This is a genomic window from Lysobacter soli (genome assembly GCF_003382285.1).
GTDB classification, from domain to species: domain Bacteria; phylum Pseudomonadota; class Gammaproteobacteria; order Xanthomonadales; family Xanthomonadaceae; genus Lysobacter_J; species Lysobacter_J soli.
The window spans coordinates 56405-111895 of sequence record NZ_QTJR01000010.1 but is presented as its reverse complement, the minus strand read 5'-3'; the positions used below and the strand labels follow the sequence as shown (position 1 = coordinate 111895).

Here is a 55491-nt window from a genome sequence, read left to right as displayed (position 1 = left end):
GCGCGAGCCGATGAGGCCGCCGAAGATCAGGAAGTACAGCGTCATCGTGATCGCCGGCGGCACCAGCGTCTGGCCCCAGATGCGCAGGATGCGGTTCACTTCGCGGCGCACGATGGTGCCGAGCGCGACGAGGTTGCGCTGCGTTGCGGACATCTCGTGATGGGTCTGCGTCATGTCGTTCATGCCACCTGCTCCGGCGGCGTCTGCGCGGTGCCGTCCTGTGCGTTCTCGCCCGTCAGGCGGACGAAGAGTTCTTCGAGTCGGTTCGATTTGGTACGCATGGAGCGCACGCGGATACCCGCATCGCCCAGCGCGGCGAACACGCGGTTGAGGTCCATCGCGCGCGGCATTTCGATGTCGAGCGTGTGGTCGTCGGTCGCGGTGAGCGTGGTGCCTTCGATCAGCGGCAGCTGCGCGGGCAATGTGCCATCGATGTCGAGCAGGAAGCCTTCCACGTCGAGCTTGGCCAGCAGCGCCTTCATCGGGCCCTGCTCGACGATGCGGCCGCGGTCGATGATCGCGAGGTTGCGGCACAGGCTCTCCGCTTCCTCCAGGTAATGCGTGGTGAGGATGATCGTCGTGCCGGCGGCGTTGATCTCCTTCAGCGTCTTCCACATGCCGCGGCGGATCTCGATGTCCACGCCGGCGGTGGGTTCGTCCAGGATCAACAGCCTGGGCTGCGTCATCATTGCGCGGGCGATCATCAGGCGGCGCTTCATGCCGCCGGAGAGCGTGCGACTCATCACCGTCGCCTTCTCCCACAGGTGCGCGCGCTTGAGTTCCACCTCGGCGCGCTTCAACGCTTCCTCGCGCGGCACGCCGTAGAAGCCGGCGTAGTTGACGAGGATGTCGACGGGCTTCTCGAACATGTTGAAGTTCAGTTCCTGCGGCACCAGGCCGATCAGCCGCATCGCGGCATCGCGGTGGCGCTGCAGGTCGACGCCGAAGATCGACACGGAGCCTTCGCTCAGGTTCACCAGCGAGCTGACGATGCCGATCAGCGTGCTCTTGCCGGCGCCATTCGGGCCGAGCAGGGCAAAGAAGTCGCCGGGCGCGACGTCGAGCGAGACGCCCTTGAGCGCCTGTACCTTGTTGTCGTAGGTCTTGCGCAGCTCGCGCACGGACAGGGCGGGAGCGGCGTGCGCCGCGTTCGGGGAAGCGGTCGGGGATGCGGTTGCCGGGGTCATCGGTGAAGGCCTGCGCCGCGGCGTCGCGGCGATAGACGGTAGTATAGGCGCCCCCGTGTGGGCGCTCCGGCCACACACTGTTGCATCACGATGTCGTTTCACACTGGACCTGCCGTGGCCATCCAGCATTTCCCGCTCAAGCTCGTTTCCCGCCGCATGCTGGCCCCGAGCGTGGGTCATTACACGTTCGTGCGCGATGACGGGCAGCCGCTGGATTTCATCCCCGGCCAGTTCATCCAGGTGCATTTCCAGTACGCCGATGGCACCGCCACCAAGCGCAGCTATTCGCTGGCGACGATCCACGACCACGCGCTGGGCCCGGGCGAAGCGGTGGAAATCGCCGTGAGCTACGTGCCCGGCGGCGCCGCCACGGCGCTGTTCGAGGGACTGGAAGCCGGCGGACACGTGGATGCGAGCGGCCCGTTCGGCCGCTTCTGCCTGATGCCGACCGACGCGAACGCGCGGTACCTGCTCATCGCCACCGGCACCGGTGTCACGCCCTATCGCGCGATGCTGCCGCAGTTGGAAGCGCAGATCCGCGAGCGCGGCGTTCGCGTGGTGCTGCTGTTCGGCGCGCGCAACACCGACGAGCTGCTGTACGGCGACGAGTTCCGCGCCTTCGCGGGCAAGTACCCGGACCACTTCCGCTTCGTCCCCTGTTTCTCGCGCGAGCTGCCGGCGCCTGATTCGCCGCATGCGCACGCCGACGTACGCCACGGCTATGTGCAGCAGTTCCTCGATGAGTTCGCGCCGGATGCGACCGGCGACATCGCGTACCTGTGCGGCAACCCGAACATGGTCGATGCGTGTTTCGAAGCGCTGAAGGGCCACGGGCTGCCGGTGCCGCAGGTGCGGCGAGAGAAGTACGTCAGCAGCAAGTAACCCGAATCGCCTGGAGCCCCGCCGGCCCGTTACGGCCGTTTCCCCGGGATGACAATGGAAGGCCGCGGCGCCGTCCATCCGCCATACGACGTGCAATCAAACTCCCCGCCGGCTCTGGCATGCTGGGGGCTTCCACGTCGGACGAGGGAACCGATGCGCACGTCTCCTGCATGGATCGCCGCACTGGCGGCGATCTGCTGCCTCACCGCCTGCACGCCTCGCGATGACGCCAGCGCGTCGCGCAAGGACGCCGACGCCGGCAAACGCATGTACGGCTCGATCGCCTTCGAGCCCTGCACGCTGTCCGGCGCACTCGCCTCCTCCAGCATCGATGCGCAATGCGCGCGCCTGGACGTTCCCGAAGATCCGGCAAAGCCGGACGGCCGCCGCATCCCGCTGAACATTGCGTGGCTTCCGGCCGGCGACAAGGGCTCGAAGGCGCCCGATCCGGTGTTCTTCCTCGCCGGCGGCCCCGGCCAGGCGGCCACCGAGTACGCGGTCGACGTCGATGCCGCATTGCGCGACGTGCGCAAGCATCGCGACATCGTGCTTATCGACCAGCGCGGCACTGGCAAGCTGAGCCCGCTCGTGTGCCGCGATGCGAACGGCGCGGAACTCGCGCTGCCGGCGGACGAGGAAGTCGATGCCGCCGCCGTCGCCGACTACGCCGCGCGTTGCGCGAAAACGCTGGAAGGCAAGGCAGACCCGCGCTTCTACACGACGACGCAGGCGATCGGCGATCTCGATGCGGTGCGCGCCGCGCTGGGCGTGCAACAGGTCAATCTCGTCGGCGTGTCGTACGGAACGCGCGTGGCGCAGCAGTATGCGGCGCGGTTTCCGACGCACACGCGTTCGATCGTGCTCGACGGCGTCCTGCCGAATGAACTCGTGGTCGGTAGCGAATTCGCGCGTACGTTCGAGCGCGCGCTCGAACTGCAGTCGGCGCATTGCCAGTCGCTGCCGGGCTGTCGCGAACGCTATCCGCGAGATCTGCGCACGCAGCTGCGCGGCCTGAAGGAACGTCTGGAAACAGCGCCGGTGCAGGTGGATTTCCGCGATCCCGCCACCGCGCAGCGTCGTCGCGACACGCTCACCGCCGACGCCGTCGTCGGCCTCACGCACATGTTCTCGTACATGCCGCAGATGATGTCGCTGATGCCGGTCGTCATCGACGAAGCCGATCGCGGCGAATACGCGCCGCTGCTGGCGCTGGCACAGCTGGCCACGCGCAACATGGACGGCCGCATGTCGCGCGCGATGCAGTGGTCGGTGATCTGTGCCGAGGATGCGGACCGTTACACGCCCGATCCCGCCGATGCCGACACCGTGCTGGGCGCGGAAACCGGACCCGCGTTCTTCGCCGCATGCAAGGCGTGGCCGCATGGCGCGCGTCCGGCGGCGTTCGACAAGCCGCTGCGCTCCAACGTGCCCGCGCTGCTGCTGTCGGGCGAGATCGATCCGGTGACGCCGCCGGCCTATGGCGAACGCGTGCTGAAAGGCCTGCCGAACGGACACCACTTCGTATTGCGCGGGCAAGGCCACAACGTGGGCGCGACCGGCTGCCTGCCCAAGCTCGTCGGACAGTTCGTCGAATCGCTCGACGCGAAGGCGCTGGACGGAAAGTGCCTCGACACGATCGGCTACGTGCCGCCGTTCACCGGATACAACGGATGGGAGCCGTGACGCGATGATCGTCGCACAGGACCTGCACAAGAGTTTCAAGACGCCGACCGGCACGGTGCGCGCCGTGGAAGGCGTGCGCTTCACCGCGCGCGATGGCGAGATCACCGGCCTGCTCGGGCCCAACGGCGCCGGCAAGACGACCACGCTGCGCATGCTCTACACGTTGATGAAACCCGACGCCGGACAGGTGCTGGTCGACGGCGTCGATGCGACGCGCGATCCGGCATCGGTGCGCGGCGCGCTCGGCGTGCTGCCGGACGCGCGCGGCGTATACAAGCGACTGACGGCGCGCGAGAACATCGCGTACTTCGGCGAACTGCACGGCATGTCGAAGCAGGCCATCGAGGCGCGTACGCAGGTGCTCGCCGATGCGTTGCAGATGCACGACATCCTCGATCGGCGCACCGAAGGTTTTTCGCAGGGACAGCGCACCAAGACCGCGATCGCACGCGCGCTCGTGCACGATCCGCGCAACGTGATCCTCGACGAGCCCACCAACGGCCTGGACGTGATGACCACGCGCGCGATGCGCGGCTTCCTGCAGCAGCTGCGCGCCGAAGGTCGCTGCGTGATCTTCTCCAGCCACATCATGCAGGAGGTCGCCGCGCTGTGCGATCGCATCGTCATCATCGCCAAGGGCCAGGTCGTCGCGGCTGGGACGGCGCATGAGCTGCGCGAACAGACGGGCGAGGCGAACCTCGAAGATGCCTTCGTGAAGGCCATCGGTTCGGAAGAGGGGCTGCACGCATGAGCGCCGGTTCGATGAAGCAATCGCGTCCCGGCATGTTCGCGACGATGTGGTCGGTGATGCGCAAGGAGCTGCTCGACATCTCGCGCGACCGTCGCACGCTCGCGCTCGCGCTGCTGCTCGGCCCGCTGCTGTATCCGGTGCTGATGATCGGCATGGGTTCGCTGGCCGAATCGCGCGCGCGCACGCAGCTGGATCGCACGCTAGAAGTGCCCACCGTCGGCATGGAGCGCGCGCCGAATCTCGTCGCGTTCCTCGCCACGCAGGGCATCCGCGCGGTAAAGGCGCCGGACGACGTCGACGCGGCGATCGTGCGGCAGGAGTTCGACGTCGCGCTGCGCATCTCGCCCAGTTACGCGAACGACTGGCGTAACGGCAAGCCGGCGCTGGTGGAGATCGTCGCCGATACGACGCGTCGCGACAGCGAGATCCCGAGTGCGCGCATGCGCGCGGCGCTGGAAGGTTACGGCGGTCAGGTCGGCGCGCTGCGCCTGCTTGCGCGCGGCATCGATCCGTCCGTCGTGCGCGCGGTGAGTGTCGGCAGTCGCGACCTTGCGACGGAGGAGGCCAAGCGCGGGCTGATGCTCGCCGCGATCATGCCGTACCTGCTGATCCTGATGTCCTTCATCGGCGGCGCGTACCTGATCATGGACGCCACGGCGGGCGAACGCGAACGCCAGTCGCTGGAACCGCTGCTCGCCACGCCGGCGTCGCGCGGCGCGATCGTCAGCGGCAAGATCGCCGCCGCCTGCGCGATGGGGTTGCTGTCGCTGCTGCTGACGCTGGTGGGGTTCAAGCTCAGCGCGCAGATGAGCACGGGCGTGGGGCGCATGCTCGACGTGAGCTTCGCGTCGATCGGACGCATGCTGCTGATCCTGCTGCCGATGGTGTTCATCGGCACGACGCTGCTCACGTGTCTCGCGGCTGCATCCAAGAGCCTGAAGGAAGCGCAGAGCCACATGACGTGGCTGATGCTGCTGCCGATGATTCCGACGATCGCGCTGATCGTGAACCCGGTGAAGACGCAGGCGTGGCAGTTCATGGTGCCGTTCCTCGCACAGAACCAGATGCTGCTGAAGGTGATCCGTGGCGAGGGCATCGACATGCAGACCTGGGGGATCTACCTGGGCACCGGCTTTGCCGTGGCGGCATTGCTGTGGTTCGTCGCGGTGCGGCGTTACCACCAGGAGCGGTTGGCGATTTCGGGTTAGTGGTTTGGTCGCAGCGTGGGTGCGCGCTGCGGCGTTGTTTGGTCTACCCGCCGCTTTACTGTTTTCTGTAGCCGTTGCCTCATGGCGTTGTTCTTGCTGACGCTGGTGTGTTGCGTTGCTTTCGAAGTTGCTCGTCATTCCCGCGAAGGCGGGCCGCTTCTGGGCCGCCGAATGGCGGCACCATCCAAGGACTTTCCACGCTTTACCCGCAGCGTCAAAGAGCAAAGAAGGATCACCAGCCAAGCTTCCGATCGCCTGCGGCGCTCGGGTCACTTTTCTTTGCTCGCACAAAGAAAAGTAACCCAAAGAAAGTGCGTACAAGTCCAACCCAATCCTGCGACCGGACGGAGAAAGGGCGCGTTCGCGATTCGCCATCCATGGCTCAGCGCTCACCGCCGCACATCCTGTGCGGCGCCCTTCGGGGCTAGCTAACTGCTTGGCTGATCAACAGCAACAGCAGACGGATGACGGCTTTTGGCCCCTCTCCCACCGGGAGAGGGGTTGGGGTGAGGGCCAACGGAGTCGCATCGGTGAACGAACCGTGCCTTACTGCGCTGCGCTGCTGCTTTGCGGTGGGACACTGAAGCAAGATGGATTCCAGCTTTCGCTGGAATGACGGTGAGGTGGGTCGCCGATACGGGAGTGCCCGGAGGTTACGGGCCTGGATCCCGGCCTTCGCCGGGATGACGGTCGGGATTGACGTTCGACGGATGAAGCTGAGGTAGGCGAGCGTCCGTAATGTGCCCAACGGAAAAAAGAGAAAGGCCCGGCTTGCGCCGGGCCTTTCGTTTTACAACGTTGCTTTGCGAAGCGCGTGCGGTGGCGTCAGTCCCCCAACCTTCGCCGCCGCCTCGCGATCAGCTCTGCGGGTTGAAGCCGATGGTACGGCGCGTCGTCACCGGCGCGTCGATCGGCTGGAAACGCCACTTGCGCACGGCGTTGACCGCTTCGCGGTCGAAGATGCGCGCCGGGTTGGAACGCACCACGCGTGCGGCCGTGACCGAGCCGTCGGTGCCGACGGTGAACTCGACCTGCACTTCGCCCGAGGTCCCTGCGCGCAGGGCTTCCGGCGGGTAGCGCGGCGGCGGCATCGACAGCGGACGCAGGTCGCTCGCGTCGGCCGACGCCGGTGCGGCGGCGGCCTGGCGGGCCGCGGCGGCACGCTGTTCGGCGGCGCGGGCGTCCGCGGCACGCTGGTCGGCCGCGGCCTTGTCGGCTGCGGCCTTGTCCGCCGCTGCCTTGTCGTCGGCCTGCTTGGTCGCAGCCTGCTGGGCGGCGAGCTGGCGGGCGGCGTCTTCCTGCTGCTTCTTCTGGTCCTCGACGCGCTTCTTCTCGAGTTCGACCTTCTTCTTGGCCTCTTCCTCGGCGGTCAGCTGCTGCTGCGCGGCGCGCTTGGTCGACGCGTCCTGCTGGGCGGCGATGCTGGCCTTCAGGCGCGCGAGCGCCGGATGCTGGGCATCGGCCTTTTCGAGCAGGGCGGCCAGACGCTGGGCTTCGGCGAAGTCCTCGCGATTGACGCTCTGCTCGGTGGCGATGACCGTCATCGGCAGCAGGTCGGTCAGCGCGCTGGACACCGCGGCGTCCCCCGGCGCCTTGTCGCGCAGCGCGAGGTAATACTCCACCGCGTTGTCTTCGGCCGGTGCGTACAGGCGGTTTTCGGCATACGCCTTGCGGGCCGCTTCACGCAGCTGGTCGGCGGTCAGCGCCGACACCTTGGCCGACACCGCGGTTTCCGCCGTGACCGCAGGCGCAGCCTGGGTGGCGGCCGGCGCGGCGGCGGTGGGCTGGGCGGGTTCTTCCTTGTTACAGGCCGCCAGCGCGCAGCACAGGGCGAGCGCGACGGACAGCTGCGATACGACAGACAGTCGGCGCGAACGCCGGTCTTGTGGATTAACGAACGTCATTGGCAAAGCTCCCCTGAAGTGCGCCGTCACGAGCACACAGGCACTAGATCGCGTGAGCGGCCCCTGTTTGTCAAGCGAACGGCCATCGGAGCCTACCATCGGTCGGCGCGACCGGGCCGCCCATCGCCCTGTTCAGATGCGGCACGCAGGGCCGTAATGCGGTGATTTCCGGGTAGACCCGTGCGCGGCCGGTCGGACAGGAACGTGGCGAGCAGCCGCCGGAACGGCGGGAATCCCGCGCTCGCGCGGAGCACGCCCGCGCGAAGTGCGCGAATCGGCGCACGGTCGTCGGTGAACAACGCGACGATCCCCCGTGTGGCCAGGTGAAGCGGCGCGGTCGCGAGCCGGTGCCCACGCTCATAGCGGGCAAGTCGCACCGGATCGCCGGGGTCCGCACGCGTGGCCGCCGCGTCGCGCAGTTCCGCGGCCAGGCGCTCGACGCCAAGCAACCCGAGGTTGAAGCCGTGCGCCGTCACCGGATGCATGCCGACCGCCGCATCGCCCAGCAACGCGACGCGCGTGCCGGCGAAGCGCGTCGCCCACGCGCCGACCAGCGGGTACACGTGGCGCTCCCCGGGATTGGACACGGCACCGAGGCGTCCGTGGAAGCGTCGGGCGATTTCCCCTGCGAATGCCGCGTCGTCCATCGCCTGCAGGTCTCGCATCTGCGCGCCGGTCAGCGTCAGCACGACGGAGGACCGGTGCCCGCACGGCGTGGCGCGCCCCAGCGGCAGGCGCGCCAAGGTCTGGCCACGATCGAACCATTCCCAGGCGGTGTCGTCGTGCGGGCGCTCGTGCGTCACGCGGCACACGAGCATCGCGCGGCCGAAATCGTGCATCCGCGCGGGGATGCCCAGGTGGCGCCGGGTTTCGGAAAAGCGGCCGTCGGCGGCGACGATCAGGCGCGCTGCGAAACTTCGGCCGTCTTCCAGTCGAACACACGCGTCGGTCGTGTCGGCTTCGACCGTGGCGATGCGCACGCCTGCATGGAGTTCGACATCCTGCGACCCGGACACTGCGTCGAACGCCGCCGCCCGAATCGCGTGGTTCGGCACCAGCCAGCCGAGCGGTTCGTCGCCGCCGCCGACCTTCAGCGGCTCGCGCGCGCCGGCGTCGAACACGTGCGCTTCGCAGAGCGGATGGCATTCGTCCGGCGGCAGCCGACTCCACACGCCCAGATCGCGTAGCAGCCGCACCGAGCGCTGCGTGAGCGCGATCTCACGCCCGTCGAATTTCGGGGCGCGCAGGGACTCCTCGCTTTCGCGTTCGAGCAACGCGACGCGAAGGCCGCTTACGTCGAGCGCCCGCGCCAGGCACAGGCCCGCCGGCCCCGCGCCGATGACGATCACGTCGGTTTCGATGGTCTGCATGCGGCGCCCGCGTTCTGGAGTGCGCGCACTGTCCCGCGGGAGCGATGTCGGCGCATTGATCCCGGTCAAGGGCGCTGCGCTACTTGCCGATGCAGAAGCTCGAGAAGATGTGGCCGAGCAGGTCATCCGCGTGCACGCGGCCGGTGATCTCGCCGAGCGCGTCATGCGCGAGGCGCAGCGATTCGGCGGCGAGGTCGAGCGCTTCGCGATCGAGTTCGATGCTTGCCTGCGCAAGGTGTTCGCGCGCGATCGCCAGCGCATCGACGTGCCGCGCGCGTGCGGTGAAGGCGCCCTCGCCGGCCGCATCGGCGTTGCCCTGCGCGAGTTCGCGCAGGCGTGCATGCAGCGACTCCAGCCCGGCGCCGGTACGGGCGGAGACGTTCAGGGCGTCCTGCGGTTGCCGCGTGTCGGCGTCGAGCAGGTCGGCCTTGTTGTGGACCCACACGCGCAGCGGGACCTCGGCGATGGCGTCGATCACCGCTGCGCGGCCGCCTTCCGGATCGCGCGCATCGAGTACCACGAGCGCGAGGTCCGCACGTTGCAGCTCGCCGCGCGCGCGGCGCATGCCTTCGCGCTCGATCACATCGCCGCCTTCGCGCAGGCCGGCGGTGTCGACGAGCGTGAGCTCGACGCCGTCGATGCGGATGGTTTCGTGCAGCAGGTCGCGCGTGGTGCCGGCGATGTCGGTGACGATGGCGCGCTCGCTGCCGGCCAGCACGTTGAGCAGCGAGCTCTTGCCGGCGTTCGGCGGCCCGACGATCACCGCATGCAGGCCGTCGCGCAGGCGACGCCCGCGTTCGGCGGCCTTCAGCAGGTCGTCGAGGGCGAGCGCGTTGTCGCGAAGGCGGACGCGGAGCTGCTCGCCGCCGAGCGTGTCGATCGGCTCGTCGGCGAAGTCGATCGCGGCTTCGACGTGCACGCGGATCGCGAGCAGTTCGTCGGCGATGGCATCGACGCGGCGCGAGAACTCGCCGTCGAGCGCACGGCGTGCGGCGCGTGCGGCACGCACGTCGGCCGCGGCGATGAGGTCGGCGACGGCTTCGGCCTGTGCGAGGTCGAGGCGGCCTTCGAGGAACGCACGTTCGCTGAACTCGCCCGGCCGCGCGCGGCGCGCACCGAGCGTTACGCAGCGCGCGACCAGTTCGTGCAGGACGGCGGGACTGCCGTGCGCCTGCAGTTCCACCACATCCTCGCCGGTGTAGCTGGCGGGCGCGGCGAAATAAAGCGCGATGCCGTCGTCGATGGTCTCGTCGTGCTCGTCGCGAAAACGCACGTAGTGCGCCGTACGCGGTACGAGTTCGCGCGCGGCGAGCGCTTCGGCGATCGCACGCGATTTCGGCCCGGACAGCCGCACGATGCCGACGCCGCCGGCGCCGGGCGCGGTGGCGATGGCGGCGATGGTGTCGCGATCGGTCATGGCGTCATGGTCGCAGAACGGAGGTAGCGGCGGCACAAATGCGAAGCCCGCCTTCCGGCGGGCTTCGTGCGAACGGGCGCGGCGGATTACGCCTTCGCCGGCTGCTCGCTGTACTTCTTCACCATCCACCACTGCTGCAGCAGGCCCAGCGCGCCGTTGGTGACCCAGTACAGCACCAGGCCGGCCGGGAAGAAGGCGAACATCACGCCGAACACCAGCGGCATGAACTGCATCATCTTGGCCTGCATGGGATCCATGCCGGTGGTCGGGTTCAACTTCTGCGTGAACCACATGATCGCGACGTTGATGATCGGCAGCACGAAGAACGGATCGCGCGAGGTCAGGTCGGTGATCCAGCCGATCCACGGCGCATGGCGCAGCTCGACCGACTCCGAAAGCATCCAGTACAGCGCCAGGAACACCGGCATCTGCAGCAGGATCGGCAGGCAGCCGCCGACGGGGTTGATCTTCTCCTTCTTGTACAGCTCCATCATCGCCATCTGGAACTTCTGCTTGTCGTCCCCGTAGCGCTCCTTGAGCTGCGCGATGCGCGGCTGGAACTTGCGCATCTTCGCCATCGACTTGTACTGCGCGGCCGACAGCGGGTACATCGCGAGCTTGATCAGGAACACCAGGCCGACGATCGACCAGCCCCAGTTGCCGACCAGGCCGTAGATCTTCTCCAGCACCCAGAACAGCCAGCCGGCGATCGTCGCCATGATGCTGTAGCTGCTGAAGTCCACCGCGCGGTCCAGGCCCGGCACGTTCTGGGCTTCGATCGCCTTGACCAGCTTCGGTCCGACCCACAGGCGCGCGGTGGTTTCGGCCTTCGCGCCCGGCGCGACGGTGACGCCCGGGCCGACTTCGCGGATGAGGTACTGCGTGCCGCCGGTGCCGCTGGGCGTGGCGAGCGAGAAGGTCGTGGTGTCGTTCGAGCCCGGGATCCAGGCGGCGAAGAAGTGGTGCTGGAGCATGCCGATCCAGCCGCCGGTGACCTGCTTGTTGAGCGGGCCGTCCTCGACGAAGTTGTCGTACTTGCGCTTCTCGTACTTGTCGGCGCTGGAGTACCACGCGGCGCCCTGGAAGCTGTACTGCTCGGCGCTCATCGGGCCCTTCTTAACCAGCGCGCGCGGCACACGGCTCAGCTGGCGGTAGACGAAGCCCTGCCATGGCTGGGCGCTGGCGTTGATGACTTCATCGCGCACCTGCACGACGTAGTTGCTGCGCGTGAAGGTGTAGGTGCGGCGGATGGTCACGCCGTCGCTGCCGGTCCAGACGAACGGGACCTCGAGCGAGTTGGCGCCATCGGCGAGCGTGAAATCGGTCTTGCCGCCTTCGGGCACGAAGCCGGCTTGGTGCGTCGGCGCCTGGCCGCCCTGGCTCACCCAGCCGCTCTGCGCGACGAAGTAGTTGGCCGGATCGGTGGCGAACAGGCGCACCGGTGCGCTGCTGTCGTCGGCGGTGCTGGGATATCGCAGCAGGTCGGCCTGGCGCATCTCGCCGCCGTCGAGCACGAGCTTCAGGACGTCGGTGGTGACGGTGACGCTCGGCGCGGCGGCCGGCGTGGCGGCAGCCGTCGGCGTGGTGCCGGGGACGCTCGGCGCGGCCGGGACAGCGCCCGGCGCGCTGGCCGTGGTCGGGATGCTGGCGTCCGTCGCGGTCGCGGCGGTGGTCGTGGTCTGCGCGGGAGCGGCAGGCGCGGCCTTCTCCTTGCCCCATTCCATCCACAGCAGGGTCGCCACCATCAGCCAGGCGAAGATCAGGAAAACGCGGGTCTGGTTCATGGGCGACAGGCTGCTCAGCCGCGATCGACGTGCGGCGCTGGGGCGGAAGGGGAAGCGGCCGGCATTGTGCCGGGCGCCGGTGACAGGGGCAACGCGGCGTCGGGCGCGAGGGCCCCGCTGCGGTGGAGCAGACCCTGGAAGGCCGCGACTAGTTCCGGGCCGCTGGCCTGGCGTGCGGCCGGACGCGCGACCACGACGTAGTCGCCCGCGGCGAGTTGCCCGCGCAGGCGACGGAAGGTATCGCGAAGAACGCGCTTGATGCGATTGCGACCGACGGCGTTCGGATCGACCTTGCGGGACACGGCCAGACCCATGCGTGCAGGCACGTCACTGGGAAGCCAATGCAAAGCCAGCACGGGCAGCGCCGTGCGCCGTCCGTGCTGGAATATGCGGTCGAAATCGGACTTCGCGCGAACCCGCGCGCGGCGCGGGAAGCGGGCCGATGTCATCTGCTGCTACCGGCGAGGGCCGGTGTGCGACTGCCGCGCGGAGCGGCAGCGGCGACGCTTAGGCGCAAAGACGCTTGCGGCCCTTGGCGCGACGACGGGCCAGGATCTTGCGGCCATCGGCGGTCGCCATGCGGGCACGGAAACCGTGGTCGCGCTTGCGCTTGAGGTTGCTGGGCTGGTAGGTGCGCTTGGTGGCCATGGTTCGGCTCGATGCGTAAACGGCAAAATGGACCGCGGATTCTAGCGGCCCGGGGAGTGCCAGGTCAACCGTCCTTGACCCGGCTCGCTTCCGACGCAGCGACCCACCGGGAAACGAAGCAAAGCCAGTCCCCTAAGTTAGGGGGCGCTTCGCGCAGCGAAGCGGGGTATGGGAACGCACGCCACGGGGCGCGAAGTTTGCACTGCAAACTTTGGGAGGCGAAGCCGGCTGTGCCGGCGAACGCCTGTGGACTACCTGTTAATCCACCTGTGGACAAGTCCTGTTCCGCGCCCGGTCGCGGTGATAGTCTGCCCCTACCCCCAGACCCGTTCGCCGCGATCCGTGCATCGCGCGGCGGGATGCTTTTCGCCGCGGTTTTCCGGTGCTTCGGCGCCGGACGCACAAGAGACGAAGATTCCCGAACCGATGGATGCCTGGCCCCGCTGCCTCGAACGCCTCGAAGCCGAACTTCCGCCCGAGGATATCCACACCTGGCTCAAGCCCCTGCAGGCGACGCGGCGAGACGACACCACGGTGCTCTACGCGCCCAACGCGTTCGTGGTCGAACACGTGCGCGAGCGCTACCTGCCGCGCATCCGCGAGCTGCTCGCGCATTTCGCCGGCAGCGACGAGGTGAGCCTGGAGATCGGCTCCCTACCGCGCGCCGCCGCGCCGGTGCCGGAAGCCGTAGCCGCCACGCTGGTCGCGCCGGTGCGCGCCGCACCGAGCGAGCCGTTCAACGGCCACCTGGACAACCACTACACCTTCGAGAACTTCGTCGAAGGCCGCAGCAACCAGCTCGGTCGCGCCGCCGCGTGGCAGGCCTCGCTCAAGCCCGGCGATCGCGCGCACAACCCGCTGTTGCTGTACGGCGGCACGGGCCTGGGCAAGACGCACCTGATGTTCGCCGCCGGCAACGCGATGCGCGCGGCGAATCCGAACATGCGCGTGCTCTACCTGCGCAGCGAACAGTTCTTCAGCGCGATGATGAAGTCGCTGCAGGACAAGACCATGGACGCGTTCAAGCGCCAGTTCCAGCAGGTCGACGCGCTGCTGATCGACGACATCCAGTTCTTCGCCGGCAAGGACCGCACGCAGGAGGAGTTCTTCCACACCTTCAACGCGCTGTTCGACGGCAAGCAGCAGATCATCCTGACCTGCGACCGCTATCCGCGCGAGGTCGAAGGCCTGGAGCCGCGCCTGAAGTCGCGCCTGGCCTGGGGCCTGAGCGTGGCGATCGAGCCACCGGACTTCGAGACGCGCGCGCAGATCGTGCTGAGCAAGGCGCGCGAACGCGGCGCGCACATCCCCGAGGAAGTCGCGTTCCTGCTCGCCAAGAAGATGCGCAGCAACGTGCGCGACCTGGAGGGCGCGCTCAACACGCTCGCCGCGCGCGCCAACTTCACCGGCCGTGCGATCACGGTCGAATTCGCGCAGGAAACCCTGCGCGACCTGCTGCGCGCGCAGCAGCAGGCGATCGGCATCCCGAACATCCAGAAGACCGTGGCCGACTACTACGGCCTGCAGATGAAGGATCTGCTGTCCAAGCGCCGCACGCGCTCGTTGGCGCGTCCGCGCCAGATGGCGATGGCGCTGGCCAAGGAGCTGACAGAGCACAGCCTGCCGGAGATCGGCGACGCGTTCGCCGGCCGCGACCACACCACGGTGCTGCACGCGTGCCGCCAGATCCGCACGCTGATGGAAACCGACGGCAAGCTGCGCGAAGACTGGGACAAGCTGATCCGCAAGCTCAGCGAGTGATGCATCGGCGGCCCGCAGCAAAGCGACGGTCGCCGATACATACTTATCCCCGTCCGCACGGGGCAAGCCGTGTATGGTGCGGGCACAAGTTGTGGACAGTTTCGGCCCTCGCGCCGTGCGCTAGAGTTGTCCACAGTTTGTCCGCCGGTTGCCCGGCCAGTTCTACCGAAGTTTCACAAGCAAGAAAAACCTTGGTTATCAAGAGCTTGAGATGGTTTTCCCGGATTTCCGGCGACACCATCACCACCATGCTTTTGATTTATTCCACATACTTAGTAATGGCACGGGGACGGGGTCCGCATGCGTTTTTCCCTTCAACGCGAAGTCTTTCTCAAGCCGCTCGCTCAGGTCGTCAACGTCGTCGAGCGCCGCCAGACCCTGCCGGTCCTGGCCAACCTGCTGGTACAGGTGAAGGACGGCCAGCTCTCGCTGACCGGTACCGACCTGGAAGTGGAGATGGTCTCGCGCGTTCTGGTGGATGACGCACAGGACGGCGAAACGACGATCCCCGCGCGCAAGCTGTTCGAGATCGTTCGCGCCCTGCCGGACGGCAGCAAGGTCACCGTCTCGCAGTCGGCCGAAAAGATCACGGTGCAGGCCGGGCGTTCCCGCTTCACCCTGTCGAGCCTGCCGGCGAACGACTTCCCGTCGATCGACGAGGTCGAAGCCAATGAGCGCGTCCGCGTGCCCGAGGCCGCACTGAAGGAACTGATCGAGCGCACGGCGTTCGCGATGGCCCAGCAGGACGTCCGTTACTACCTCAACGGCCTGCTGTTCGACTTGCGTGAAGCCAGCCTGCGCTGCGTAGCTACCGACGGCCATCGCCTGGCGCTGTGCGAATCGCCGCTCGACAACGGCGCGTTGACCAAGCGCCAGCTGATCGTGCCGCGCAAGGGCGTGCAGGAACTGCAGCGCCTGCTGGAAGGCGGCGAGCGCGAGCTCGAGCTGGAAATGGGCCGTGGCCACCTTCGCGTGAAGCGGGACGATGTCACCTTCACCAGCAAGCTGATCGATGGGCGCTTTCCGGACTATGAGGCGGTCATCCCGATCGGTGCCGACCGTGAGGTGCGGATCGATCGCGAGGTCCTTCGCGCCTCGCTGCAGCGAGCCGCGATCCTGTCCAACGAGAAGTACCGCGGCGTCCGCCTCGAAGTTTCTCCGGGCCAGCTGAAGATCAGCGCGCACAACCCGGAGCAGGAAGAAGCGCAGGAAGAGGTCGAGGCCGATACGCGCGTCGACGACCTGGCAGTGGGGTTCAACGTGAACTACCTGCTGGATGCGCTGACCTCGCTGAAGGACGAGCACGTGGTCATCATGCTTCGCGATGCCAACTCCTCGGCGCTGGTGCGTGAGGCGGCGAACGACCGTTGCCGCCACGTCGTGATGCCGCTGCGACTCTGATTCACGCGTTCCACGTGAAACATCGACGCCCGGCCTCGTGCCGGGCGTTCTGTTTTCGGCCTCCGCTAAACTTGTCCCGATGCACGTCACCCGACTCGAGCTGCGCCATCTGCGTCGCTTCCAGGATCTCCGCCTCGACCCTGCCCCCGGCCTGAACCTCATCACCGGCGATAACGGCGCGGGCAAGACGACCGTGCTCGAAGCCTTGCATCTGATGGCTTACGGCCGCAGCTTCCGTGGACGCGTACGCGACGGGCTGATCCGGGCGGGTGACGCCGGCCTGGAGGTATTCGTCGAATGGCGGGAAAGGACGGGCCGTTCGGGCGACGACGAACGCCATCGGAAAGCCGGGCTTCGTCACACCGGCCAGGATTGGACCGGTCGCCTCGACGGCGCGAACGTCGCCCAGCTCGGGGATCTCTGCGCAGCGCTGGCCGTGGTGACGTTCGAACCCGGGAGCCATGCGCTGATCACCGGCGGCGGTGAGTCCCGTCGGCGCTACCTCGATTGGGGGCTGTTCCACGTGGAACCAGACTTCCTCCCGGTGTGGCGCCGATACAGCCGTGCCCTCAAGCAGCGGAACGCGCTGCTCAAAGCCCGGGCCCGGGACGCCCAGCTCGATGCCTGGGATCACGAACTCGCTGAGGCCGGAGAACCGCTCAGCCGTTTCCGCGAGCGCTACCTTGACCTCCTCCAAGTGCGCTTCGAGCCGTTGTTGTCGGACTTGGCCCCGGCGCTGGGCCTGAGTCGCCTCGAGTACGCACCCGGCTGGCGCCGCGACGAGATGTCGCTCGCCGATGCGTTGCTGCTGTCCCGCGAGCGCGACCTTGCCGCCGGCTACACCGGTGTGGGGCCACATCGGGCGGACTGGCGGGTCATGTTCGCGAACCTGCCGGGGCGCGAGGCGCTCTCCCGCGGCCAATCGAAGCTCACCGCGCTGGCGGCCCTGCTCGCTCAGGCTGAACACCACGACCAGATACAAGGCGAATGGCCGGTGGTCGCGCTCGACGACCTTGCATCCGAGCTCGATCGCCACCATCAAGGAAGGGTGCTGGCGCGCCTCCAATCCAGTGGTGCCCAGGTGTTCATCACCGGCACCGAAGCCCCGCCTGGCCTCCCGTCCGACTTTCCGGTGCACCGGTTCCACGTGGAACATGGCGCCATCACCACCTGCTGAGCCCGCCGCCTGACGTCCGACGGCGGGTTGTCCAGCGCCCGAACGCCGGCTGTTATACTCCCGGTTTGTATAGCTAATGTGTCTTGACGCGCCCGGCCCCGCCGCGGACCGCGTCGACGGAGCCTGTCGCCGCATGACCCACATCGAGCACGATCCCTCGCAAGATCCGTCCGTCGCTTCGACCCCCGCCGTTCCCCAGACCTACGACTCCAGCAAGATCACCGTGCTGCGTGGTCTGGAAGCCGTGCGCAAGCGTCCGGGCATGTACATCGGCGACGTGCACGACGGCACCGGCCTGCACCACATGGTGTTCGAGGTCGTTGACAACTCGGTCGACGAAGCCTTGGCGGGCCATGCCGACGACATCGTGGTGACGATCCATGTGGATGGCTCGGTCTCCGTGCTGGATAACGGCCGCGGCATGCCGGTGGACATCCACAAGGAAGAAGGCGTCTCCGCGGCCGAGGTGATCCTCACCGTGCTGCACGCCGGCGGCAAGTTCGACGACAACAGCTACAAGGTTTCCGGCGGCCTGCACGGCGTGGGCGTCTCGGTGGTCAACGCGCTGTCGGAGCACCTGTGGCTCGACGTGTGGCGCGACGGCTTCCACCACCATCAGGAATACGCGCTGGGCGAGCCCGTGGCTCCGCTCAAGCAGCTGGAAGCGTCCGACAAGCGCGGCACGCGCCTGCGCTTCAAGCCGTCCGCGGCGATCTTCACCGACATCGAGTTCCACTACGACATCCTGGCGCGCCGCTTGCGCGAGCTGTCGTTCCTCAATTCGGGCGTGAAGATCACGCTGGTCGACGAGCGCGGCGAAGGCAAGCGCGACGTCTTCCAGTACGCCGGCGGCATCCGCTCGTTCGTCGAGCACCTGGCGCAGCTGAAGAATCCGCTGCACCCGAATGTCATCTCGGTGTCCGGCGAACAGAACGGCATCACGGTGGACGTCGCCCTGCAGTGGACCGACGCCTACCAGGAAACGATGTTCTGCTTCACCAACAACATCCCGCAGAAGGACGGCGGTACGCACCTCGCCGGCTTCCGCGCTGCCCTGACGCGCACGATGTCCAACTACATCGAGCAGAACGGCATCGCAAAGCAGGCGAAGATCAGCCTGTCGGGCGACGACATGCGCGAAGGCATGATCGCCGTGCTGTCGGTGAAGGTGCCCGACCCGAGTTTCTCCTCGCAGACCAAGGAAAAGCTGGTCAGCTCCGACGTGAAGCCGGTGGTCGAAGCGACCTTCGGTGCGCGCCTGGAAGAGTTCCTGCAGGAACACCCCCAGGAAGCCCGCGCGATCTGCGAGAAGGTCGTCGATGCCGCGCGCGCGCGCGAAGCCGCCCGCAAGGCGCGCGATCTCACGCGCCGCAAGGGCGCGCTCGACATCGCGGGCCTGCCGGGCAAGCTCGCCGACTGCCAGGAAAAAGATCCGGCGCTCTCCGAACTGTTCATCGTCGAGGGTGACTCCGCAGGTGGCTCGGCCAAGCAGGGCCGCAACCGCAAGACGCAGGCGATCCTTCCGCTCAAGGGCAAGATCCTCAACGTCGAGCGCGCGCGTTTCGATCGCATGCTCGGCAGCGCCGAGGTCGGCACGCTCATCACCGCGCTGGGCACCGGCATCGGCAAGGACGAGTACAACCCGGACAAGCTGCGCTACCACCGCATCATCCTGATGACCGACGCGGACGTCGACGGAAGCCACATCCGCACGCTGCTGCTGACCTTCTTCTACCGGCAGATGCCGGAGCTGATCGAGCGCGGCCACGTCTACATCGGCCTGCCGCCGCTGTACAAGATCAAGCAGGGCAAGAACGAGCTGTACCTAAAGGACGACGCGGCGCTCGACGCGTACCTGGCGAACAACGCCGTGGAAGGCGCCTCGCTCGTGCCGGCCACGGGCGAGCCGGCGATCGAAGGCGCCGCGCTGGAGAAGCTGCTGCTCGCCTACGCGAGCGCACGCGAGGCCATCGGCCGCAACGCGCATCGCTACGACCCGAGCGTCATCGAAGCGCTGATCGATTCGATCCCGCTCGATGCCGCCGCGCTGGCCGACCACGCCGCGCTGCGTCGCGAGTTCGATGCGCTCGAGGCGCGCCTCAACCGTGGCGGACTCGGCAAGCCGCGCTACACGCTGGAACTGCACGAAGGTGCCGGCCAGCCCGCGCTGCTGGTCAAGCGTCTGCACATGGGCGAGGAACTCACCCAGGTGCTGCCGCTGTCGATCTTCGAAGCTGGCGAACTGCGCACCGTGCGTGAAGCTGCCGCGCAGCTGCACGGCCTGATCCGCGAGGGCGCGCAGATCGTGCGCGGCAATCGCGCGCAGCCCATCGACAGCTTCGCGCAGGCGCAGACCTGGTTGCTGGAAGAGGCCAAGAAGGGCCGCCAGATCCAGCGCTTCAAGGGCCTGGGCGAAATGAACCCCGAGCAGCTCTGGGACACGACGGTGAACCCGGAGACCCGCCGCCTGCTGCAGGTGCGGATCGAGGACGCGGTTGCCGCCGACCAGATCTTCAGCACGCTGATGGGCGACGTCGTCGAACCGCGCCGCGAGTTCATCGAAGACAACGCGCTCAAGGTCGCCAACCTCGACGTGTGATGCGTCGGGTGACCCCTCCGGGGCTTCGTGCCCCGGAAGCGCTGCGTGTGCGTGTTCAGGCATTGACGAAGTGTTAATCCGGCGGGCGATACAACCCCCTTCAGCCTCAAGCCTCCTCTTCAGGGTGAATCGATGAAACGCGCTTTGCTCGGCCTCGCCATCGCCACCCTCGTGGTCGCCTGCGCCACCACGACCTCGCCAACCGGACGCACGCAGTACGTCGGCGCGGTCTCGCAGGAGCAGCTCAACCAGCTGGGCGCACAGGCCTTCGCCGAAGCAAAGGCGAAGGAGAAGCTGAGCACCGACGCGCGCCAGAACACCTACGTGCGCTGCGTCGTCGACGCCATCACCCGGCAGCTGCCAGCCGGCTGGCAGACGCAGTGGGAAGTGGCCGTCTTCCAGGACGATTCCCCGAACGCCTTCGCCCTGCCGGGCGGCAAGATCGGCGTGAACACCGGCATCTTCACCGTGGCCAAGAACCAGGACCAGCTCGCGGCGGTCATCGCGCACGAGATCGGCCACGTCGTTTCGCGTCACCACGACGAGCGCATCACCAAGCAGCAGGGCACCTCGACCCTGCTCGGCATCGGCAGTGCGATCCTCGGTAGTGCCTACGGTTCAGGTGCCGGCAATGCAGCCGGCCAGATCGGCGGCGCCGCGGCGCAGACCTTCTACCTGCTTCCGAACTCGCGAACGCAGGAAACCGAGGCGGACGTCGTCGGCCAGCAGCTGGCCGCGAAGGCGGGCTTCGACCCCCGCCAGGCCGTGAATCTCTGGCAGAACATGATTGCCGCCGGCGGCAGCCGTCCTCCGCAGTGGCTCTCGACCCACCCGGATCCGCAGTCGCGCATCAACGAACTCGGTGCGCGCGCGGGCAGCCTCATGCCCACTTTCGAGCAGGCGCGCGCGTCCGGCCATACGCCGAAGTGCGGTTCGTAAGACTGCAAATCCGGCACACAACCCCGTATCGCAGCGCCGCGCGTTTCTGTTAGCGTGACGCCCCCCTGGCCCCGGTGCCATCGTCCCGCGCGCGCCCGCGTGCGGCAGCAGATCTGAGGTGTTCGATGAACAAGTTCTCCCTCCGTAACCGCAGCATCCTGGCCGCGGCCATTGGCGCGGTGCTGGTGTTCGGTGCGGTCAGCCAGGTGAATGCCCAGTCCGCGCAGCAGCGCGCCGAGGAGCGCCGCGCACGCCAGGCCGAAGGCAAGCAGAAGTCCGCCAAGCCGGCTGAGGAATACCCGCAGGCGACCCGTCAGGTCGAGGCGAAGGCCTCGTCGAAGGGCGGCCAGAAGCTGCAGAAGATGATGGGCCTGTACGACGACGACAAGGGCACCGAGGCTCGCGCCGCCGCCGACGAAATCATCGCGACGGAAACCTTCAACGCCTACGACCGCGCGTTCGCCGCGCAGATGGCCGCGCAGATCGCCTACGACGCAGACGATACGGCCGCTGCGAAGAACTACCTGCGCAAGGCGATCGAACTCAATGGTCTGGACAACAACGGCCACTACGGCGCGATGTACATGCTCGCCCAGTTGCAGCTGCAGGACGAGCAGTACGCCGAATCGCTGAAGACGCTCGATACCTTCTTCAACGAAACCAAGAGCACCAAGCCGGAGCAGCTGGTGGTCAAGGGCAACGCCCTGTACCGCCTGGAGCGCTACCCGGAAGCCGCGACGGTCCTCAAGCAGGCCATCGATTCCAGCCCGACTCCGAAGCCGGAGTGGCAGCAGCTGCTGATGGCGACCTACGCCGAGTCGGGCAACGCCGGTGAAGCGGCCAAGATGGCCGAGGCCGTCGCCGCCAAGAACCCGAACGACAAGCGCGCCCAGCTCAACCTGGCCGCCGTGTACCAGCAGGGCGAGATGTACGACAAGTCGGCCGCCGTGCTCGAGAAGCTGCGCGCTTCCGGCCAGCTCACCGAAGACAAGGAATACCGCCAGCTCTACGCCACGTACCTGAACATGGACGGCAAGGAGAAGGAAGCCATCGCGGTCATCAACGACGGTATCCAGAAGGGCGTCCTCAAGCCGGACTACCAGACGTACCTCGCACAGGCGCAGGCGTACTATTTCTCCGACCAGGCCGGCCCGGCGATCGACGCCTACAAGAAGGCCGCTCCGCTGGCGCCCGATGGCGAGGCTTACCTGAATCTCGCCCGTGTCCTGTGGCAGGAAGACCGCATCCCCGAGGCCAAGGAAGCCGCCAAGCAGGCCGTCGCCAAGGGCGTGAAGAAGCCCGACGACGCCAAGAAGATTCTCGCCCTGCCGGGTAAGTAATTCGGCAAAGCGAATCTACCGATTTGTGTGATTACACGGACGCGAATTGGTATATGCTAGGAGGTTCCCGCGACTCGACATGGGCCGCGGGAATCGTATCTGACGGCCCGAGGCGCCCTGGCGTCCGGAATTACCTCCCGAGCTACGGCGCATGACGCAAGACCTAGAAATTCACGCTAGAACCGACGACGACCGCGAAGGTTTGAACTGGGCACGCATTGCCGGTATCACCATCGCGATCGCCTTCCACGTCGCGGCCCTGCTCCTCCTGCTTGCTCCGATGGCCCCTCCGGCCCAGCAGCAGAAGGAAGAGGAGGTCACGTTCGTCAACCTCATCAAGCCGCCGCCGCCGCCGCCGCCGCCGCCGCCGCCGCCGCCGGAACCGCCGAAGGAGCTGAAGCCGCCGCCGAAGCTCACTCCGCCGCAGCCGACGCCGTTGCCGCCGCCGCCGGAAGAGCCGCCGATCGTGGTCGACGACCCGAGTCCGGTGGACGTGCAGGCGCCGCCGCCGAGCCCGCCGTCGCCGCCCGCACCGGCCACGACGATCGGTTCGAGCGTCGATCCGTCCTCGAAGCGGCTCAACCCGCCCAAGTACCCGCCGACGGAAGCCCGTCAGGGTGTTGGTGGCACGGTCGTGCTGGTCATCACCATCGACGGCCAGGGCAACGTGCTTGACGTCGCTGTCGAGAAGTCGAGCCGCAACCGCAACCTCGACCGCGCTGCAATGGATGCTGCCCGGAAGTGGAAGTTCAACCCGGAAATGCAGAACGGCGTCGGTGTCCAGAGCCGCGTCCGCGTCCCGGTCGATTTCGTCCCGCCGACCTGATCGGGGTCACGGGATTCGTTAGCACCAAACCCGCAACACACTCCTTTTCCACGACATTTCAAAGGTAAGCGTCATGCTGCAGGAAACCACCACCGCTGCGACTGCTGGAGGCTCCAACGCCCAGGCACTTCAGCAGATGAGCTTCGCGCATCTGTTGCAGAACTTCGACTTCGTCGGCTGGGTCGTCTTCATCACTCTGGCGATCATGTCGATCCTGTCGATCTACTGGATCGTCGTGAACTTCGTGAAGAACCTGCGCCTGCGCGCCAGTTCGGATCGCGTCGTCTCCACGTTCTGGGAAACCCCGAACGCGCAGGACGCCATCCGTTTCATGGAAGAGCAGGGCCGTTTCGAGCCGTTCTCGAAGATCGCCCTCGACGCCGCCCAGGCGGCTGCCCACCACCAGCGCCACGAAGGTTCGCGCCTGGTCGAGTCGCTGAACCGCTCGGAGTTCGTTGACCGTGCGCTGCGCCAGGGCGTGACCCGCGAGTCCTCGAAGCTGGAGGCCGGCCTGACCGTGCTCGCCACCGTGGGTTCGACCGCTCCGTTCGTCGGTCTGCTCGGTACCGTGTGGGGCATCTACCACGCCCTGATCCGCATCAGCGCGACCGGCCAGGCGTCGATCGACGCCGTCGCAGGTCCGGTGGGCGAAGCGCTGATCATGACCGCCATCGGTCTGTTCGTCGCGATCCCCGCGGTGCTGGCGTACAACTTCTTCACCCGCCTCAACCGCGTCACCAACAACAAGTTCGATACGTTCGCGCACGATCTGCACGACTTCTTCGCCACCGGCTCGCGCGTCGGCGAAGTGGGCGCGAAGCGCTAAGAACGCGTTGTAACAACGACACCCTCTTGCAGCAGGTTGGAGTTTCGTAATGGCCTTCAGTACTGGCGATAGCGGCGGCCCGATGGCCGAGATCAACGTCACGCCCCTCGTGGACGTGATGCTGGTTCTGCTCATCATCTTCATGATCACCGCGCCCCTGATGTCGCATAAGGTCCAGGTCGATCTTCCGGAAGCGAATCTGGACAAGCGTGACAGTGAGGCTCCGCCGGTTCCGCCGATCAGCATCACGGTGGAAGACAACGGCAACCTTTACTGGAACGACGAGCCGGTGACGAAGGATCTGCTCGAGAGCCGTCTGTCGATCGAAGCTCAGAAGACGCCGCAGCCGGAAATCAACGTCCGCGGCGACAAGACGACCAAGTACCGCATCGTGTCCGAAGTGGTGCAGATTGCGCAGGCCCAGGGCATGCGCAAGGTCGGCTTCATGGCGCTCAAAGAACCTCGCTGATCCGGAGATCCAGTAATGGCATTTGCATCGAAATCCGGTGGCGGTCCGATGTCGGACATGAACGTCACGCCCCTCGTGGACGTGATGTTGGTGTTGCTGATCATCTTCATGGTGACGGCGCCTCCGCTGACGTATCCGATCGACGTTAACCTGCCGCAGAAGTCGCTGAACCCGCCGCCGCAAACGCGCGAACCGCCGCCGCCGATCAGGCTGCGTATCGACGCGTCCGGTCAGGTGTTCTGGAACGACGCTCCGCAGCCCATCACCGCGATCCAAGACATGATGAAGGCGGAGGTCCAGCGCGACCCGAGCAATCAGCCCATGCTCGAGATCGATACCAGCCCGGACGCCGATTACGGCATCCTGGCGAAGGTGCTGGCGCATGCGAAGAACGCCAATATGGAAAAGATTGGCTTCGTCCAGAACTGATTGACGCTTACCTGTCGGGAAAACGCCGCCTCCGGGCGGCGTTTTCTTTTGTGCGCTCGAGACGCCCAGGCGCGTCACCCTGCCCCTCCCTACAACCTTCGTGCGACTTGCAGCCGCCGCCCCGCCGGGTTTAGCGTGGAACCGGGCATGGGGCCCATGGAGGTTGCGCGATGGCTGCTTCCGTTTTCCGCGATTCCCCTTCGTCGTCCCGCAGCGGCCACACCGAGGTCGCGCAGATGAACATCACGCCGCTGGTCGACGTCATGCTGGTGCTGCTCGTGATCTTCATGGTCGCCACGCCGATGGTGGCCAGCAAGATCGACCTGCGATTGCCGCAGAACATCGAGACCACACAGCGGAAAGAACCGCCGCGACGTGTGGCGTTGAAAGTCGATGCGAACGGCCACTTCCAGCTTGATGGCGTCGCACTCGACCGCGCGGCCTTGCCGCAGGCGCTGCGCGATCTGATGCAGGCCGATCCCCGTACCGTCGTCCAGATCACCGCGAACGCGGATGCGGACTATCAGGACTTCGCGTGGACGCTGGCCGAAGCCCAGCGCAATGGCGTCCGCGATATCGCCTGGGAGTAAAGCGTCGAACCGGCGCCCGCCCGCACGGCGGGCGCCCACTCCTGGAACAGTGCCTCAGCCCCGCTCCTCACCCAGCAGGGCGAGATACCCACGCACGGTGGCATCCAGGCCGTCGTACAGCGCCTCACCGATGAGCGCATGGCCGATCGACACCTCAAGTACGCCTGGCACGGCGCGCAGGAAGGCGCCGAGGTTTTCCTGACTCAGATCGTGTCCCGCGTTGACGCCGAGGCCGGCGTCCTGCGCGCGCCTGGCGGCTTCGGCGAACTGCGCCGCCATCGCTTCGCTCGCCCCGCTCGCGAACGCCTCCGCCCACGGCCCGGTGTAAAGCTCGACCCGGTCGGCGCCGACGTCGGCGGCATGTGCGATGCCCGCGCGACCGCCCTGCGTGTGCGCATCGGCGAACAGGCTGACTCGGCAGCCGATGCCTTTCAGCGCATCGACGTGCGGACGCAGCGAATCGGCATCGCGCACGAAATCGAAACCGTGATCGGACGTGAGCTGCGCGTCGCTGTCAGGCACCAGCGTCGCCTGCGCCGGACGCACAGCGTCGCATAGCGCGAAGAACCCGGGATAGCCGGCGCGCGGCGGTGCGAATGGATTGCCTTCGAGGTTGAACTCCACGCCACGTTCGCGCGTGAGCTCGGCCAGCGCATACACGTCGTCGGCACGGATGTGCCGCGCATCCGGGCGCGGATGCACGGTGATGCCGTGGGCTCCGGCATCCAGGCACGCGCGCGCGGCGCGCACCACATCGGGTTCGGAGCCGCCGCGCGAATTGCGCAGCACGGCGATCTTGTTGACGTTGACGCTCAGTACGGTCATCGCGCGACGTCCTGCGTCGACGTCGCGAAGCTCCACGCTTGGATCACTGGCACTTCTCGGAGTTCTGCTGATAGATGACCGGCTCCCAGTAGGAGCCGTCGGTGATGTAGTTGCGACGCGCCTCGACGAGCCGCGCGCCCAGAAGATAGGTCGTGTTCGGTTGCACGTCGACCACCAGATCCTTGTACGGATTGGCACGCATGTCGCGCTGGCGCCGCTGCACGTCGTTGAACTGTTCCGGATCGATCAGTTCGGCGACCTGCAAGACATGCCGGCCGGGCGTTACGCGAAAGCTCTTCGCACCTGCGGGGCCGGGAAGCTGGCCGTCGAGGTTCATCAGGCGCGCGCGATACAGGTCCTGGCTACGCGGCGCGACGTCGAAGATGCTGATGCGGCCGCAGCCGGTGGCGTTCGAAACGGGCGTGGGTCCGGGCGAATCCTGGCCGGCAACGCAGGGACCGGCGAGGAGGCAGAGGGACAGGAGCGGAAGGCCGAAAGCTTTCATGGCGATCTCCACGATGGCGATCGACGGCGCGAGCCGGCGCATGTTGGCGATGGGACGGCAGCGCCCACCGCATCCGGCCAGACCGGCAGGCGGAGCCCGCGGCCCGGCGCGCCGATACTAGCGCAGCGGGCGTGAGCCAGCGGCTTGCGGAGGTTCGCCGCTCAGGCGGCCGGCGGCGCCGGCGGATTGCCCGCGGCGGCGCGGCGCGCTTCGGCCTGCTCGCGCAGACGGCGCAGCTCGGCCGGATCCAGGATCAGCGTCGAGTCACGCGTCTGGCTGTCGACTCGCGCGGCCAGCAGCTTGAGCACCCATGCCAGCCCGAAACCGAGCGCCGCAAGCAGGCACACCATCAGGACCGCCACCGACGTCGTCTTGAACGCGATCGCCAAGGCGACCAGTGCGAGCAGGAGGTACAGCCAGTGCATGGGAAGCTCCGTGAGAGGGTGCGATGCGCCGGCAGTGTAGCGCGCGATTTCCGAGGGAATCGCCCGATTGCCGGGCTCGCGTGACCGCCCGTCAGCGAAGCGCGGCGGCCGTCACAGCAACGGCGAGACCAGCCGCGCGAGCCCTTCCGGCAGCCGCGTGCGCCACAGCGGCTGCGCTCGATCCTCCCGGACACGTGGCGCGAGATTGCACTCGCCCTGGATGAGCGACTCCAGCTCGGCAGCTAGCGCCTTGTCGCGGAACAACACCGAGACCTCGAAGTTGAGCCGGAAGCTGCGGTGATCGAAATTCGCGCTGCCGACGATCGCCAGGTCGTCGTCGCACAGCAGCGCCTTGCTGTGCAGCATCCGCGGGCCGTACTCGTGCACCTTGACGCCGGCTTCGAGCAGCTCGTCGAAGTACGACCGGGCGGCGAGCGTCACCAGCCGGCTGTCGCAGACCTTGGGCACCAGCAGTCGCACGTCGAGCCCGCCCAGCGCCGCCGAGGTCAGCGCCATGCGCGCCGCCTCGCCGGGCACGAAGTACGGCGTCACCAGCCACACGCGACGCTGCGCGGAGTGGATCGCCGCGACGTGCACGCGGTGGATCGCCTCCCACGAGGAGTCCGGCCCCGACACCAGCACCTGCGCCGAAATCGTCCCCCGACGCGGCGCTGGATGATGCACGCGCAGCGGCGGCTCGCCCGTCGCGTACGCCCAGTCCTCGATGAAGACCAGCTGCAGCTCGCGGACGATGTCGCCTTCCAGTCGCAGGTGCAGGTCGCGATACGCGTCCTCGCGCAGGCGCTCGTCTTCCTCGTCGGTGATGTTGATGCCGCCGGTGAAGCCGATCTCGCCATCGATCACGACGATTTTCCGGTGCGTGCGCAGGTTCAGCCAGGGCCGCTTCCAGAACCACTGCAGCTTCATCGGATGGAACCACGCGACTTCCGCGCCCGCCTCCACCAGCGGCTGGAGGAACTTGCGCTTGGTGCGTCCCGACCCCACCGCGTCGAGCAGCAGCCGCACCTGCACGCCGGCGCGGGCGCGCTCGACCAGCGCATCGCGCAGCGCGGTACCGGTGCGATCGGGCAGGTAGATGTAGTACTCCAGGTGGATGTGGTCGCGCGCGCTCGCGATCGCCTCCAGCAGCGCGACGTACTTGGCCGAGCCGTCGATCAGCAAATCCACGCGCGTGGCAGTGATCGGCGGCAGGCCGGTCGTGGATTGCGCCAGCCGCGCCAGCTCGATCGCGTCCGGCGTGGGCACCAGGCCTTCGGGCGGCGGCGGCAAGGTCGCGCGGGCGCGCACGCGGCGCAGGCGCTGGCGGCGGATCCGCTGCGGGCCGAAGAAGAAATAGATGAGGAAGCCGATGTACGGCAGTGCCGCCAGGCTGATCAGCCAGCTCAGCGTCGCCACCGGCTCGCGCTTCTGGAGCACGATCCACAGCCCGAGCCATACCACGTAGGTCAGCCAGCCGAGGACGAGGTACAGCCCCAGGTTCGGGATCGAGGCGAACGCGCTCCAGGCGCTACGCAGGATGTCGAGCATGCAGGGCGGGTCTCCTCCGGTATTCAGCCTGCCGTGCGTCGCGTCGTCGCCGCGTCGCGGCCGTCCGTCTCACGGGCTGCGACGGGCCGCGCGTAGGCTAAGGCCGATGGATGACGCCCGCAAAGCCCAGGCACCGATCAAGGGTCGAGGTGCGGCCTCGTACGTCGACGGCCGCTACGCGGTGACGGTCGCGCAGGGCGAGGACGACGGCTGGGGTTCGGTCTACGAAGACCTCGCCGACGCGCCCGGCCCGCAGACCCGCGTCACCGAGGAGCGCGCCCGCAGCATCGTCAGCCGCAACGACTCGCCCGACGTCGGCCACAGCGCGTCGGTCAATCCGTATCGCGGGTGCGAACACGGCTGCGTCTACTGCTTCGCCCGGCCGTCGCACGCCTACCTCGATCTCTCGCCGGGGCTGGATTTCGAAACGCGCCTGTTCGCCAAGACCAACGCGGCCGAACTGCTGCAGAACGAACTCGCGCGGCCGTCCTATCAGTGCGTACCGCTCGCGCTGGGCATCAACACCGACTCGTACCAGCCGATCGAACGCCGCTACCGCGTGACGCGTTCGGTGATCGAAGTGCTCGGCGCGTGCTCGCATCCGTTCAGCATCATCACCAAGAACGCCGGCGTCGTGCGCGACATCGACCTCATCGCGCCGCTCGCCAAACGCGGCTTGGCAAGCGTCGCGTTCTCGGTGACTTCGCTCGACAACCGCCTGTCCGCGCGCATGGAACCCCGCGCATCGGCGCCGCATGCGCGCCTGAAGGCGATCCGCACGCTCGTCGATGCCGGCATTCCCGTGGGCGTGATGGTCGCGCCGGTCATTCCGATGATCAACGACCGCGAGATCGAGCACATCCTCGAAGCCTGCCGCGATCACGGCGCGACGTCGGCCGGCTACGTGCTGCTCCGCCTGCCGCATGAACTCAAGCAGGTGTGGCGCGAGTGGCTGCAGCTGCACTATCCCGATCGCGCCGAGCACGTGATGAGCCTCATCCAGCAGATGCGTGGCGGCAAGGATTACGACAGCGCCTTCGGTACGCGCATGCGTGGCGAAGGGCCGTTCGCGCAGCTGATCGCGCAACGCTTCCGCAAGGCGCACGCGCGGCTGGGCTTCGGCTCGATGCCGGCCCTCGACACCAGCCAGTTCGTTCCGCCGCGCAAACCGTCGCCGCAGGGCGAGCTGTTCTGATCGAACCGGCTGCGATCAGCCCGGCAACAGCGGCCCGCCGAGCCAGAGCCAGCGCGACATCCATGCGCTGACGAAGGCGATCATCGCCGTCAGCGGCAGGCCGATGCGCAGGAAATCGTTGAACCGGTACTGCCCCGGCCCGAGGATCAGCAGGTTGCCGTGGTGCCCGATCGGCGTGAGGAACGACGCCACGGCGCCCAGCGCCGTACACACCACGAACGGCGTCGGCGGAAGGCCGAGCGACTGCGCCAGCTCCACCGCGATGGGCCCGAGCAGCACCGTCGTCGCCGCGTCCGACAGGATCTGCGTCAGCAACGCCGCCACGCCGAACATCACCAGCAGCACGCCCAGCGGCGGCCACCCCGACACCACGTGCAGCAGCCCCGAGGCGAGCCACTGCGCCGTGCCGGTCTGCTCCATCGCGATACCGAGCGGGATCACGCCGGCGATCATCACGAAGATGCGCACGTCGACCTCGCGGTACGCCTGGTCGACCTCCACGCAGCGCGAGGCGACCATCGCCACTGCACCGAGCAGGAACGCGAGCGGTGCCGGCAGCCATTCTGTCGCGGCGGCGAGCACCGTGGCCGCCAGGATCGCCAGCGCCACCGGCGCGCGGACGCGACGGCGCGCCTCGCCCGCGAACGGCACCAGCATCAGGAAGCCGTGGTGCGTGGCGAGTTCGGCGAAGCGCGACGGCCGGCCCCACAGCACCAGCAGGTCGCCCTCACGCAGGCGGGTTTCGGCCAGGCGCGGCGATTCGTCCTCGCCGCGGCGCCACAAGCCGACGATGACGGTGTGGAAGCGCCGCGCGAAATCCAGCTCGCGCAACGTGCGCCCGATGAATTCCGAGCCCGGCGCGATCACCGCCTGCACCAGCTGCGCGTCGCCCTCGCCGGTGGCGAGTTCGCCATAGCGGCGAATCGCCTGCAGGCTGAGCCCCGTATCCGCATGGAGCGAGGCCAGCGCGTCGGCCGAGGCCTCCACGCGCAGGATGTCGCCGTTGATGAGCGGACTGGCCGGCGTCAGGTCGTCGCGTACGCGGCCGTCGCGCGTCCAGCTCAGCAGGCGGAAGCGGTCGCCCAGCGCCTTCTGCAGGTCCGACAGCGGCCGCGTGTTCCAGCGCGGGCCTTCGCCGACGACCAGCTCGGTGCGGTAGCGATCCAGCCGGAAATAACCCGCGTCCCCCAGCGCGCCGAAGCGCTTGGGCAACAGCCATCGTGCAACCAGCATGTAAACCACGCCCAGCGCCACCAGCGCCAGGCCAATCGGCGTGATCGAGAAGATGCCCAACCCTTCGCTGCCCGTGCGTTCGATGAGGTTGTCGGCGAGCAGGAACGCGGGCGCGCTCACCAGCGTCAGCGTCGTGCCGAGCGAGGCGGCGAACGACATCGGCATCAGCAATCGCGATGCCGACATCCCGCGCGCACGTGCGAACCGCGTCACGATCGGCAGCATCATCGCGGTGACCATCACGTGATGCGTGAACGACGACAGCGCCGCCACCGCCAGCATCACCACCGCGATCGCCCGGCTTTCGGTGCGACCGGCCGCACGTTCCACGGCCTGGCCGATGCGTTCGGTGATGCCCGTCGCGGCCAGTCCGCCGGAGATGATGAACACTGCCGCCACGATGATCGCCGGCTCGCTCGCGAAGCCCGACAACGCCTCGCGCGCATCGAGCACACCCGCCAGCACCATCGCCAGCAACGTGAGCATCGCCGTCACGTCGACGCGCAGGCGTTCGCTTATGAAGAGGTACAGCGAACCGGCGAGGATGACGAGGAACAGGACCTGTTGCATCTCCATGACCCATTGTGCGCGAGGTGGCGCGAACGCCGTGCAGGCAGCCTGCACCGCACCGTCACGATCGGCCCCGCTACACTAGCGCCGCGACAGGACAAGCTTGAGCCACGCCATCGATGAGCGAAATCCCTGGTCAGGACGCGGGTATCGACCGTTTCCGTCTCGCGATGGACGCTTCCGGCGTCGGCATGGCGGTGGTCGACCTGCACGGCCGCTGGCTTGAAGTGAACCCCGCCTTCGAGCGCATCTTCGGCTACGACGCACGCGACATCATCGGCACATCGGCCGCCTCGCTCACGCATCCGGACGACGTGGCGATGAGCCAGTCGTTCCTGCGCGGCCTGGTCGACGGCAACATCCCCGCGCTCGACGCGCAGAAGCGCTACGTGCATCGCAACGGCGACACCATCTGGGCGCACGTCAACGTGTCGGTGGTGCGCGACGGCGAAGGTCACCCGTCTTACCTGCTGGTGCAGGTGCGCGACATCAGCGCGCAGCACGCGGCCGAACTCGCGCTCAAGGCGCGTGCCGAAGCCGAACACGCCGCGCGCTTCGCCGCCAACCACCAGCTGCAGCTGTTCGCCGACGCGGTCGCGCACGACCTGCGCGCGCCGCTGCGTTCGATCGAAAGCTTCTCGGCATTGCTGGCCGATCGCGCATCGGAGCGGCTGGACGACACCGACCGCGACTACCTCGGCCGCATCCGCGCCGCGGCGTCGCGCATGAGCGGGCTGCTCAGCGCGCTGAACGACCTGGCCTACGTCACGCGTACCGAACTCAAGCCGGCGGACGTGGACCTGAGCCTGCTCGCCGACTGGGTCGGCGCCGAGCTGCAGGACGCCGAGCCGCAGCGCCGCGCCGACATCCGCGTGCAGCCCAGCCTGCACGCGTGGGGCGACGAGCGCCTGCTCAAGCTGATGCTGAGCCAGTTGATGGGCAACGCGTGGAAGTTCTCGCGCGGGCGCGAGCCGATCCGCATCCAGGTCAGCGGCCGGCGTGAAGGCCGCAACCTCCAGGTCGTGATCCGTGACGAGGGCATCGGATTCGACATGCGCTATGCGCACAAGCTGTTCGAGCCATTCCAGCGGCTGCACGGACCGGACCAGGGGGGTGGTCACGGTCTGGGCCTTGCCATCGTCCGGCGCATCGCCGAACGGCACCACGGCAGCGTCCGCGCCGATTCGACACCCGAATCCGGCGCCACGTTCACCCTCGAATTGCCGGCGCAAGCGCTGGCGGAGGAGAACGCCTGATGCACAAGGAAATCCTGCTGGTCGAGGACAACCCCGACGACGTCGAGCTGACGCGCATCGCCTTCGACGAGGCGAAGGTCGCCAACCGCCTGGTCGTGGTGAACGACGGCGCCGAGGCGCTCGACTATCTCTTCGCGCGTGGCCAGTACGCCGATCGCGATCCGGCCGACCTGCCTTCGATCATGCTGCTGGACCTCAACCTGCCCAAGGTCGACGGGCGCGAGGTGCTGCAGGCCGTGCGCGCGAACGAAGCCACGCGCACGCTGCCCGTGGTCGTGCTGACCACCAGCGCCGAGCCGTTCGACGTGGAAGCCAGCTACGCGTTGGGCGTCAACAGCTACATCCAGAAGCCGGTGGATTTCGAGCAGTTCGTGTGGGCGGTCAAGCAGGTCGGCCTGTACTGGCTGGTGCTGAACCACCCGCGCACGTGATGCCGCAACAACGGCGCTACGACGCCCCGAACAGCCGCTCCGCGCGCTGGAACAGGATCCAGCTGGTCGCGATGAACTTGTCGCCGCCCAGCGGCCGGTTGCCGCGGTGCGTATGCGTGAACGCCGCCGGCGCGATCAGCAGGCTGCCGGCGCGCGGCGCGATCCTGCGGCGCTGGTAAAGGAATTCCGTCTCGCCGGCCTCGAAGCCGTCGTTGAGGTAGATCGTCCACAGCAGGTGGCGATGCAGCGTCTCGCCGTGCGCATCGCGCGGATACAGCTCGCAATGCCAGTAGGGATAACCGCCGCGATCGGCCGTATAGCGCTGCAGGTTGATCGCGCCGGGCCGCAGCACTGTCTGCACCACCGGCGTCAGCGACGCATCATCCATCGCGGCCAGTCGCTCGGCGGTGAGCCGGTGACGCGCGCCGTTCTCGCCCGGCACTTCCAGCATCAGCGGCGCGATCAGCGTGTGCGGATAGCGGCGCAGGTACGCGATGAGTCCCTTGAACACCGCGGCGTTGAGCATCGCCTCGGCATCGCGCCACGGTTCGCGGCCGGTGATGGTGAGGTCGCGGCTGTCCTTCAGTTCCGGCAGGACACCCCCGCCGATGCGCCCGGGCACGCTGTCGCCGCTGGCGGAAAAGCGTTCGACCAGCTGCGCGCATTGTTCGCGATCGAGCGCGTCGTCGAACACCTCGATGAAGTCGGCGAAGTCGGAACCGCCACCTGCCTGGCTGTGCATGTCGCGAGGAAAGAAGCCCGGATGCCGCATCCTCGCACGGCGCGCGCGCGAAGCAAACGCGACCTCGCCGCTTATGCGATGTGGATCGTGTTCGGCGCTTCCGGCTCGTGCGCGCGCAGTCCGTGGCGCTGCATCAGGCGATAGAGCGTCACGCGCGAGACGCCCAGTTCGCGCGCGACATCGACCAGGCGCCCGCGATTGCGGTGCAGCGAACGCTCGATCGCCGCACGCGTCGCCGCGTCGCGCACTTCGTCCAGCGTCGGCGGCGGCGTGGTCAGCGAGCTTTCGATGTGCAGGTCGGCGGCGGTGATCAGCCGGCCTTCGGCCATCACCACGGCCTGCCGGACGCGATTGATGAGCTCGCGCACGTTGCCGGGCCACGAGTGCGTGTGCAGCGCCTGCCGCGCGCACGGCGAGAAGCCCTTGAGCGTGCGATGACCTTCCTGCGAATAGCGTTGCAGCGAGTACTCGGCGAGCTTGTCTATATCGCTGCCGCGCTCGCGCAACGGCGGCTGCTGCAGGCGCAACACGCACAGGCGGTGGTAGAGGTCGGCGCGGAAGCGTCCTTCGGCGACGGCACGGTCGAGGTCGTGGTGGGTCGCCGAGATGATGCGCACGTCCACCGGGATCTGCTCGTGGCCGCCGAGTCGTTCGATGCTGCCCTGCTGCAGGAAGCGTAGCAGCGAAGCCTGGCTTTCCAGCGGGAGGTCGCCGATCTCATCCAAAAACAACGTACCGCTGTTGGCCATCTCGATGCGACCGAGCTTGCGCTGCTGCGCGCCGGTGAATGCGCCGCGCTCGTAGCCGAACAATTCGGACTGGATCAGGCTGTGCGGGATCGCGCCGCAGTTGATCGCCACGAACGGATGCGCATGCCGGCGCGAATGCCGATGCACCGCCATCGCGGCGAGTTCCTTGCCCGTGCCGGTTTCGCCGGCGATGAACACCGGCGCTTCGGTCAGCGCGGCCTTGCGCAGCGTGCGGCACAACGTACGCATCGCGGGGCTGTCGCCGATCATCCCGTCGAAGCCCGATTCGCTCGTCGCATCGCCGCGTTCGCAGGCGAGGCTCGCCATGCCGTGTGCGTGGCCGATCACCGTGTTGAGCACCGATTCCGGGCACGGCAGCGTCAGGTAGTCGTAGCAGTAATCGCGGATGAGGTCGCGTACCGGTGGCTCGTCGAGTTGCCGCGCATCCACGCCGGCGACCCAGCCGACATTGCCGGCCGACAGCGCGGTACCGAACTCGGCCAGGTCCTGTTGCGTGAAGCCTTCGCGCAGGTCGAGCAGCGCCGCGTGCGGTTTGCGCGAATCGCCGTTGAGGATGCGCAGAACGCTGCGCGCATCGGGGGCGCGGCGCAGGTTCCAGCCCAGTTGCTGGAGGCCACCCAGCGCGAGCACGCGACCGGCGCCGCCACGTGTCACGTAGATCAGTTCGCGGCCACCGGTCTGTGCCGCTTCGGAGTCCTGCATTCCGTCCATCGGCTTGGCATTCCTGACCTAGTCCGAGGCAGTCGATGCTGCCACTGCGGGAAGTTACGCAGTGTATTCAACGGGCCGTTCGACGATGAGCGGTCAGAAACGACGCGTTACGGTGCTGAATGCGTCAATCGGCACACGACATGAAACGGGCCAACTCAGTTCACATTCGTGAGTGGCGCCGCCTTCGCGTGCGCCACTCCTGTATCCCAATACAACGTATCGGGCGCGCTTACGCGGCCCGATCGTGTTCGGCGTGGTAACGCACCGCGGCTTCCACTTCGAGCTTCGAACCGAGGAACACCGGCACGCGCTGGTGCAGGCCGTCGGGCTGCACTTCGAGCATGCGCTGGCGGCCGGTGCTCGCCGCGCCGCCGGCCTGTTCGACCAGCAGTGCCATCGGGTTGGCTTCGTACATCAGGCGAAGCTTGCCGCCCTTCGCCGCGCACTTGCTGTCCAGCGGATAGCTGAAGATGCCGCCACGCGTGAGGATGCGATGCACGTCGGCGACCATCGACGCCACCCAGCGCATGTTGAAGTCCTTGCCGCGCGGACCTTCCTTGCCGGCGAGCAGGTCGCTCACGTAGCGCTGCATCGGCGCCTCCCAGAAGCGCTGGTTGCTCATGTTCACCGCGAATTCCTTCGTCTCCTCCGGAATGCGCATGCCGCGCGTGGTCATCACGAAGCTGCCGATCTCGCGATCGAGCGTGAACGAATGCGTGCCGTTGCCGACGGTCAATACGAGCATCGTGCTCGGCCCGTACGTGCAGTAACCGGCGGCGACCTGCGCGGTGCCGGGCTGCAGGAAGTCCTCGTCCTTCGCGCGCGTGACGCCGTCCGGCGCGCGCAGCACCGAGAAGATCGTGCCGACAGAGATGTTCACGTCGATGTTCGAACTGCCATCGAGGGGATCGAACAGCAGCAGGTAGTTGCCGCGCGGATAGACGTCGGGGATCGGCTGCGAGGTGTCCATCTCCTCCGATGCGAGGCCGGCGAGGTGGCCGCCCCAGGCGTTGGCTTCCAGCAGGATCTCGTTGGACAGCACGTCGAGCTTCTTCTGCGCCTCGCCCTGCACGTTGATCGACGCCTCGCCGGCCGTGCCCGCATCGCCCAGCACGCCGCCGAGCGCGCCCTTGCCCACGGCGATGGAGATCGTCTTGCATGCGCGCGCCACCACTTCGATCAGCAGGCGCAGGTCGGCGTTGATGCGGCCGGCGCGCTGTTCCTCGATGAGGTAGCGGGTGAGGGAAATCGACTGCGAGTGGTTCGTCATGGGCGGCGCCGTGTTCGAAAACGGGCCGCCATTGTCGCCGATGACTACGGCGAGGGCAGCCACCACGCGCGTTCCGGCGAGGGTTCGCGCAGATCCAGCGCTTCGCCGAAGCCCGGCGTTGTTAGCGCTACACCACGTTCACGCGCGATGCGCGAGACGCGTGTAAACGGTTCCTGCCAGCCGTGCAGCGCGAGGTCAAACGTGCCGTTGTGCACCGGCATGAGCCAGCGGCCGCGCAGGTCCAGGTGCGCCTGCACGGTCTGCTCGGGCTGCATGTGCACGCCGCTCCACATCGCGTCGTAGGCGCCGCATTCCACCATCGTCACGTCGAACGGGCCCAGGCGCTCGCCGATGGCCTTGAAGCCGTCGAAATAGCCGCTGTCGCCGCTGAAGAAAACGCGCAGGCCATCGGCCTCGATCACCCACGACGCCCACAGCGTCGGGTTCTTCGAGAACATCCCGCGGCCGGAGAAATGCTGCGCGGGCGTCGCGACCAGGCGTACGCCGCCGACGCGCGTTTCGTCCCACCAGTCCAGCTGCCGCACCTTGGACGCATCGACGCCCCACTCGACCAGCAGGTCGCCCACGCCCAGCGGCGCGACGAAGTGCCTGGTTTTCGCGGCCAGCGCGAGCACCGCGGCGCGGTCGAGATGGTCGTAGTGGTCGTGCGAGAGGATCACGCCTTCGATTGGCGGCAGCTGGTCCATCGGGATCGGCGGCGCGTGGAAGCGCTTCGGCCCGGCCCATTGCACCGGCGAGGCACGCTCGGAGAACACCGGATCGGTCAGCCAGAAGCCGCCGTCGAGCTTGAGCAGCATCGTCGAATGCCCCAGCCGGAACAGCGAGCCGTCCTTTGCGGCGAGCAGCTGCGCGCGGGTGAGCGGCGTGACGGGCACCGCCACGTCGGGTCGCGCGTCGTCGGGCTTGTCGAACAGGAACCGCCACAGCATGCGCGGCATCTGCGCGAAGCCCGCCTGCTTGGGCGCGACGGGATTGCGGAAGCCGCCGTCGCGGAACTGCGGCGAGTTCGCGTAAGGCGAGGCGGTGGTGGAACAGGCGGCAAGCGATCCGGTGGTCATCAGCAGCAGGCTCAGCAGCAGGGGGCGCGGCAGGGCGCGGACGGGTTCAGACACGAAGGGACGAGGGGAGTTCACGCCAGCGGCACGACGTGGCGTACGCCGTCGCGCGCTGCGTCCGGAGCGTTCAGCCGAGCGGATGCGTCTTCGCAGGCGTCGTGCCAGTGCAGCTGCACGCAGCCCAGGCGTCGCGCCATCGCGCGGACTTCGTCGAACAGCGCCGCTTCGGCCGCGGCGGCCCACTCGTCGCGCGCATGCAGCGTGTCCATCTGCAGGCAGTAGCCGCGTGCGCGTAACGAAAAACCCACGGTCGCCAACGCGTGGCCGACCGGCTCGTCGCCGACGCACGCGAGCCATGCCCACGCACGCACGGGCGCCTCGAACAGCGCTTCGTGGAACTCGAGCAGATCGGTCCACGGGCCACCGCGCGCATCGCGTTCGCGCGACAGGCGCAGCAGCGTGGACGCGTCTTCCGGACGGACAGGGCGCACCGTCACGGGGGATACGGTGGGCGCGGGCACGCGGAAAAGCAGGGACGTCGCTGTCATGGGATCACCGGGGGAGGGCCGACCGCGCCGCGCTACGATGCCGGGCACGGCGCATGGGAGGCACAGGCTGCGCGCGTGCCTTTAAGAAGTTTTTAAACCCCCGCCGCGACACTGCCCGCCGGCAACGCGCTGCGAAACACGGATCCCGGAATGAACCTGCTGCTGGTGGAAGACGACACGATGCTCGCCGAGGCGCTGTGCGCCGCGTTGCGCGCGAACGGCTTCCGCGTCGACACCGTCGGCGATGCCGCGCTCGCGCGTACCGCACTGGTAGAACACGATTTCGACGCGGTGCTGCTCGACCTCGGCCTTCCCGGCAGCTCCGGCCTGAGCGTGCTGTCGTACCTGCGCGGGCGTTACGACGCCACGCCGGTCATCATCCTCACCGCGCGCGACAAGCTCAGCGACCGCATCGCAGGCCTCGATGCCGGCGCCGACGACTACATCGTCAAACCGTTCCAGCCCGACGAACTGTTCGCGCGGCTTCGCGCCGTGATGCGGCGCACGCAGGGCCGCGTGTCGCCGGTGCTGAGCTTCAACGGCGTCGTGCTCGATCCGGCGCGTCGCGAGGTCACGCGCGACGGCGCCGCGGTGCCGCTGAGCGCACACGAATTCCGCACGCTGCTGTTGTTGATGGAACGCCAGGGCCGCGTGGTCACGCGTGAGCAGCTGGAGGAGGCGGTGTACGGCAGCTCCGGCACGATCGAGAGCAACACCATCGCCGTGTACGTGCACCAGTTGCGACGCAAGCTCGGCGAGCAGTTGATCGTCACCGTGCACGGGCAGGGATACCGCATCAACAACGGCGCAGCCGGAGCGTCGGCATGAAGGCGCGCTCGCTGCGATGGCGCCTGACGTGGGTGTCGGTGAAGTGCGTGCTGGTCGCGTGGCTGGTGTGGCTCGGATGCCAGGCGTGGCAGCTGTCGCGCGCGCACTACGGCTTCTGGGACGAGTCGCAGCGCGAAGTCGCCGCGCAGATCCTCGAGTCCATGCCAGACGGGCTTCAAAGCCTTCCGCCGCGCGAACGTCCCGCGGTGAAGGCCGGGCATCGCGACCACAAGATGAGCTGGCAGGTGTGGGCGAGCGGCCGCAACGTCGTGTATTCGGTGGCTGCGCCGGATGAGCCGCTCAAGCCCGATTTCCGCGACGGCTTCGCGCGACGCACCATCGCCGGGCAGGTCTGGCACGTCTACAGCCTGTCCGATCCCCGGCGCGGCCTGATCGTGCAGGTCGGGCGTTCGAAGGAAATGATCGCCAACGAGATCGCGCGCTGGGTCGGCCTGAGCCTGCTCGCCGCCGGGCTGATCTTCGTGTTGTTCGTGCTGACGGTGTGGGTCGTGATCGGTCGATCGCTGCGGCCGGTCGCCGCGCTGCGCGACAGCTTGCGCGCGCGCCCGCCGCTGGACCTCACGCCGCTGCAGGCGCCGGGCCTTCCCACCGAATTCAGCCCGTTGGTCGATGCATTCAACGACCAGCTCACGCGCGTGGACCAGGCGGTGCAGAACGAACGCCGCTTCATCGCCGACGCCGCGCACGAACTGCGCACGCCGCTCGCGGTTCTAAGTGCCCATGCCGACCTTGCGCGTCGTGCCGCGACGGAGGACGAGCGCGATACCGCGCTGCGCCGCCTCAGCGCGGGCGTCGCGCGTGCGGCGCGGTTGTCGGAACAGCTGCTCGACCTCGCGCGCCTGGACGCGCAGACGGTCTCGCCGACGCTGGTGCCGCTCGACATCGCGCCGCTGCTGGTGCTGGTGGTGCGCGACTTCGAAACGCTCGCGCGCGAACGCCGCCAGCGCATCGCCCTGCGCACCGAGGACGGCCGCATCCTCGGCGACGTCGACCTGCTCGGCATCCTCATCCGCAACCTCGTCGACAACGCCGTGCGCTACGCCGGCGAAGGTGGGCGCATCGAAGTGGTCTGCCGTCGCGACGTGCGCGATGGCGTCGGCGGCATCGCGCTGTGCGTGGCCGACGACGGCCCGGGCGTCGCGCCGGAAGAACGCGAACGCATCTTCCACCGCTTCTATCGTGCCAACGGTGCCGGCAACGGCGGCAACGGCTCGCGCAACAGCGGCAGCGGCATCGGCCTGTCGCTGGTCGCGCGCATCGCACGCACACATCACGCGCGCATCCACGTCGAGGACGGGCTCGACGGTCGCGGGCTGGCCATCACGGTGTTCTTCCCGGCCGCCTGAGCACGGCTGCTGACAGGACCCTGTCAGCAGCGCCGGACGATCCTGCCATCGTGCGATCGGCACGCCGGACTGGATCACCGCGATGGACCTGGACACCGCCCTGCAGCCGGCATGGCACCGGCAGCGTCGCCTGTTCCTGCAACTGGCCGCGATCGCCCAGACCGCGTGGCTTGCGCCGATGCGCGCCGGTGCGCGCGCACTTTCACGAACGAAGGCGCCCACGATGGACCCCACGACCGGCCACGACGGCCGACACGATTTCGACTTCCTCCATGGGCAGTGGAGCATCCGCAACGAACGCCTGACGAAGCGCCTGGCCGGCTCAACCGACTGGGAGGTCTTCCACGCCACGCAGCGTTGCCAGCCGATGCTCGGCGGCGTGGGCAACGTCGATGATTTCGTCAGCGACTGGACGCGCCCCGGCACGAGCGAGCGCTTCATCGGCATGACGCTGCGCCTGTTCGGCACCGAGTCGAAACAGTGGTCGATCTACTGGGCCGGCAATCACGACGGCGTGCTCGATCCGCCGGTGTTCGGCGCCTTCGCCGACGAACCCGACGGCGGCCGCGTGGGCACCTTCTTCGGCACGGACGAACACGAAGGCCAGCCGGTGCGCGTGCGTTTCCGATGGAGCCAGATCAGCGCGAACACCGCGCACTGGCAGCAGGCGTTCTCCGTCGACGATGGCGCGAGCTGGGAAACCAACTGGCACATGTGGTTCCGTCGCACGGACGATGCGGGCCGCATGTCGCACGAAGACCGTGTGATCGAACTGCGCCAGTACGCGATGCAGCCTGCGCGCCGCGACGAACTCATCGACCTGTTCGAACGCGAGTTCATCGAGCCGCAGGAGGCGGTGGGCATGCACGTGATCGGGCAGTTCCGCGACCTCGATGCGCCCGACCGGTTCGTCTGGATGCGCGGTTTCCCGAGCATGCCGGTACGCGCCGAAGCGCTCGACGGCTTTTATGGCGGCCCGACGTGGAAACGTCATCGCGAGGCGGCAAACGCCACCATCGTCGACAGCGACGACGTGCTGTTGTTGCGTCCAGCGCGCGCGCGATCCGGCTTCGCCACGCCATCGGCGCCACGTCCGCCGTTGAACGCTTCAGCGAAGACGCAAGGCCTGATCGAAGCGGGCATCTGTTCGCTGGATGCAGCGGCAGACGATGGCTTCCTTGAGCGCTTCGAGCGCGACCTCGTGCCGCGGCTCACGTCCGCCGGCGCGGAGCTCATAGGCATGTACGTCACCGAAGCGAGCGCTAACACCTATCCGCGACTGCCCGTGCGCGAAGGCGAACACGTGCTGGTGTGGTTCGCGCGCTTCGACGATGTCGATGCGCACCATCGCTATGAAGCGGCGCTGCTGGCCGACACGGCGTGGCGCGAGGCCGTCGCGCAATCGCTGCTGCATGGCCTGAAGCAGCCGCCGCAACGGATGCGCCTGTCGCCGACGGCGCGTTCGGAGCTGCGTGCGTGATCGCGGTCGCGCCATACGCCGGCGTCCAGGTCGCACGGCACATTGAGTGCGGCAGGGCGGCGCGCGATCATGGCGCATGCGCCGCGCCGACCGCCTCTTCCTGCTGATCCATGCCCTGCGTGGACGCCGCTCTGCCATCACCGCGCAACGACTGGCGCAGGAGCTCGGCGTCTCGTTGCGAACGGTGTACCGCGACGTCGCCGACCTGCAGCGCTCCGGCGTTCCGATCGAAGGCGAAGCGGGCGTCGGCTACCTGCTGCGCAAGGGTTCGGACATCCCGCCGCTGATGTTCACGCCCGACGAGCTCGAAGCACTGGTCGTCGGCACGCGGTTCGTGCGTGCCTTCGGCGGCAACCGGCTCGGACGTGAAGCCGCAGCGGCGCTGCTGAAGATCGAAGCGGTGCTGCCGCCGGAATTGCGCGAACGCAGCGATCGCACGCGCATCTTCGCGCCGGAAGTCGACCGGCTGGAAAACAGCGGGCTCATCGACGACCTGCACGCGGCGGTGACCAGCGCGCTGGTGCTGCGCATGAACTATCGCGACAACGATTCGCGAACGACGGCGCGGGAAATCGAACCGCTGTGCCTGGCGTTCTGGGGCGGCAGCTGGACGCTGGGCGCGTGGTGCCGCCTGCGCGGCGACTTCCGCAACTTCCGCCCCGACCGCATCGTCGATTACGCGCCGACGGGCGAAACGTTCGTGGAAACGCGCGAGCGCGGGTTGGCGGCGTACATGAAGGCGGTGCAGGGGTAAGGCGTCATCCGGGAGCCGGACTTCCGGCGCTACGTGCCTGGATTCCGGCTTTCGCCGGGATGACGGCAGTGCGCACGACGCAGCCCTACTTCCGCATCGACCCCGTCTCCACGAACCGCTGGTGCCAAGACAGCGCCTCGCCCAGCAGGTGCGGCGTGTGCTTGCCGAAGCTTTCGCGGCAGGCGCGGCCGAAGTAGTCCTGCAGCATCGGCTGGTAATCCGGATGCGCGCAGCCGTCGATCATCCGCTGCGCGCGCTGCTTCGGCGAGAGGCCGCGCAGGTCGGCGATGCCGCGTTCGGTGACGATCACCATCACGTCGTGCTCGGTGTGGTCGACGTGGCTGGCCATCGGGACGATGGAGGAAATCGCGCCGTTCTTCGCCGTGCTCGGCGACATGAACACCGACAGGTACGCGTTGCGCGCGAAGTCGCCGCTGCCGCCGATGCCGTTCATGATCTTCGTGCCGGCGACGTGCGTGGAGTTGACGTTGCCGTACAGGTCGACCTCGATCATGCCGTTCATCGCGATGCAGCCCAGGCGGCGCACGAGCTCGGGATGGTTGGAGATCTCCTGCGTGCGCAGCACGATGCGCTCGCGGTAATAGTCGACGTGGTCGAGGAACTCGTCGATCGCCGCCGGGCTCAGCGAGAACGACGTCGCCGACGCCACGCGCACGACGCCGCGCTTGAGCAGGTCGAGCATGCCGTCCTGGATCACCTCCGTGAACGCGGTGAGGTCGCGGTAGCCCGCTTCGCCCAGGCCCATGAGCACGGCGTTGGTGATGTTGCCCACGCCCGACTGCAACGGCAGCAGCTGCGGTTGCAGGCGTCCGCGGCGGACTTCGTGCGCGAGGAAGTCGAGCAGGTGCGCGGCGATCTCGCGCGAGGTCGCGTCCGGCGGCGTGAACGGTGAATTGCGATCCGGCGCATCGGTCTCTACCACCGCGATGACCTTCGACGGATCGCAGCGCAGCCACGGCTCGCCGATGCGGTCGTCCGGATGCAGCAGCGGGATGGGCTTGCGGTTCGGCGGCAGCGCGGTGCCGTAGTAGACATCGTGCATGCCTTCCAGCGCCGCCGGCTGCCAGCGGTTCACTTCGAGGATCACGCGGTCGGCCTGCTCCAGCCACGTCTTGTTGTTGCCCACCGACGAGGACGGCACGAGGTGGCCGTCCTCGGTGATCGCGGTCACTTCGATCACCGCCACGTCCACCGCGCCGAAGAAGCCGAACCACGTGTGCTGCGCGACGTGGCTCAGGTGCATGTCGATGTAGTGCAGGTCGCCGGCGTTGATGCGCTCGCGCAGGTGCGGGTCGGACTGGTACGGAAGGCGCAACTCGATGCCCTGCGCGCGGGCGAGCACGCCGTCGAGTTCGGGCGCGGTGGACGCGCCGGTCATCACCTTCACGCGGAAGTCCTCGCCGCGCGCGTGCGCGCTCTCGATCCGCGTCGCCAGCGCCTGTGGCACCGACTTCGGGTAACCGGCGCCGGTGAAGCCGCTCATCGCGACGGTCATGCCGGGCTGGATGAGGGCGGCGGCGTTCTCGGCGGACATGCGCTTGTCGCGCAGGCCGGCGTGGCGGATGCGGTCGTTCATGGGGGCGACGTAGATCGGGGGAATCCGAAGTCTAGACCTGCCTGTCCAGTCCGGCTTTCCGCGATGTAGGCTTGTTTGCCCGGGCTGGCCGAGCGCTTACCCTGCGTGGCGACGCCCCGCCGGAGACGCCGCATGCCGCTTGCCCTGATCGCCATCGCCGCCGGCGCCGCCCTGGGCGCGTGGGCGCGCTGGGGCCTGAGCCTGTGGCTGAATCCGGCGCACCACGCGGTGCCCCTGGGTACGCTCGCGTCGAACCTGATCGGCGGGTACCTCATCGGCCTGGCCGTGGCGGCTTTCGCGCAGATGCCGCAGCTGTCGCCCGAATGGCGGCTGTTCGTCATCACGGGCTTCCTGGGCGGGCTGACGACGTTCTCGACCTTCTCCGCCGAGACCGTCGACCTGCTGCAGAAGCAGGCCTACGGGTGGGCGTTCGGAACCATCGCGATGCACCTGCTCGGGTCGCTCGCGATGACGGGCCTGGGGCTTTGGACGGTAAGGATGCTGACGCGCTGACGTCAGATCACCCGCAGCGTGATCGCCTTCAGCACCGCGCGCGTGCGGTCGCGGGTGCCGAGCTTCTCCAGGATCACCGAGACGTAGTTCTTCACCGTGCCTTCGGCGAGGAACATCGCGCGGGCGATTTCCTTGTTCGAATACCCGCCGGCGAGCAGCCGCAGGATCGCGACCTCGCGTTCGGTGAAGTGCTCGCGCGGCGCTTCCTGCTGGTGGTACTGGTAGCGCGCGCGCACCGGATCGGTACTGACCGGCTGCAGCAGCGTTTCGCCGGCCGCGACGCGCGCGATCGCCTCGCGCAAATCCTCGGGCGCGGCGTCTTTGAGCAGGAATCCCTGCGCGCCGGCCTCGGTGGCCTGCAACAGCAGTTCGCTCTCGTCGAACGTGGTGAGCAGCAGCACCGGCGTCGCGTCGCCGCGTTCGCGCAGGCGGCGCAGCGCTTCTATGCCGTCCATGCCCGCCATGCGGATGTCGCTGAGCACGACGTCCACGGGCGATTCGGCGAGGCGTTCGAGCAGCTCGGTGCCATCGTTCGCCTCGAAGGCGACCGCGATGCCGTGTCGTTCGAGCAACGCGCGCAGTCCCGCGCGGACAATGGCCTGGTCGTCGGCCAGGGCGATGCGCAGCGACGTCATGCGGGCAGGCTCGCGTCGATGCGCAGCGAGCCGCGCTCGGAGCGTCCGAAGGCGAGTTGTCCACCGGCGGCAACGACGCGTTCGCGCATGCCCGACAGGCCATTGCCTTCGCGGATCGCGCCACGCACCTGGCCGTCGTCCTCCACGCGGATGCGCAGGCGGTCGCCTTCGCAGTCCAACGACACCTGCACGATGTCGGCATCGGCATGGCGCGCGCTGTTGGTGAGCGCCTCCTGCACCAGTCGCAGCACTGCTTCGGCGGTGGCCGGATCGGTGACGTGCACCGACTGCGCCACGTGCAGCCGCAGCGAGGGCCGTGGCATCGGCGCCGCGAGCGCGCGCAACGCGGTGCCCAGGTCGAGGCCGCGCTCGTCGCGCATCGCCTGCACGATGCCGCGAATGTCGCTGAGCAGTTCGGTCGACAGCTGCTGCGCGATGGCGATTTCCGGCCGACCGGCGAAGGCCGGATCGGCCGCGAGCGCGCGCAGGTTCAAGGTCATCGCCGTGAGCTTGTGGCCGGCGACGTCGTGCAGCTCGCGCGCGACGCGAAGCCGCTCGTTGTCGCGCGCGCTGTCGGCCAGCAGCGCGCGCGTGGCAAGCAGGTCGGCGTTGACGAGCGCGAGCCGGTCGCGGGCGCGCTCGGCGCTCACCGCGTACCACGCGCAAAGCGCGGCGAAGAGCTGGAAGCCGATGTGGATCATCACCACCGTCAGCGGCGCGCGGTGGCCGTCATCGCGCAGCACGAGCCAGAAGCCCGTGTCGGCGACGACGACCGCCAGCGCGGTGATGCGCAGCGGCGTGGCGGTGGCCATCACCGCCGTCCACACCACCAGCAGCACGGGCGCGACCGACGGGCGCGGATCCAGCCACACCAGCGTCAGCGCGATGATCGGCATCAGCGTCAGCTGCACCGGGCGAAGCCATGCCTGGCGGGGCCAGATCTCGCACGAAAGCAGGAGGAAGGCGTACGTCGCGAGCAGCGCGATGGCCCATGGCAACAGGTGTCCGGGCATCCAGCGGAACGCCATGCCGACGGCGACCAGCGTGAAGAGGCCGGCGAGGTTCAGGGGCTGGAGCAGCGAGCGCACGCGTTCGTTCATGGCCACATGCTGCGACCGCCCCGGCGGCGCGCGCAATGGATCGGGCGACGAAAGTGACTTCCGGCAGGTCGAGGCGATGACCGCGGGCACTGCGGCCGGCGCGCGCCGGCGCGCATCGTGTGTCCACACCCTCTTCCCGATCAACGCCGCCATGACCGCCTACCAGATGCTCGTCGCCGTGCACGTCCTCGTGGGCGCCGTCGCCCTCGTGACCTTCTGGACCGCCGGCCTGCTGCGCAAGGGCACGCCGGCGCACCGCAACACCGGCCGCGTGTACCTGCTGGCGATGGTCGGCATCGTCATCACCGGTGCGCCGATGGCGATCACGCGCTGGATCGACGGCCATGTCGTCACAGCGGCGTTCCTCGCGTACCTGGTGGTGATCACGAGCACCGGCGTGTGGGTGTCGTGGCGGGCGATCCGCGACAAGGCGGCGCCGCAGCGCTTCGTCGGCCCGGTGTACGTCGCGTTCGGCGCGTTGTCGTTGCTATCGGGTGCGGGCGTGCTCGCGCTGGGGATCCAGGCCGGCGCGCCGTTGCTGATGGGATTCTCGGCCGTCGGGCTGTTCACGGGCTTCGACATGCTGCGCCGTCGCGTTCGTCGCGACACCTTCGCGAAGACGCCGCGCTGGTGGATGACGCAGCACTACACCGCGATGATCGGCAACGGCATCGCCACGCACATCGCCTTCCTCGGCATCGGCCTGCCGCGCCTGCTGCCGTCGGCGAACGGCACGGCGCTGCATTACCTGTCGTGGTTCGGTCCGCTGGCGGTGGCGATCGTCGCCAAGGTGATCCTGGACCGCCGCTGGAAGCCGCGCCCGGCGTCGAAAGCAGTAGCGACCCCGCCGCGCACGCAGAACGCGTGAAGGCCAGATTCCGTTCGGTTATGTCGGGCTGACGAACCGTTGCGTGAAATCGCACCGCGCGTAACCCACCGTTTACTTCCGCCGTCCCGCGATCGCCTACCAATAGGCGCACGACGACCCGGAGGGAAGCGACATGCGGATCAGCATCATCGGCGCCGGCTTCAGCGGCTGCGCACTGGCCACCGAACTGGCACGCGCGGCGTCGTCGGACGTGGACATCCAGCTGGTCGGCGTGCCCGAAAGCTTCGGGCGCGGCGTGGCCTACGGCGAAGCGCGTCCCGAGCACCTGCTCAACGTGCGCGCCCGCGACCTCGGCGCGACTGCGGACCATCCGGGCGAATTCGCCGACTGGTTGAACCTCACCGAGCGCGCGCGGACGACGTTCCTGCCGCGCCTGGTGTACGGCGAGTACCTGCACTCGCGCTTGAACGCCGCCTCGCAGCTGTCGCTGGGCGGCTTCAACCGCATCGCACAGGAAGCCATCGCGATCGACCGCGAAGGCCCGGCGTTCCGCGTGCATCTGGCCGACGGATCCGATTTCGACAGCGACCGCGTGGTGCTCACCGTCGGCGCGCTGCCGCCGCAGCCGCTGGCGGGCATCGGGCCGCGCCTGGCGGTGCATCCGAGCTACATCGCGTGGCCGTGGCAGAACGGGCTGGACGGCATCGGCGCCATCGACCACATCGCGCCGAACCAGCGCGTGCTGATCATCGGCACGGGGCTGACGATGGCGGATGTCGTCGCGACGCTGCATCGTCGCGGGCATCGCGGCCCGATCACCGCGCTGTCACGCCACGGGCTGCTGCCGCAATCGCATACCGACGAACCGGCGGCGCCGATCGCGCTCCCGCCGACGGTGCTGCACGCGATCAACACGCACGATCTTCGCGAACTGGTGCGTGCGCTTCGCGCGCTGACGCCGATCGTGCCGGACTGGCGCAGCCTGATCGATGCGCTGCGTCCGTACCTGCAGGGCTTCTGGCGCGGCCTGCCGTCGCCGCAGCGCGCGCAGTTCCTGCGCCACCTGCGCTCGCATTGGGAAGTGCTGCGTCATCGGCTCGCGCCGACGCTCTCGCGCGAGATCGAGGAGCTGCGCGTGCGCGGTCGCCTCCGCATTCGCGCCGGCCGGCTGCTGCGTGCGCGGCGAACCGGCGAGGCGGTGGAAGTGCTCATCCGCGAGCGAGGCTTCTCGCATGCGAGTCGCGAGGAGTTCGATGTCGTGGTGCGCGCGACCGGCTTCGATACGGACGTCGATCGCACGAGCCATCCGTTGATTGCACAGCTGCGCGACTCGGGCCTCATCACCGCCGATCCACTGGGCCTCGGCATCGAGGCATCGACGAAATACGAAGCGCTCGACGGCAGCGGCGCACCGGTGCGCGGGCTCTACGCGCTGGGGCCGCTGCTGCGCGCCCAGTTGTGGGAGATCACGGCGGTGCCGGAACTGCGTGTCGCCGCGCGGGCGCTTGCGAAGCAGTTGCTCAGCTCGCAGGAACGGCAGGCGAGCGTCGGAATCCGGCGCGGGATGGAGGCGCTGGCTCGGCCGTGACATTCGCTTTCACCACCAACGAACGTCATCCCGGCGGAGGCCGGGACCCAGGCTCGCAGCGTGCGATCACCGATGCCCGGTTGTAATCGGGAGAGCGTGAGAGTCGCTGGGTCCCCGCTTTCGCGGGAATGACGAATCTACATCTCGGGCGTCAGACGTCCCCGCCCGTCGCCCAGCCCTCGCCCGTGCCGCGGTTGAACACGGTATCGGTGTCGAGCACGTTGCCGGCCGGGATCGAGTCCTGCTTCGCGAGCGATGCGTAGATCGGCGTGAAGTCCGGACGCGTCGCTTCCATCAACTGCTCGTAGCTGTCGATGACGAAGTAGGTCTTCTGGAAGGTATCGATGCGGTACTGCGTGCGCATGATGCGTTCCAGGTCGAAGCCGATGCGGTTCGGCGCGGCGCTGTCGAGGCAGTGGATCGACTCGCCCTTCGACGACACGATGCCGCTGCCGTAGATGCGCAGGCCGTCGTCCTGTTTGATCAGGCCGAATTCCACCGTGTACCAGTACAGGCGCGTCAGGTTGACCAGCGCGTCGGGGCCGATGCCGTGCGCCTTCACGCCGCCGCGGCCGTAGGCCTGCATGTAGTCGGCGAAAACGGGGTTCATCAGCAGCGGAACGTGGCCGAAGAGGTCGTGGAACAGGTCAGGCTCGGCCAGGTAGTCCAGCTGCTCGGGCTTGCGGATCCACCACGTCACCGGGAAACGGCGGTTGGCGAGGTGGTCGAAGAAGGTCAGTTCGGGCAGCAGGCCCTCGACGCCGACCAGCTCCCAACCCGTCGCCTTGCGCAGCATCCGGTTGAGATCGTCGTACTTCGGGATGCGATCGGGCGTCATGCCCATCGCTTCCTGCGTGCGCAGGAATTCGTCGCTGGCGCGCCCCACGAGGATTTCGCGCTGGCGCTTGAACAGCGTGCTCCAGACCTCGTGGTCGGTGGCGGTGTAATTTGCCCAGGGTTGCTCGACGACCGCCGTCGTGTAGACCGGCACGTAACCCTTGTCGGTCATCTGGTGTTCCACGCGGTTCGGGGTGCCGAGGTTCATGCCGTGCTCCTGAGTCGAACTTCGACTGTAGCGGCCAGACGGCGCAATGGGCTTGCGTTGTTGCGTCTGTGACGGCGTACGGCGCAATATCCTTGCGTCAGATCAGGAATAGGCGCAATCCATGGCCGCCGTGGAACTCGATCGCACCGACCTGCTCGTCCTGGCCGAACTCCAGCGCGAAGGCCGGCTGACCAACGCCGAGCTGGCCGAGCGCGTCCACCTGTCGGCATCAGCCTGCCTGCGCCGCGTACAGCGGCTGGAGCGGGAAGGCGTGATCGCTGGCTACCGGGCCGAAGTGGACCCGGAGCGTCTTGGACTGGGCCTGCAAGCCTTCGTCCGGGTGCAGCTCTCCCGGCACGATGCCGACGCGATCACCGCTTTTGCGACCTTCGTGAACCAGTGGGACGAGGTCGTCGCCTGTCATGCGCTGACCGGCGACATGGACTACCTGCTGCAGATCGTCGTGCAGGATCTGGAGCACTTCTCGCGATTCCTGCTCGACCGGCTGCTCACCCAGGCGGGCGTCGCCGACGTCAATTCGAGCTTCGTGCTACGGACGGTGAAGGCGTCCGGCGGGATGCCGCTGCCGGCGCGTTGATCAGCCCTGCCCGCGCAAGCTGCGGGCTTCTTCGGCCAACGTCCGCGAACCGGCGATGATCATGCGAACCATCAACGTGAGCTGACGGACCAGTTCCGGATCCTTCTCGCGCGGCAGGTCGACGGCCGTGGCGCCCATCGCGAACACCAGGCGGGTGATGGCTTTGGCGACCAGCGCCGGCTCGCGCAGGGTCACGCCCTGGGCGGCGTTGATCTGGATGAGGCTGATGCGCAGCTCTTCCTCGAAGAAGCTCAGCTGGCGGTCGACCGCATGCTTGAAGGCGTCGGAGCCCGCGGTGCCTTCGCGCAGGAGGACATGCAGCAGCTGGTCGTCGGCGCGGAGCTGTTCCATGAACGCCTCGACCGCGCCGCGCACGGCGCTGCGGTCGATCGCGGCGCGCACCCGGGCGGCCTCGATGATCTTCTGCAACGAAACGCCGGCAAGATCGATCAGCGCGACGGCCAGTTCGTCCATGTCACGGAACTGGCGATAGAAGCTGTTCGGCGCGATCCCGGCCTCGCGGGCGACTTCACGCAGGCTGAGCGTCGAGACGCTCCGATGCGGTCCGATCAGCTTGAGCGCCGCCGCGAGCAGGTCTTCGCGCGAGATCGCCGACTTTCGACCCGCGATGTGCTCGGAATCGGCGGGAATGTGGGTGGTTGGGCTCAAGGCGGCGGGCACGGCGGCGATCGGTCCGGCATCATATCGGGGATTTAATATACAGTCGTATACACATCTGTGCGCGTGTCTGTATAGTTCAACCCATGAGTGCCGTTCTCCGTTCCTCCAAGCGCCCGCGCGGTCTGCGCCGGCTGATCCACGCCTGCGTCGCCCCGAGCGTCTTCGACTTCTGGGCACAGCGCCTGGATCGCACGTGGACGTGGGACCGCCCGCTGGCCCGCATCGTCGAGCGCCGCGCCGAATCGCGCGACGCCGTGACGCTGGTGCTGCGCCCGAACCGCCACTGGCGCGGCTTCCGCGCCGGCCAGCACGTCAACGTCAGCGCGGAGATCGACGGGACTTCGGTCACGCGCAGCTACAGCCTGAGCGCCGCGCCTCGCGCCGACGGCCTGCTGGCGATCACGGTCAAGCGCGTGGAAGGCGGCAAGCTCAGCGCGCACCTGTTCGACAACGCCTGCGTGGGCGACGTCCTCCATATCGGTCCGGCGTTCGGCGAGATGACCTGGCCGGACGCCCACGACGCCGGCTGGCTGCTGCTCGCCGCCGGCAGCGGCATCACGCCGCTGATGGCGCTGGTGCGCGAACACGCGGCGCGTGGCATGCCCGCGCCGGTGACGCTGCTGTACTGGGCGCGCACCCGCGAGGAACTGTGCTTCGCCGACGAACTGCTCGCCCTGGCCGACGCGCATCCGGAGTTCGCAGTGCACTGCCTGCTCACACGCGAAGGGGAGGCCGGCGCCGAACCGGCCGGTCGCCTCGACGCCGCACAGTTGTCCGCGCTCGTGCCGGACGCCGCGCAGCGCCGCGTCTACGCCTGCGGTCCGTCGGGTTTCGTCGACACGGCGCGCGCGCTGCTGGAAGGCAGCGCCCGCAGCTTCCACGCCGAAGCCTTCACGCCGCCCGCGCGCTCGTTCGAGGACAGCGGCGAAGCCGTCGTCACCCTGCAACGCAGCGGCCGCACGCTGACCGTGCCGCGCGGGCAGTCGCTGCTCACGGCGCTGGAAGCGCAGGGCATCAAGCCGGCGTCCGGCTGCCGCATGGGCATCTGCAACACCTGCGCCTGCGGCAAGTCCGCCGGCGCCACGCGCGACCTCGCCACCGGCGAGATCCGCACCGAACCCGCGTCCGCGCTGCGCCTGTGCATCAGCGCCGCCGCGGGCGACATCGAACTGGACCTGTAAGTTGAGCCGCACCGACATGACGTTCCGCAATCGCGCACTTTCCCCGGCAGAACTCGACCGCTTCGGCGCGGAACTCGACGACCTGCGCAAGCGCACCGTGGCCACGCTCGGCCAGCGCGACGCCAATTACATCCGCTCCATCGTCGCGTGGGTCCGCTGGACCGAAGTCGCCGGTCGCGGCCTGCTATACCTGGGCGCCTTCTCGCTGCTGTTCGCGCCGGCGCTGCTGTGGCCGGCGTGCGTGCTCGGCGCGCTGATCCTGGGCCTGTCGAAGATCCTGGAGAACATGGAGCTGGGCCACAACGTCATCCACGGCCAGTACGACTGGATGCGCGACCCGCACCTGGACGGCAAGACGTACGAGTGGGACATCGTCGGCACCGCCGACAACTGGCGCCACACGCACAACTTCCGCCACCACACCTACACCAACGTGCGCGGCTTGGACGACGACATCGGCTACGGGCTGCTGCGCATCTTCCCGGAACAGCGCTGGCGCGCGTATTACCTGATGCAGCCGGTGATCGCGGTGGTGTTCGCGCTGCTGTTCGAGTGGGGCGTGGCGATCCAGAACCTCAAGCTCGGCCGCTGGATCCACGGCAAGGTCTCGCACCGCCAGATGTGGCGCATGTTCAAGCCGGTGGGCCGCAAGATGGCGCGGCAGATCGTGAAGGACTACGTCGTGTTCCCCGCGCTGGCCGGCCCGTTCTTCCTGCCGGTGCTGCTGGGCAACGTCGTGGCGAACATCATCCGCAACCTGTGGACGTACACGATCATCTTCTGCGGGCATTTCACCGCCGAGGCGGAGACGTTCCCGAAGGACTGCGTGCGCAACGAATCGCGCGGCCACTGGTACCTGCGCCAGCTGCGCGGTTCGTCGAACATCAGCGGCGGCTGGCTGATCGACGTGCTGTCGGGCAACCTGAGCCACCAGATCGAACACCACTTCTACCCGGACGTCCCGGCCAACCGCTACGCCGCGATGGCGGTGGAAGTGCGCGAAATCTGCAAGCGCTACGGCCAGCACTACAACACCGGCTCGCTGCCGAAGCAGTTCGGCCAGGTCGTCTGGCGCATCGTGCGGCATGCATTCCCGAGCCGGCCGCGGCGTGTTGCGCCGCTGGTGGCGGCTAGCGAAGCGGCTTAAGCGTTCTAAGCTGTTGAGCCCCTCTCCCCTCGGGAGAGGGGTTGGGGTGAGGGGCAACGAAGCGGTCGCCGTGACATGCCGTCGCTTGGCAACACTGGTTTCTTTGCTTCGATTGAAAAGAAGCGCACCGCGAACGCGAGCCCCATCGCGCGTCCCCACCCTCACCCCAACCCCTCTCCCGGAGGGAGAGGGGCTTGAGACCAAGGGCTCAAGGACTCACCGCGACAGCACACCCTGCTCCGCCAGCGCCTTGCACTGCGGATCGCGGCGCAGCTTCGACATCCACTTGCGGTCTTCTTCCTCGCAGAACGCGCGCAGCTTCGCCTGCTCGGCCTTCGCATCGGCCTGCCGGCGTGCGGCGACCGCCTCGTCCTGACGCGCCTTCTGCCATTGCGCGACCTTTGCGCGGATCTGCGGCATCGCCGCGAGCGCGGCGCGTTCGCCTTCCATGATCGCGTTGTTGCGCTGCTCGAAATCCGCCGGGCCGATTTCGTTGACGCTCGGGCGGATCACGACGTCGGCGCGCGCCAGTTCCTGTGCGCCGAGCTTCTGGCCCATGATCGTGATCGACTGGTTGACGTTGCCCAGCATGCTGCCCGGGTTCTTGCCGCTGGCCTTGCTGGAGATGTCGACCGCGATGACGAGGTCGGCGCCGAGCTGGCGCGCCGCATCGACCGGCACGGGGCTCACGACGCCGCCGTCGACGTAGTGGAACTTGCCGATCGCCACCGGCTCGAACACGCCCGGAATGCTGCTCGACGCGCGCACGGCCTGGCCTGTGTTGCCGCGCACGAACACGGTGCGGTCGCCGGTTTCCAGATTCGTCGCCACCGCCGCGAACGGCATGCGCATGCGCTCGATGCTCTTTCCGCCGACCAGCTGGTTCACGTAGTCCTGAAGTTTCTGGCCCTTGACCACGCCGCCGGAGAACAGGCTGACGTCGCGGATCTGCGCCTCATCCAGCGAGAACGCCGTCTTCTGCATCGCGAAGGCGTCCATGCCGCTGGCGTAGAGCGCACCGACGACGCTGCCCGCGCTGGTGCCGGCGACGACCACCGGCTGGAAGCCGTTGGCTTCGAGCATCTTGATCACGCCGATGTGCGCGAAGCCCTTCGCCGCGCCGCCACCCAGCGCGAGGCCGATGCGGACCTTCGGCGCCGGTGCGGCAGGCGCGACGACGGCCGGCGGCGGAGTCGGCTTCACGGCCTCGCCTCCGCAGGCGCCGAGCAGGACGGCGAGGGAAGCGAGCAGGAGCGGGCGCAGCGAACGGAGCGGGGTCATGGACACGGGAAAGAAGGATTGGTGGCGATCAGCGGCGGAGGATACAGCGGGCGGGCGGCGCGACAGCGTGCGCACCGCGGCGGATTCATCGGTCAGCGCAGTTCCTTGCGCACGACGAGCTTCAGCCCCGACCAGACCGCATCCACCGCGCAGACCTTCACGTCGACGAAGCCGAGCGGCAGCGCGACGTCGCGGATCGTGTCCTCGGTGATGTCGGTGGCCACTTTCGCGGCCTTCTTCGGCCAGGAGACCCACACCGTCGCGTCTGGCGCGAGCGTGCGCCGGCACGTGCCGAGTACGTCGGCCAGCACCGCGCGCTGCGTGCAGAACACGTGCGCGATGTCGACGTCCTTCGACAGCTTCGCCACGAACCGGACGCCCGGCGGCAACGGTTCGAGCAGCGCGCGGTAATCCTCCGGCGCTGCGAGCGTCCACACCGTGGAGCCCTCGCGCACCCCGAGCTTCTTCGCCAGGGGCGTGCCCGAATAGCCGCTGCCGGACGACGTGGTCATCGCGCGATCAGAACGCGTTGTCGCCGTCGAGGATGCGGCCGAGTCCGCCGAGCACCGAG

The 55491-nt window shown here is 68.0% G+C and carries 54 protein-coding genes (2 of these 54 only partly in view); 28 read left to right on the top strand and 26 right to left on the bottom strand.

The genetic code is table 11. From position 1 onward, the window contains the following. Together DX912_RS13770 and DX912_RS13765 are read right to left on the bottom strand one after the other, a co-directional pair. Positions 1 to 153 carry the 5' portion of an ABC transporter permease gene (locus DX912_RS13770; RefSeq protein ID WP_115843340.1) on the bottom strand. Its footprint begins 624 nt before the window's first position, so the window shows 153 of its 777 coding nt (coding positions 1–153); the start codon lies at positions 151 to 153; its stop codon lies beyond the left edge, outside the window. A 26-nt stretch (positions 154 to 179) separates the two neighbouring features. Then, positions 180 to 1187 carry an ABC transporter ATP-binding protein gene (locus DX912_RS13765; protein ID WP_115843197.1) on the bottom strand — a complete coding sequence of 336 codons (1008 nt, stop codon included), beginning with the start codon at positions 1185 to 1187 and terminating at the stop codon, positions 180 to 182. A 90-nt stretch (positions 1188 to 1277) separates the two neighbouring features. Here DX912_RS13765 and DX912_RS13760 point away from each other — a divergent pair, with 90 nt between their 5' ends. The 4 genes from DX912_RS13760 to DX912_RS13745 all read left to right on the top strand — a co-directional run bounded on the left by DX912_RS13760 (position 1278) and on the right by DX912_RS13745 (position 5711). Next, on the top strand, positions 1278 to 2069 hold the full coding sequence (locus tag DX912_RS13760; RefSeq protein ID WP_115843195.1) for a ferredoxin--NADP reductase: 792 nt from the start codon (positions 1278 to 1280) through the stop codon (positions 2067 to 2069). A gap of 153 nt (positions 2070 to 2222) precedes the next feature. Continuing rightward, a complete protein-coding gene (locus DX912_RS13755; protein WP_115843193.1) occupies positions 2223 to 3752 on the top strand; it encodes an alpha/beta hydrolase in 1530 nt (509 codons plus the stop codon). Positions 3753 to 3756: 4 nt separating this feature from the next. Further along, complete coding sequence (locus DX912_RS13750) at positions 3757 to 4503, top strand: ABC transporter ATP-binding protein (RefSeq protein WP_115843191.1); 747 nt, start codon at positions 3757 to 3759, stop codon at positions 4501 to 4503. Between the two features lie 32 nt (positions 4504 to 4535). Next, positions 4536 to 5711, top strand: coding sequence for an ABC transporter permease (locus tag DX912_RS13745; protein WP_115843337.1), 1176 nt, complete (start codon positions 4536 to 4538; stop codon positions 5709 to 5711). 857 nt (positions 5712 to 6568) lie between these two features. On the opposite strand, the gene DX912_RS13735 is transcribed toward DX912_RS13745, so the two are convergent. From DX912_RS13735 to rpmH, 6 genes are all read right to left on the bottom strand, one after another. Continuing rightward, positions 6569 to 7615 carry an energy transducer TonB gene (locus DX912_RS13735; protein WP_115843186.1) on the bottom strand — a complete coding sequence of 349 codons (1047 nt, stop codon included), beginning with the start codon at positions 7613 to 7615 and terminating at the stop codon, positions 6569 to 6571. 92 nt (positions 7616 to 7707) lie between these two features. After that, positions 7708 to 8985 (bottom strand): 5-demethoxyubiquinol-8 5-hydroxylase UbiM, encoded by a 1278-nt coding sequence (ubiM, locus tag DX912_RS13730; protein WP_220340810.1) that lies wholly within the window; start codon positions 8983 to 8985, stop codon positions 7708 to 7710. Positions 8986 to 9064: 79 nt separating this feature from the next. After that, the gene (gene mnmE / locus DX912_RS13725; protein WP_115843184.1) at positions 9065 to 10402 is read right to left on the bottom strand and encodes a tRNA uridine-5-carboxymethylaminomethyl(34) synthesis GTPase MnmE; all 1338 of its coding nucleotides are present in this window, start codon (positions 10400 to 10402) and stop codon (positions 9065 to 9067) included. 86 nt (positions 10403 to 10488) lie between these two features. Then, positions 10489 to 12186 carry a membrane protein insertase YidC gene (gene yidC, locus DX912_RS13720; protein ID WP_115843182.1) on the bottom strand — a complete coding sequence of 566 codons (1698 nt, stop codon included), beginning with the start codon at positions 12184 to 12186 and terminating at the stop codon, positions 10489 to 10491. Between the two features lie 14 nt (positions 12187 to 12200). After that, positions 12201 to 12635, bottom strand: coding sequence for a ribonuclease P protein component (rnpA, locus tag DX912_RS13715; RefSeq protein ID WP_115843180.1), 435 nt, complete (start codon positions 12633 to 12635; stop codon positions 12201 to 12203). 58 nt (positions 12636 to 12693) lie between these two features. Further along, complete coding sequence (gene rpmH / locus DX912_RS13710; protein WP_031374044.1) at positions 12694 to 12834, bottom strand: 50S ribosomal protein L34; 141 nt, start codon at positions 12832 to 12834, stop codon at positions 12694 to 12696. Positions 12835 to 13260: 426 nt separating this feature from the next. Here rpmH and dnaA point away from each other — a divergent pair, with 426 nt between their 5' ends. From dnaA to DX912_RS13655, 11 genes are all read left to right on the top strand, one after another. Further along, positions 13261 to 14595: a chromosomal replication initiator protein DnaA gene (gene dnaA, locus DX912_RS13705; RefSeq protein ID WP_115843178.1), complete on the top strand. Its 1335-nt coding sequence runs from the start codon at positions 13261 to 13263 to the stop codon at positions 14593 to 14595. A 300-nt stretch (positions 14596 to 14895) separates the two neighbouring features. Continuing rightward, the gene (dnaN, locus tag DX912_RS13700) at positions 14896 to 15996 is read left to right on the top strand and encodes a DNA polymerase III subunit beta (protein ID WP_115843176.1); all 1101 of its coding nucleotides are present in this window, start codon (positions 14896 to 14898) and stop codon (positions 15994 to 15996) included. Between the two features lie 79 nt (positions 15997 to 16075). After that, entirely contained in the window at positions 16076 to 17173 is a 1098-nt protein-coding gene (gene recF, locus DX912_RS13695) for a DNA replication/repair protein RecF (RefSeq protein WP_115843174.1), read from the top strand. A gap of 133 nt (positions 17174 to 17306) precedes the next feature. After that, complete coding sequence (gene gyrB / locus DX912_RS13690; protein ID WP_115843172.1) at positions 17307 to 19772, top strand: DNA topoisomerase (ATP-hydrolyzing) subunit B; 2466 nt, start codon at positions 17307 to 17309, stop codon at positions 19770 to 19772. A 132-nt stretch (positions 19773 to 19904) separates the two neighbouring features. Beyond that, positions 19905 to 20711 (top strand): M48 family metallopeptidase, encoded by an 807-nt coding sequence (locus tag DX912_RS13685; protein WP_115843170.1) that lies wholly within the window; start codon positions 19905 to 19907, stop codon positions 20709 to 20711. Between the two features lie 125 nt (positions 20712 to 20836). Continuing rightward, positions 20837 to 22051, top strand: a complete 1215-nt coding sequence (locus DX912_RS13680) for a tetratricopeptide repeat protein (protein ID WP_115843168.1) — start codon at positions 20837 to 20839, stop codon at positions 22049 to 22051. Between the two features lie 151 nt (positions 22052 to 22202). Beyond that, positions 22203 to 22877: an energy transducer TonB gene (locus DX912_RS13675; protein WP_115843166.1), complete on the top strand. Its 675-nt coding sequence runs from the start codon at positions 22203 to 22205 to the stop codon at positions 22875 to 22877. Positions 22878 to 22950: 73 nt separating this feature from the next. After that, entirely contained in the window at positions 22951 to 23703 is a 753-nt protein-coding gene (locus DX912_RS13670) for a MotA/TolQ/ExbB proton channel family protein (protein ID WP_115843164.1), read from the top strand. A 49-nt stretch (positions 23704 to 23752) separates the two neighbouring features. After that, positions 23753 to 24172, top strand: a complete 420-nt coding sequence (locus tag DX912_RS13665; RefSeq protein WP_115843162.1) for an ExbD/TolR family protein — start codon at positions 23753 to 23755, stop codon at positions 24170 to 24172. Between the two features lie 15 nt (positions 24173 to 24187). Next, on the top strand, positions 24188 to 24601 hold the full coding sequence (locus DX912_RS13660) for an ExbD/TolR family protein (RefSeq protein ID WP_115843160.1): 414 nt from the start codon (positions 24188 to 24190) through the stop codon (positions 24599 to 24601). A 170-nt stretch (positions 24602 to 24771) separates the two neighbouring features. Then, complete coding sequence (locus tag DX912_RS13655) at positions 24772 to 25191, top strand: ExbD/TolR family protein (protein ID WP_115843158.1); 420 nt, start codon at positions 24772 to 24774, stop codon at positions 25189 to 25191. Positions 25192 to 25245: 54 nt separating this feature from the next. Here the strand turns inward: DX912_RS13655 and DX912_RS13650 are convergent, their stop codons facing one another. The 4 genes from DX912_RS13650 to cls all read right to left on the bottom strand — a co-directional run bounded on the left by DX912_RS13650 (position 25246) and on the right by cls (position 28494). After that, on the bottom strand, positions 25246 to 26016 hold the full coding sequence (locus DX912_RS13650; protein ID WP_115843333.1) for a pyridoxine 5'-phosphate synthase: 771 nt from the start codon (positions 26014 to 26016) through the stop codon (positions 25246 to 25248). A gap of 43 nt (positions 26017 to 26059) precedes the next feature. Next, positions 26060 to 26563 (bottom strand): hypothetical protein, encoded by a 504-nt coding sequence (locus tag DX912_RS13645; RefSeq protein WP_115843156.1) that lies wholly within the window; start codon positions 26561 to 26563, stop codon positions 26060 to 26062. A 119-nt stretch (positions 26564 to 26682) separates the two neighbouring features. Then, positions 26683 to 26946, bottom strand: coding sequence for a hypothetical protein (locus DX912_RS13640; protein ID WP_115843154.1), 264 nt, complete (start codon positions 26944 to 26946; stop codon positions 26683 to 26685). 111 nt (positions 26947 to 27057) lie between these two features. Continuing rightward, a complete protein-coding gene (gene cls / locus DX912_RS13635; RefSeq protein ID WP_115843152.1) occupies positions 27058 to 28494 on the bottom strand; it encodes a cardiolipin synthase in 1437 nt (478 codons plus the stop codon). A 106-nt stretch (positions 28495 to 28600) separates the two neighbouring features. On the opposite strand from cls, the gene DX912_RS13630 reads away from it, so the two are divergent. Further along, a complete protein-coding gene (locus DX912_RS13630) occupies positions 28601 to 29689 on the top strand; it encodes a PA0069 family radical SAM protein (protein ID WP_115843150.1) in 1089 nt (362 codons plus the stop codon). A 15-nt stretch (positions 29690 to 29704) separates the two neighbouring features. Here DX912_RS13630 and DX912_RS13625 read toward each other — a convergent pair whose 3' ends face one another. After that, positions 29705 to 31498: an SLC13 family permease gene (locus tag DX912_RS13625; RefSeq protein WP_115843148.1), complete on the bottom strand. Its 1794-nt coding sequence runs from the start codon at positions 31496 to 31498 to the stop codon at positions 29705 to 29707. A 113-nt stretch (positions 31499 to 31611) separates the two neighbouring features. Here DX912_RS13625 and DX912_RS13620 point away from each other — a divergent pair, with 113 nt between their 5' ends. Both DX912_RS13620 and DX912_RS13615 read left to right on the top strand, forming a co-directional pair. Further along, positions 31612 to 32748 carry a sensor histidine kinase gene (locus tag DX912_RS13620; RefSeq protein ID WP_115843146.1) on the top strand — a complete coding sequence of 379 codons (1137 nt, stop codon included), beginning with the start codon at positions 31612 to 31614 and terminating at the stop codon, positions 32746 to 32748. Further along, complete coding sequence (locus DX912_RS13615) at positions 32748 to 33179, top strand: response regulator (RefSeq protein WP_115843144.1); 432 nt, start codon at positions 32748 to 32750, stop codon at positions 33177 to 33179. The genes DX912_RS13620 and DX912_RS13615 overlap by 1 nt, the downstream gene beginning before the upstream one ends. A 16-nt stretch (positions 33180 to 33195) precedes the next feature. Here DX912_RS13615 and DX912_RS13610 read toward each other — a convergent pair whose 3' ends face one another. The 5 genes from DX912_RS13610 to DX912_RS13590 form a co-directional block, all read right to left on the bottom strand. Continuing rightward, positions 33196 to 33921, bottom strand: a complete 726-nt coding sequence (locus DX912_RS13610; RefSeq protein ID WP_115843331.1) for a 2OG-Fe(II) oxygenase — start codon at positions 33919 to 33921, stop codon at positions 33196 to 33198. Positions 33922 to 33992: 71 nt separating this feature from the next. Next, on the bottom strand, positions 33993 to 35402 hold the full coding sequence (locus DX912_RS13605; RefSeq protein ID WP_198173751.1) for a sigma-54 dependent transcriptional regulator: 1410 nt from the start codon (positions 35400 to 35402) through the stop codon (positions 33993 to 33995). 229 nt (positions 35403 to 35631) lie between these two features. Then, positions 35632 to 36672, bottom strand: coding sequence for a class 1 fructose-bisphosphatase (locus DX912_RS13600; RefSeq protein ID WP_115843327.1), 1041 nt, complete (start codon positions 36670 to 36672; stop codon positions 35632 to 35634). A 44-nt stretch (positions 36673 to 36716) separates the two neighbouring features. After that, positions 36717 to 37784 (bottom strand): MBL fold metallo-hydrolase, encoded by a 1068-nt coding sequence (locus DX912_RS13595; protein ID WP_425477952.1) that lies wholly within the window; start codon positions 37782 to 37784, stop codon positions 36717 to 36719. A gap of 38 nt (positions 37785 to 37822) precedes the next feature. After that, positions 37823 to 38296: a hypothetical protein gene (locus DX912_RS13590; RefSeq protein ID WP_147298649.1), complete on the bottom strand. Its 474-nt coding sequence runs from the start codon at positions 38294 to 38296 to the stop codon at positions 37823 to 37825. A gap of 150 nt (positions 38297 to 38446) precedes the next feature. On the opposite strand from DX912_RS13590, the gene DX912_RS13585 reads away from it, so the two are divergent. The 4 genes from DX912_RS13585 (at position 38447) to DX912_RS13565 (ending at position 42725) form a co-directional block, all read left to right on the top strand. Further along, positions 38447 to 39124 (top strand): response regulator transcription factor, encoded by a 678-nt coding sequence (locus DX912_RS13585; protein WP_115843140.1) that lies wholly within the window; start codon positions 38447 to 38449, stop codon positions 39122 to 39124. Continuing rightward, complete coding sequence (locus DX912_RS13580) at positions 39121 to 40491, top strand: ATP-binding protein (RefSeq protein ID WP_115843138.1); 1371 nt, start codon at positions 39121 to 39123, stop codon at positions 40489 to 40491. The genes DX912_RS13585 and DX912_RS13580 overlap by 4 nt, the downstream gene beginning before the upstream one ends. Before the next feature lie 82 nt (positions 40492 to 40573). After that, complete coding sequence (locus DX912_RS18515) at positions 40574 to 41971, top strand: NIPSNAP family protein (RefSeq protein WP_220340809.1); 1398 nt, start codon at positions 40574 to 40576, stop codon at positions 41969 to 41971. 76 nt (positions 41972 to 42047) lie between these two features. Then, positions 42048 to 42725, top strand: coding sequence for a helix-turn-helix transcriptional regulator (locus tag DX912_RS13565; protein ID WP_115843136.1), 678 nt, complete (start codon positions 42048 to 42050; stop codon positions 42723 to 42725). A gap of 85 nt (positions 42726 to 42810) precedes the next feature. Here DX912_RS13565 and scpC read toward each other — a convergent pair whose 3' ends face one another. Further along, entirely contained in the window at positions 42811 to 44322 is a 1512-nt protein-coding gene (gene scpC, locus DX912_RS13560; RefSeq protein ID WP_115843134.1) for a succinyl-CoA:acetate CoA-transferase ScpC, read from the bottom strand. Positions 44323 to 44454: 132 nt separating this feature from the next. On the opposite strand from scpC, the gene crcB reads away from it, so the two are divergent. Then, complete coding sequence (gene crcB, locus DX912_RS13555) at positions 44455 to 44835, top strand: fluoride efflux transporter CrcB (protein WP_115843132.1); 381 nt, start codon at positions 44455 to 44457, stop codon at positions 44833 to 44835. Positions 44836 to 44837: 2 nt separating this feature from the next. Here the strand turns inward: crcB and DX912_RS13550 are convergent, their stop codons facing one another. Both DX912_RS13550 and DX912_RS13545 read right to left on the bottom strand, forming a co-directional pair. After that, positions 44838 to 45470, bottom strand: coding sequence for a response regulator transcription factor (locus DX912_RS13550; protein WP_115843130.1), 633 nt, complete (start codon positions 45468 to 45470; stop codon positions 44838 to 44840). Continuing rightward, the gene (locus tag DX912_RS13545; protein WP_115843128.1) at positions 45467 to 46570 is read right to left on the bottom strand and encodes a sensor histidine kinase; all 1104 of its coding nucleotides are present in this window, start codon (positions 46568 to 46570) and stop codon (positions 45467 to 45469) included. The genes DX912_RS13550 and DX912_RS13545 overlap by 4 nt, the downstream gene beginning before the upstream one ends. Between DX912_RS13545 and DX912_RS13540 the strand changes: the two genes are divergently transcribed. Together DX912_RS13540 and DX912_RS13535 are read left to right on the top strand one after the other, a co-directional pair. Beyond that, positions 46569 to 47438, top strand: coding sequence for a DUF2306 domain-containing protein (locus DX912_RS13540; protein WP_115843126.1), 870 nt, complete (start codon positions 46569 to 46571; stop codon positions 47436 to 47438). The genes DX912_RS13545 and DX912_RS13540 overlap by 2 nt on opposite strands. A 133-nt stretch (positions 47439 to 47571) precedes the next feature. Further along, the gene (locus DX912_RS13535) at positions 47572 to 48987 is read left to right on the top strand and encodes an FAD/NAD(P)-binding protein (RefSeq protein WP_115843124.1); all 1416 of its coding nucleotides are present in this window, start codon (positions 47572 to 47574) and stop codon (positions 48985 to 48987) included. A 151-nt stretch (positions 48988 to 49138) separates the two neighbouring features. Here the strand turns inward: DX912_RS13535 and phhA are convergent, their stop codons facing one another. Beyond that, complete coding sequence (phhA, locus tag DX912_RS13530; RefSeq protein ID WP_115843122.1) at positions 49139 to 50032, bottom strand: phenylalanine 4-monooxygenase; 894 nt, start codon at positions 50030 to 50032, stop codon at positions 49139 to 49141. Positions 50033 to 50153: 121 nt separating this feature from the next. On the opposite strand from phhA, the gene DX912_RS13525 reads away from it, so the two are divergent. Then, on the top strand, positions 50154 to 50630 hold the full coding sequence (locus DX912_RS13525; RefSeq protein ID WP_115843120.1) for an Lrp/AsnC family transcriptional regulator: 477 nt from the start codon (positions 50154 to 50156) through the stop codon (positions 50628 to 50630). Here the strand turns inward: DX912_RS13525 and fabR are convergent, their stop codons facing one another. Further along, positions 50631 to 51281, bottom strand: a complete 651-nt coding sequence (fabR, locus tag DX912_RS13520) for an HTH-type transcriptional repressor FabR (RefSeq protein WP_115843321.1) — start codon at positions 51279 to 51281, stop codon at positions 50631 to 50633. Between the two features lie 113 nt (positions 51282 to 51394). Here fabR and DX912_RS13515 point away from each other — a divergent pair, with 113 nt between their 5' ends. Both DX912_RS13515 and DX912_RS13510 read left to right on the top strand, forming a co-directional pair. After that, a complete protein-coding gene (locus DX912_RS13515) occupies positions 51395 to 52492 on the top strand; it encodes a ferredoxin reductase (protein ID WP_115843118.1) in 1098 nt (365 codons plus the stop codon). A 16-nt stretch (positions 52493 to 52508) separates the two neighbouring features. Then, positions 52509 to 53639, top strand: a complete 1131-nt coding sequence (locus tag DX912_RS13510; protein ID WP_115843319.1) for a fatty acid desaturase family protein — start codon at positions 52509 to 52511, stop codon at positions 53637 to 53639. 216 nt (positions 53640 to 53855) lie between these two features. Here DX912_RS13510 and DX912_RS13505 read toward each other — a convergent pair whose 3' ends face one another. From DX912_RS13505 to DX912_RS13495, 3 genes are all read right to left on the bottom strand, one after another. Then, complete coding sequence (locus DX912_RS13505) at positions 53856 to 54920, bottom strand: patatin-like phospholipase family protein (RefSeq protein WP_115843116.1); 1065 nt, start codon at positions 54918 to 54920, stop codon at positions 53856 to 53858. 92 nt (positions 54921 to 55012) lie between these two features. Continuing rightward, positions 55013 to 55432 (bottom strand): DUF3052 family protein, encoded by a 420-nt coding sequence (locus DX912_RS13500; RefSeq protein WP_115843114.1) that lies wholly within the window; start codon positions 55430 to 55432, stop codon positions 55013 to 55015. Between the two features lie 7 nt (positions 55433 to 55439). Continuing rightward, positions 55440 to 55491, bottom strand: partial view of a TIGR00266 family protein gene (locus tag DX912_RS13495; protein WP_115843112.1) — the 3' portion only. Its footprint extends 971 nt past the window's final position; 52 of the gene's 1023 nt are visible here — the last part of the coding sequence; its start codon lies off the right edge, out of view — the gene reads right to left on this strand; its stop codon occupies positions 55440 to 55442.

What these genes read in the sequence shown, in the direction of transcription:
- gyrB (WP_115843172.1), top strand. Translation starts at nt 17,307, where the DNA reads ATGACCCACATCGAGCACGATCCCTCGCAAGATCCGTCCGTCGCTTCG.
- DX912_RS13685 (WP_115843170.1), top strand. Translation starts at nt 19,905, where the DNA reads ATGAAACGCGCTTTGCTCGGCCTCGCCATCGCCACCCTCGTGGTCGCC.
- DX912_RS13535 (WP_115843124.1), top strand. Translation starts at nt 47,572, where the DNA reads ATGCGGATCAGCATCATCGGCGCCGGCTTCAGCGGCTGCGCACTGGCC.
- DX912_RS13500 (WP_115843114.1), bottom strand. Translation starts at nt 55,432, where the DNA reads ATGACCACGTCGTCCGGCAGCGGCTATTCGGGCACGCCCCTGGCGAAG.
- DX912_RS13590 (WP_147298649.1), bottom strand. Translation starts at nt 38,296, where the DNA reads ATGACAGCGACGTCCCTGCTTTTCCGCGTGCCCGCGCCCACCGTATCC.
- DX912_RS13605 (WP_198173751.1), bottom strand. Translation starts at nt 35,402, where the DNA reads ATGGACGGAATGCAGGACTCCGAAGCGGCACAGACCGGTGGCCGCGAA.
- DX912_RS13630 (WP_115843150.1), top strand. Translation starts at nt 28,601, where the DNA reads ATGGATGACGCCCGCAAAGCCCAGGCACCGATCAAGGGTCGAGGTGCG.
- scpC (WP_115843134.1), bottom strand. Translation starts at nt 44,322, where the DNA reads ATGAACGACCGCATCCGCCACGCCGGCCTGCGCGACAAGCGCATGTCC.
- dnaN (WP_115843176.1), top strand. Translation starts at nt 14,896, where the DNA reads ATGCGTTTTTCCCTTCAACGCGAAGTCTTTCTCAAGCCGCTCGCTCAG.
- rpmH (WP_031374044.1), bottom strand. Translation starts at nt 12,834, where the DNA reads ATGGCCACCAAGCGCACCTACCAGCCCAGCAACCTCAAGCGCAAGCGC.
- DX912_RS13670 (WP_115843164.1), top strand. Translation starts at nt 22,951, where the DNA reads ATGCTGCAGGAAACCACCACCGCTGCGACTGCTGGAGGCTCCAACGCC.
- DX912_RS13625 (WP_115843148.1), bottom strand. Translation starts at nt 31,498, where the DNA reads ATGGAGATGCAACAGGTCCTGTTCCTCGTCATCCTCGCCGGTTCGCTG.
- yidC (WP_115843182.1), bottom strand. Translation starts at nt 12,186, where the DNA reads ATGAACCAGACCCGCGTTTTCCTGATCTTCGCCTGGCTGATGGTGGCG.
- DX912_RS13755 (WP_115843193.1), top strand. Translation starts at nt 2,223, where the DNA reads ATGCGCACGTCTCCTGCATGGATCGCCGCACTGGCGGCGATCTGCTGC.
- DX912_RS13735 (WP_115843186.1), bottom strand. Translation starts at nt 7,615, where the DNA reads ATGACGTTCGTTAATCCACAAGACCGGCGTTCGCGCCGACTGTCTGTC.
- DX912_RS13645 (WP_115843156.1), bottom strand. Translation starts at nt 26,563, where the DNA reads ATGCGCCGGCTCGCGCCGTCGATCGCCATCGTGGAGATCGCCATGAAA.
- phhA (WP_115843122.1), bottom strand. Translation starts at nt 50,032, where the DNA reads ATGAACCTCGGCACCCCGAACCGCGTGGAACACCAGATGACCGACAAG.
- DX912_RS13585 (WP_115843140.1), top strand. Translation starts at nt 38,447, where the DNA reads ATGAACCTGCTGCTGGTGGAAGACGACACGATGCTCGCCGAGGCGCTG.
- DX912_RS13600 (WP_115843327.1), bottom strand. Translation starts at nt 36,672, where the DNA reads ATGACGAACCACTCGCAGTCGATTTCCCTCACCCGCTACCTCATCGAG.
- mnmE (WP_115843184.1), bottom strand. Translation starts at nt 10,402, where the DNA reads ATGACCGATCGCGACACCATCGCCGCCATCGCCACCGCGCCCGGCGCC.
- DX912_RS13620 (WP_115843146.1), top strand. Translation starts at nt 31,612, where the DNA reads ATGAGCGAAATCCCTGGTCAGGACGCGGGTATCGACCGTTTCCGTCTC.
- DX912_RS13610 (WP_115843331.1), bottom strand. Translation starts at nt 33,921, where the DNA reads ATGCACAGCCAGGCAGGTGGCGGTTCCGACTTCGCCGACTTCATCGAG.
- DX912_RS13640 (WP_115843154.1), bottom strand. Translation starts at nt 26,946, where the DNA reads ATGCACTGGCTGTACCTCCTGCTCGCACTGGTCGCCTTGGCGATCGCG.
- DX912_RS13615 (WP_115843144.1), top strand. Translation starts at nt 32,748, where the DNA reads ATGCACAAGGAAATCCTGCTGGTCGAGGACAACCCCGACGACGTCGAG.
- DX912_RS13580 (WP_115843138.1), top strand. Translation starts at nt 39,121, where the DNA reads ATGAAGGCGCGCTCGCTGCGATGGCGCCTGACGTGGGTGTCGGTGAAG.
- DX912_RS13680 (WP_115843168.1), top strand. Translation starts at nt 20,837, where the DNA reads ATGAACAAGTTCTCCCTCCGTAACCGCAGCATCCTGGCCGCGGCCATT.
- DX912_RS13650 (WP_115843333.1), bottom strand. Translation starts at nt 26,016, where the DNA reads ATGACCGTACTGAGCGTCAACGTCAACAAGATCGCCGTGCTGCGCAAT.
- DX912_RS13565 (WP_115843136.1), top strand. Translation starts at nt 42,048, where the DNA reads ATGCGCCGCGCCGACCGCCTCTTCCTGCTGATCCATGCCCTGCGTGGA.
- DX912_RS13675 (WP_115843166.1), top strand. Translation starts at nt 22,203, where the DNA reads ATGACGCAAGACCTAGAAATTCACGCTAGAACCGACGACGACCGCGAA.
- crcB (WP_115843132.1), top strand. Translation starts at nt 44,455, where the DNA reads ATGCCGCTTGCCCTGATCGCCATCGCCGCCGGCGCCGCCCTGGGCGCG.
- DX912_RS18515 (WP_220340809.1), top strand. Translation starts at nt 40,574, where the DNA reads ATGGACCTGGACACCGCCCTGCAGCCGGCATGGCACCGGCAGCGTCGC.
- DX912_RS13510 (WP_115843319.1), top strand. Translation starts at nt 52,509, where the DNA reads ATGACGTTCCGCAATCGCGCACTTTCCCCGGCAGAACTCGACCGCTTC.
- DX912_RS13760 (WP_115843195.1), top strand. Translation starts at nt 1,278, where the DNA reads ATGTCGTTTCACACTGGACCTGCCGTGGCCATCCAGCATTTCCCGCTC.
- DX912_RS13750 (WP_115843191.1), top strand. Translation starts at nt 3,757, where the DNA reads ATGATCGTCGCACAGGACCTGCACAAGAGTTTCAAGACGCCGACCGGC.
- DX912_RS13545 (WP_115843128.1), bottom strand. Translation starts at nt 46,570, where the DNA reads ATGAACGAACGCGTGCGCTCGCTGCTCCAGCCCCTGAACCTCGCCGGC.
- DX912_RS13660 (WP_115843160.1), top strand. Translation starts at nt 24,188, where the DNA reads ATGGCATTTGCATCGAAATCCGGTGGCGGTCCGATGTCGGACATGAAC.
- DX912_RS13540 (WP_115843126.1), top strand. Translation starts at nt 46,569, where the DNA reads ATGGCCACATGCTGCGACCGCCCCGGCGGCGCGCGCAATGGATCGGGC.
- rnpA (WP_115843180.1), bottom strand. Translation starts at nt 12,635, where the DNA reads ATGACATCGGCCCGCTTCCCGCGCCGCGCGCGGGTTCGCGCGAAGTCC.
- DX912_RS13515 (WP_115843118.1), top strand. Translation starts at nt 51,395, where the DNA reads ATGAGTGCCGTTCTCCGTTCCTCCAAGCGCCCGCGCGGTCTGCGCCGG.
- DX912_RS13525 (WP_115843120.1), top strand. Translation starts at nt 50,154, where the DNA reads ATGGCCGCCGTGGAACTCGATCGCACCGACCTGCTCGTCCTGGCCGAA.
- DX912_RS13665 (WP_115843162.1), top strand. Translation starts at nt 23,753, where the DNA reads ATGGCCTTCAGTACTGGCGATAGCGGCGGCCCGATGGCCGAGATCAAC.
- recF (WP_115843174.1), top strand. Translation starts at nt 16,076, where the DNA reads ATGCACGTCACCCGACTCGAGCTGCGCCATCTGCGTCGCTTCCAGGAT.
- DX912_RS13550 (WP_115843130.1), bottom strand. Translation starts at nt 45,470, where the DNA reads ATGACGTCGCTGCGCATCGCCCTGGCCGACGACCAGGCCATTGTCCGC.
- DX912_RS13745 (WP_115843337.1), top strand. Translation starts at nt 4,536, where the DNA reads ATGTTCGCGACGATGTGGTCGGTGATGCGCAAGGAGCTGCTCGACATC.
- DX912_RS13655 (WP_115843158.1), top strand. Translation starts at nt 24,772, where the DNA reads ATGGCTGCTTCCGTTTTCCGCGATTCCCCTTCGTCGTCCCGCAGCGGC.
- cls (WP_115843152.1), bottom strand. Translation starts at nt 28,494, where the DNA reads ATGCTCGACATCCTGCGTAGCGCCTGGAGCGCGTTCGCCTCGATCCCG.
- DX912_RS13505 (WP_115843116.1), bottom strand. Translation starts at nt 54,920, where the DNA reads ATGACCCCGCTCCGTTCGCTGCGCCCGCTCCTGCTCGCTTCCCTCGCC.
- DX912_RS13765 (WP_115843197.1), bottom strand. Translation starts at nt 1,187, where the DNA reads ATGACCCCGGCAACCGCATCCCCGACCGCTTCCCCGAACGCGGCGCAC.
- dnaA (WP_115843178.1), top strand. Translation starts at nt 13,261, where the DNA reads ATGGATGCCTGGCCCCGCTGCCTCGAACGCCTCGAAGCCGAACTTCCG.
- ubiM (WP_220340810.1), bottom strand. Translation starts at nt 8,985, where the DNA reads ATGCAGACCATCGAAACCGACGTGATCGTCATCGGCGCGGGGCCGGCG.